The sequence below is a fragment of the Cytobacillus sp. FSL W7-1323 genome (assembly GCF_038595015.1).
Lineage (GTDB): Bacteria > Bacillota > Bacilli > Bacillales > Cytobacillaceae > Cytobacillus > Cytobacillus kochii.
On sequence record NZ_CP151998.1, the window covers coordinates 980,413 to 1,038,083 of the forward strand.

Consider the following 57,671-nt stretch of genomic DNA (forward strand, 5'->3'; position numbering starts at 1 on the left):
TCAACTATCGTAAAATAAAGGTGAGGTGAGTGAGAGTGCAGTATAGTGAAACGACGCAAAAAACAATTTGCTTTATAGAAACGCATCTACTAGATAAGATTCAACTTGATGATTTAACAAGGAATGTAGGATATTCCAAGTTTCATCTAATAAGGGTATTCAAACAAGAAACAGGTCGGACAATTGGTGAATATATTCGTTTTCGTAGGCTTGCTTTAGCAGTGTCGTTATTAATAGAAAGTGATGAATCTATTCTTTCGATTGCTTTTTTGCTTCATTTTCAATCTCAAGAGGCTTTTACGAGAGCTTTTAAAGAGATTTATTCTCTACCACCGGGCAAGTACCGTAAGTTATTTAGTCTTATCCATTTAAAGGAGGAGAACAATAAGATGACGAAAGAAACAATTATTCATGGCTGGATATTAAGTGGAAGCGCCCCAGAACATTATCAAATGACATTGGATCAACAAACTTTCCATACTGGGCATCAATCTGCTCTACTTAAAAATATTAGTGATGTGAATAGCCAGCAATTCGCTACTATTATGCAACAGTTCCAAGCTGAGAAATATAGAGGGAAAAGACTGAAACTAACATGTTATATAAAGACGGAAGATGTAGAGAAATGTGGGGCTTGGATGAGAGTAGATGACAATAATGGTGATGTACTACAGTTCGATAATATGGATAATCGCCCCATTACGGGTACAAATGAGTGGAATCATTATACCATTGTATTAGATGTGTCTGAAGAGAGTATGTCCATTCATTTCGGGGTATTACTCATTGGAAAAGGGAAGGTCTGGATGGATGGGTTTCAATTAGTAGAAGTCAGTGAACATGTGCCAACAACGAACCTTTCTTTTCAAGAGAGTCTACCAAAAGAACCGCAAAATCTTGATTTTAGTGAATAGATGCTAAAGGAAAGGCTACATGCTTTTCCTATTTTTTCTGTGAACTTCATCTCCTGTTTATGCCATAATAAAAGCTGAGTAGTATTGGGTGAGAGGTGAAATGATGAATAAACAACAATGTCCAGTTTGCGGTGAGCAAAACAACTGTGGGCTTGAAGAGAGCAAGCTCAAGAATTGTTGGTGCTTCCATATTGGTGGTATCCCACAAACGCTCTTAGAATTAATTCCTCAGGAGAATAGGGGAAAAAGTTGTGTTTGTGAGAGATGTATAAGAAAATATAACAAGTGAGATGTATATATTTTACATTCAGGAGGAGTTTGCTCGCCTGATAGCGAATAGAAAATGGAGAAATATTAGGAGGTATTGTGTGTGCAAAAAGTCCGAACTGAAATGTTTGAGTGGATCAAAGCATTGATAATTGCACTAATTATTTCTTTTCTTATCCGTATTTTCATCTTTTCTCCTGTCGTTGTAGATGGGGCTTCAATGGAACCGACATTACATGACCAAAGCCGAGTTGTTATGAGTAAATTAGGTGAACCTGATCGCTTTGATATTGTAGTGTTTGATAGTGATGGAGAGCGTAATTTTATTAAAAGAGTAATTGGCCTGCCAGGAGATGAAATTACCTATGAAAATGATCATTTATACATAAATGGTAAGGAATACGATGAACCTTATTTAGATGAGTTAAAAGAAGCACTAGAAAGAGGCATGCTTACAGATGATTTTGAGCTCAAAGATACGAAAGTAAGTCAAACCGTTGTTCCTGAGGGGCATTATTTTGTATTAGGAGATAATCGAAAACGAAGTCTTGATAGTAGGGTCATAGGTGTCATCTCTGAAGAAAGAATCCTTGGGAAAGCCAAAGCGGTTATTTGGCCGATGGATCATATGGAGGTCGTTAAATAAGGGAGAAGGAAAAACCTAGTTTATTGATCCGCTAGGTTTTTTTCGTGAATAGAACTTTATTGATAACGTCATGTTAGGGTTCTAACATTCACTCGAAAAAATGTTAAACTATAACATATCAAAAGGATTAGGGGTCGAAAAAACAGTGAAAAGGATAGTATCGGCGATAGAAGTGGCGAGGTTGGCAAATGTTTCGCAGTCAACTGTATCAAGAGTATTTACTCCAGGTGCAAGTGTGTCCGAGAAGACAAGACAGCGAGTGCTTGAGGTGGCTGAGCAGTTAAACTATCAGCCGAATGCTCTTGCACGAAGTCTTATAACGAAACGAACAAATATGATTGGATTAGCAATGAAGGATATTCAAAACCCATTTTACCATGAAGTATTAGGGATTTTTACGAACAAGCTAAAAGCGAAGGGATATTCAGTTTTATTTGTCTATACAGAAAATGAAGAGATACAGCAAGAAGAAATCAATCACTTTCTTGAATATAATGTCGAGGGGATTATAATTACAGATGCAATGCTCTCATCTAACATCGTGACTAAACTAAAAAATAATCATATTCCCGTGACATTGTTTAATCGCTATGATAAGAATCTTGAGTGTAATTCTGTCAGTTGTGATAATATCAATGCAGCAAATGAAATAGCAAAATATGTCGATCACCTGTACTGTGAAAAAATCGTCTTTATTACAGGTAAAATAAATACATCAACTAGTCAGGAAAGACAAGAAGGTTTTGTTAATTACTTCAAAAACATAGGAATCCCCGTCGAGATTCTTGAAGGTGACTATACATACGAGAGAGCCTTTTTCTTAACAAAAGAATTGATTGAAAAAGATTATGTACCAGATGTGATATTTGGGGCTAATGATATTACGGCATTAGGTGCTCTTGATGCATTGAAAAGCAAGGAAATAAAGGTGCCAGAACAGACAATGGTGATTGGTTTTGATGATATCAAAATGTCCTCTTGGCCTAATTATAATCTTTCTACATGGGTTCAACCTATTGAAGAGATGGTGGATGAAACCATTCGCCTTCTTGAACGAAATCAGCGGGAAACCGGACATAAGACAGTAAAGGTTCAAGGTAAGTTTATCCATCGTCAAACGACAAAATAAAAGAAGGAAAGTCCTTGCAGCCCAAGGATTTTTCTTTATGTAAAAATTTCTGAATATAGGAAAATAACAAAATATATATTTGACAAATGAAAACGCTTCATTTATCATCTATTTCATAACCTTTGCATACGTATGCAAAATAGAATGATATATTTTTTTGAATGCTTTTGCATACGTATGCAAAAATCCAGAAAGTGAGGAAATTAATGATGGTCATTTACCTAAAACGAGGAAAAGTAGAAGAGGATATTCAACAAGAAGATTTAAAAGTTTCTGAGATTGTAAGAAACACAATTAATAAAATTGAAAGAGAAGGGGATCAGGCTTTAAAAGAACTATCGGAAAAATTTGATAAATGGTCTCCAGAAACTTTTCGTTTAAGTAAGCAACAAATAGAGGAGATTTGCGCTTCGATTCCTGAACAAACTATTTTAGATATTGAGTTTGCTCAAAATAACATTAGAAATTTTGCCGAAGAGCAAAGAAAATCAATGAAAGACATTGAAGTTGAAACAATGCCAGGTGTTATTTTAGGTCATAAGAATATTCCAGTTAATAGTGTAGGTTGTTATATTCCAGGTGGACGTTATCCAATGGTGGCTTCAGCACATATGAGTGTTTTAACTGCGAAAGTTGCTGGGGTAAAAAGGGTCATCGCTTGCACTCCTCCCATCAATGGTGAAATCCCTGCAGCAACGGTGTACGCTATGCATAAAGCAGGAGCAGATGAAATTTATATTTTAGGTGGCATCCAGGCAATGGCTGGTATGGCAATTGGCACGGAAACAATGGAAGCGGTTGATATGATTGTTGGTCCAGGAAATGCTTTTGTTGCAGAAGCCAAACGTCAATTATATGGTCGCGTGGGTATCGATTTATTCGCTGGACCTACGGAAACACTAGTCGTGGCTGATGAAACCAGCGATCCTGAAATGATTGCTACTGACTTATTAGGTCAAGGAGAGCATGGACCGACATCTCCAGGTGCATTAATAACTACCTCTAAAAAAATTGCAGAGGAAACAGTGAAAGAAATTGAACGCCAATTAAAGATATTACCGACTGCTGATGTAGCACGTGTTTCTTGGAATGATTATGGACAAATCCTTTTAGTTGAGGACGAACAGGAAGCTTTAAAAGAAGCAGATAGACTTGCATTTGAACATGTAGAGATATTAACGAAAAACCCAGACTTCTTTTTAGAGAATATGACGAATTATGGCTGCTTGTTCTTAGGACCAGAAACGAATGTAGCGTACGGTGATAAGGTGATTGGTACCAACCATACACTACCAACAAAAGGGGCAGCGAAGTATACTGGTGGCTTGTGGGTAGGAAAGTTTCTTAAAACAGTGACCTATCAAAAGGTAACATCAAAAGAACAAAGTGCCTATATTGGTGAATATGCTGCACGTTTATGTCAATTAGAGAATTTCGCAGGTCATGCAGAACAAGCTTTACTACGTGTGAGAAGATACGGAAATCAACAGTAAATGAGCTTTTAACTTGATAAAAAGTAGGTGATATTCAATGTTAGGTATGATCGGTTTAATTGGAGGGTTAGTCTTACTTACTGTCCTTGTGATGCGTGGGATGAACCTTTTAATTGTGGCGCCACTTTCAGCACTGTTTGTTGCAGTGCTGAACGGTGTTCCGTTATTTCCACAGTTTGCAGGTAAGGATGAAGTAGATTTCATTACGGGTTATATGGATGGTTTTGCCGGTTTTATTACTTCTTGGTACTTGATGTTTTTAGCCGGGGCAATATTTGGGAAGGTAATGGAAGATAGCGGTGCTGCTGAAAGCGTTTCCCATTGGATTGTAACTAAAATCGGGATGAAGCATGCTGTGCTTGCAGTAGTCCTTTCTTGTGCAGTATTAACCTATGGTGGTGTTAGTTTATTCGTAGTTGCCTTTGCTGTTTACCCGATGGCAGTAAGTTTGTTTAAAGAAGCCGATTTACCTCGGCGATTTATTCCGGCTGCACTTGCTTTTGGGTCAACGACTTTTACGATGACATCTGCAGGTTCACCAGAAATACAAAACTGGATTCCAATTCCTTATTTAGGGACAAACCCTTATGCCGGATGGGAAGTTAGTTTAATAACAGCGATATTTATGCTTATATTTGGCTATTGGTTATTGATGAAAGTGATACGGAGGGCGGTAAGGAAGGGGGAGAAATTTGTTGGAAGAGATACGGATAACAATGAAATAAGAAGTGAATTACCTCATCCTTTATTAAGCCTTATTCCTTTATTAGTTGTTCTTATTGTTGCATTTGTTTTCCACGATTCTTTAGCGCAATCTGCATTAATTCTTGCCTTAACAGGTGGTGTTATCGCTACATGGTTACTTAATCGTAAATATTTCAGAAATTTCTGGGAAGCTGTTGGCGAAGGAACAATGGGAGCTCTTATAGCAATTGGAAATACGGCTGCTGTTGTTGGTTTTGGCGGTGTAGCAAAAATCACTCCTGCGTTTTCTTCTGCTGTAGATTTTATGACCAGTATTCCCGGTTCACCATTAATTGGAGGGGCATTGTCTGTTATGGTTATCGCTGGATTAACCGGTTCCTCATCTGGCGGGCAAACAATTGCTTTACCAATCTTAGCACCTCATTATTTAGATATGGGTGTGAATGCAGAAGCGCTTCATAGAACGGTATCCTTATCTTCAGGTACGCTTGATTCATTACCACATGGAGGATATGCGGTGACAACCATTCGTTCTATTGCTGGGGAAACGCATAAAGATGCTTATCCTGCATTCGGTTTAATGACTGTAGTGGTTCCAATTGTTGCTGTTGTACTAGCGGTTATTCTTTTTTCTCTTGGTGTTGGTGTATAATCTAGAAAAAAGTAAATAGATTCATAGGAGGTTATCGTCATAGCTTATTTTGCGGCAATACTGCATATGGTAGATATTGAAAAAAGTAAAGAGATTCGTCCAGATCACCTAGCGTATTTAAACAAACTGGAGAAAGAACAGAAAATCTTCGCTAAAGGTCCCTTTGCTGATGGAACTGGCGGGCTAGTCGTATACAATGCTGATAGTTATGATGAGGCTATGACATTAGCAGAAAATGACCCATATATTGTCCATCATGCTCGTCGATTAGAGCTAAAGGAATGGTCTATCATCGAGTAATCATATATTGGAATAAGAACATGCATATCTCTATGTATGTTCTTTTTTTATTTGATGAGTAAATAGGAAGTAGGTAGCTGGATGGGGTAACGGCGATGTGAACAACCGATTATATTATCTGTTCTCACCACTTTTTTACCGTACATCCATAAAGTTAAAGCGTATTTAACATTATTATACGAGAATCTAATATTTCCTTCATATTCCAAAAGTATCATGAATATATAACAAGTGGAAAGACTTGCCTTCTTTCAAAAAGCCGTATATTCGACGAGTAAAGGGTTTTTACTTCATCGGTATATGGCTTTCTTTAGGGGGCGGTAAAAGGGGTGAGAGAATATGCGTGCTTTGGAATTAAAACAGATGAGAAAGTCTTACCAAGCGGATATAGAAGTGTTAAAAGGGATTGATATTGTGATTGAGCCTGGGGAATTTTTTGTGTTAGTCGGGCCATCTGGTTGTGGAAAAAGTACGTTGTTAAGGATGATTGCTGGATTAGAGGAAATAAGTAGTGGTGAGCTTTATATTGGCGGGGCTTATGCAAATAAGTTAAAGCCAAGTAAGAGAGAATTATCTATGGTGTTCCAAAATTATGCTCTGTTTCCTCATATGACAGTTGAACAAAACATTGCCTTTGGTCTACATGTGAAAAAACTGACGAAAGTTGAACAATCACAGAGGTGTCAGGAAGCGGCAGAAACGCTTGGACTCACACCATATTTGAAAAGGAAACCAAGAGAATTATCGGGTGGTCAAAGACAGCGTGTAGCACTCGCTAGAGCAATCGTTACACAAGATCCTATATGTCTAATGGATGAACCACTCTCAAATCTTGATGCAAAATTGAGAACAAAAATGCGTTCAGAGATAAGGCAGTTACAAAGAAAATTGGGTATTACGATGATTTATGTCACACATGATCAAACAGAGGCGATGACGATGGCCGATCGCATGATGATTTTAAATCAAGGTGAAGTGCAACAAGTTGGGAAGCCGCTTGATATTTATAATCACCCGGCGAATACTTTTGTGGCATCGTTTATTGGCGCACCGCCAATGAATATGGTTAATGGATATATTCAAAATGGAAATGTCCATCTCCCATGCGAGACAAGGCTCCCACAAATTCATCAGAATTTAGCTGGTGAATTCACGATTGGAATTAGACCTGAGCATCTAGTAAGAGCAACGAATACGGATGAAGCCACATTGCAAGCTACCGTTACGAATGTAGAAATGCTTGGTACAGAAACACTAATTAATTTTCAGTTAACGGATAAATTGCAGTGGACAGCAAGGTGGCAAGGTCAGCATGCGATTCCTTTAGGAGAGAAGGTTTCTTTTGCTATCAAAATAGAGGACTTAGTTTTTTTTGATGATCAAACGAAACAGAATACTTTTCTTGAAGGTGTGGAGGTGATTTAGTTTTATGCCATCACTTAATATGAACGTTGACCCAAAGCGGCCATCTCTAAGAAAAAATCGATTTTCCCTTGCATCTTTAGAGGGCTGGTTATATGTACTACCATCTTTTATTTTATTTATTATTTTTCTATTTTATCCGATGGTTAGGACGGTATATTTGAGCTTTTTCTATACTGATACACAAGGAAAACCGTTGTCTTTTGCGGGTTGGGAAAACTTTACCACATTGCTTTCTTCAACTAGTTTTTTAACAAGTGCTAAGGCCACTTTCTTATTTGTTTTATACACGGTACCAGTTGGCGTGATTCTCGCTCTTGCTTTGGCGTTACTAGCTAATCAGAAATTGAAAGGCATTGGTTTCTTTAGAACCATCTTTTCCTCAACGATGGGCATGAGTGTAGCTGCCTCATCAGTCATATGGATGTTTATTTATAACCCATCGATTGGTATAGCAAACAAAATACTAAACTTTTTTGGTTTTGCTGATATGCATTTCTTATTAGATCCGAATACTGCTTTGCTCTCAGTCGCAATCGCGACGATTTGGATGAATACAGGGTTTACGTTCCTCATTTTGCTAGGGGGGTTACAAAATATCGATTCCCAATTATATGAAAGCGCAAGAATTGCTGGGGTAAGTTCTTCTTATTCCTTTAGAAAAATCACACTCCCAATGCTATCACCAACACTTTTCTTTGTTCTTACAGTGACGATGATTAATTCATTTCAGTCATTTGGGCAAATCGATATTTTGACAAAGGGAGGACCAATCGATTCGACCAATGTGATTGTGTATTCCATTTATAAAGATGCCTTCATTAACTATAATATTGGCTCTGCCAGCGCACAGGCGGTTCTTCTCTTTCTATGTGTCTTCATCTTGACAGTGATCCAGTTCAAGCTCGGTGAGAGGAAGGTGCATTATCAATGACAATCGGGAAGAAGATCTTATTATATTTAGTCCTTATTCTCTCAGGTTTTATCATGTTTTTCCCCATTGTTTACGCTTTTATGATTAGTTTTATGCAAGGGGGAGAAGTTCTGCAAGGAAAGCTCATACCAGAAAACTTCACACTAACCAATTACCTTCATGCTTTCGAAAAGGTTCCATTACTGCGGTATTTGATTAACAGCTTGGTCGTATCCACAGTCATTATGTTGGGACAATTACTACTCTGCAGTTTAGCGGCCTTCGCTTTTGTTTTTACAAAATTTAAAGGGAAAAACCTTTTGTTTATGCTTTTTATTTCCACGATGATGATTCCTTGGGAAGCGACGATGGTACCAAACTTTCAAACGATACAGTCACTAGGATGGTTAAATAGTTTTCCAGGATTAACGATTCCTTTCTTCGCTATGGCCTTTGGGACTTTTCTGCTTAGACAACAGTTTAAGACGATTCCTATTGAATTATATGAAGCTTCCCAGGTTTCGGGGGTGAGTCGCTTTAAGTTCTTCTTAACGGTTGTCTTGCCGATTTCGAAAACAAGTTTAATTACGCTTGGAATCTATTGCTTCTTGACGGCTTGGAATATGTACTTATGGCCATTGCTTGTCACGAATGATGAAAAGGTAAGGACCGTCCAAATTGGCTTAAAGCAGATGCAAACACAAGAAATTGCGTCTGAATGGGGGGTGGTAATGGCAGGGGTGATGCTCGTCATTTTGCCAACTTTACTATTAATCTTTGTTGGTCAAAAACGTTTACAGGAAGGGTTAACTAGAGGAGCAATAAAGTAGAAGTGGGGAGAGGATGAAAAGAATGAAGAAGCTTTGGGTGGTCAGTATCTTATGTATGCTCATATTCATGACGGCATGTTCAAATGATTCAGCAACTACAGAGGAAGCTAGTGGAGATGGAAAAACAGAAGTGATATTTTGGCATTCGATGAGTGGCGAGCTTGAGCGTGTTGTGCAAGAAGTAGCTGATGGTTTCAATGCGGAACAAGATGAGATTACAGTGACACCAGTTTTTCAAGGGACATATGAAGAAGCGATTACGAAGTTTAATACGGTAGCTGGAACAGAAGATGCACCAGCAATCATGCAAACTTTTGAAGTCGGGACGAAATATATGATTGATTCAGGGAAAATACAACCAGTGCAGAAATTTATTGATGATGAAGGATACGATATGAATCAATGGGAGAAGAATATCACTAATTATTATTCTGTAGATGACACGCAATATTCCATGCCATTTAACTCATCCACTCCGGTACTTATTTATAATAAAGATGCTTTTAAAGAAGCTGGATTAGATCCAGAGAAAGCGCCTGAGACGTATAGTGAATTAAAAGAGGCGGCTAAGAAATTAACGAACGATGACCAGGTGGGCTTTTCAATTTTAAATTACGGCTGGTTTATTGAGGAATTAATCGCGGTCCAAGGTGGATTATTTGTTGATAATGATAACGGACGCACTGGTAATGCGGAAAAGGCAGTATTTAACGGTGAAGAAGGACTAAAAGTCTTTGAATTAATTAGTGAGATGCATAAAGAAGGTACCTTCTATAATACTGGACAAAATTGGGATGATATCCGGGCTGCTTTCCAATCTGGCAAAATTGCTATGTATCTAGATTCATCAGCAGGTATTAGAGCTACAGTTGATAATGCACCGTTTGAGGTTGGCGCAGGATATTTACCTGTACCGGATGGAGTAGACAGACAAGGGGTAATTATTGGCGGCGCTTCTTTATGGATGGCGAAAGATATTGATGAGGAAAAACAGCGTGCTGCATGGGAGTTCATGAAGTATGTGACTACACCTGAAGTACAGGCACAATGGCATTTAAAGTCAGGTTATTTTTCTATTAACCCAGCAGCCTACGACTTACCGCTTGTACAAGAAGAGTGGGAGAAGTATCCACAGCTAAAAGTAACAGTTGATCAGTTGAAAAATACAATTCCATCTGAGGCGACTCAAGGGGCATTAATTTCTGTCTTCCCAGAAGCGCGTCAAAAAGTTGTGAGCGCAATGGAAAGCCTATATCAAGGTGTTGAACCGAAAGAAGCATTGGAGCGTGCTGCAGCAGAAATAGATCAGTCATTAGAGGCAGCGAACAGAAAAAATGGGAGTCAGTGAGAGGGTGGAGGAAGTTTCTATTTTTGCTCATCGTGGAATGAGTGGTACCTTTCCTGAAAATACAATGACTGCATTCCAAGCAGCCTTAGATGCTGGAGTTGAGGGAATCGAATTAGATGTGCAAATGAGTAAGGACGGCCACCTGGTCATTATTCACGATGAACAAATTAATCGTACTACGAATGGCAAGGGTTATGTTAAAGATTTAACTTTAGACGAACTCCTTGGCTTAGATGCAGGAGGATGGTTTTCTTCTAATTTTATCGGCGAGGGTTTACCATCACTTCAACTAGTATTAGAGTGGCTTTTAGAGGAGGGCAATGACCTTACATTAAATATAGAATTAAAGAACGATATCATTGCTTATGAGGGGATGGAAAGAAAAGTTTTAGATTTGATTGATCGGTACCAATTACAAGACCGAGTAATTATTTCTTCATTTAATGCACCTAGTTTAAAGAAAGTAAAAGCGATAAATCCGAATATCTCGGTTGGTTATTTAATTGCTGGTGTGAAACAGGATGCTATTAAAGTAGCAAGGGATATAGGTGCCGATGCCATTCATTGTCAACCAAGTTTCGCTCTTTCTACTTATGGAAGAGATGCGATAGAAAAAGGATTTCCTCTTCGTGTCTATACGGTAAACGAAAGAGCAGTAAAGGAACAATTAGTTGAAACAGGTGTCGAGGTCATTATGACAGACGTACCGGAACAACTTAAATAAAAAGTAAAGCAGGTGTAGTGTGATTGTATGCTCCCCTTTAGTAGTCAAATTTTTCAAGAAATCTGACTGTTAAAGGGGAATTTTTCGTGTCTAAAAGAACTATTACTCAGGAGTTTAAAATTGAAGTTTTACAAGCATAAATAAGGAAGCTTTAGTTAGTGTGATAATATAGGATTTAGGTGTAAATAGCAAACTGTTATTAAAGAGGAGGGCTGAAATTTGTCTGCGATATGGGATAGCGATGTTGAAGTTACTATAGACGAAGCACAACAAATAATTAGGGAACAGTTTCCGATACTTGAACCTGTCTCTATTAAAGAGAGCGGTGAAGGATGGGATAATAAAGTCTTCGTTGTAAATGAATCGGTCATTTTTAGATTCCCACGAAGAAAAATTGCTGTACCCTTAATAGAAAGAGAAAATAGATGGTTACCACAATTAAAGCAACACTTACACAGTAATATTCAAATTTCTACACCTATATATATTGGTCAACCAAGTAGTAAGTTTCCATACCCATTCACAGGTTATCCGTTGATTAAGGGTGTTTCTACCAATGAACGAGAGATAAGCGTGAAAGATCGTGGCGCTATCGTTGAGGACATTGCCTTATTTTTAAAAGCCCTTCATCAAATACCAAGTAGTCATTTTCTTGGAATCATAGGGGATGAAATTGGCAGGCTAGACGTTCATGCAAAAAAACTAGAAGTTATTCAACGATTAGAATGGATGGAGGCAAATGAAGTTATTGACTCCCGAAAACCTTTTTTAGCCATTATTCAACTAGCAATAAATACGAGTGTAACGGCAAGGAATACATTGGTTCATGGGGATTTTTATTTCCGCAACTTTCTGATTTGTAATAATTTAAGACTTGCAGGTGTAATTGATTTTGGGGATATGCATCTTGGCCATCGAGCGGTTGATTTAGCTGTTGCTTATACGTTCGTTCCATCATATATGAGGGAAAGCTTTTTTTCTATTTATGGTGAAATTGATAAAGAAACGGAATCGTTAGCTATGTTCAGAGGGCTGCATGTGATGTGCTATTTACTTTTTTATGGGATGGATAAACAGGATGAAGGCATTATAAGAGAAGCGAAAGTAGGGTTAGCGAATCTCATTTCCAATCATTAATAGCTAGCTTAAAGGTTGAAAATACGCTAAAATACAAGGGTTATCAATTTAGTTAGAACATTTGAATGCTACCATTAGTAACTCGCCAATGGGTGAGTTTTCTTTTTGTGTCATGAAATAAGAGAGGAAGGAGTTTTTTATAATGAAGAAGTTATTTTCGACCTATCGTACGACTATTTTGTTATTAGCTGCTATTCTTATTGGCGGTATAGCAGGGGTAGTGTTTGGGCCTGCGACATCAGTTGTGAAACCTTTTGGAGATTTATTTTTAAATTTAATGTTTATGATTATTGTTCCACTCGTCTTTTTTAGTATAGCATCGGCTATTGCGAATATTAGTGGGATGAAACGTTTAGGTAAAATTATGGGAAGTACATTCCTCGTTTTCTTTTTAACAGCAGTCGTTTCTGCTGTATTAGGATTCGCAGGTACCTCTCTATTCGATCCATTAAAAGATACGGATACTTCAAGTATTATTGCTATGATGGATGAGGCGGAAGTGGCAGAAGAGGAAACTGAGAATATTTCGTTACTTGCAAAACTAGTTGAGACGGTGACTGTTAATGATTTTCATCTTTTATTCTCTAAGAGCAATATGTTACAGCTTATTGTTTTCGCAATCTTATTTGGCTTGGCTACCGCACTAGTAGGTGAGAAAGGCAGACCAATGGCTACCTTCTTACAATCAGGCACAGATATTATGATGAAAATTGTAAAGATTGTTATGTATTATGCGCCGATTGGTCTAGGGTGTTATTTTGCAACGATCATTGGTGAATTAGGACCGCAGATTTTAGGTGGGTATGTTCGTGCTTTTGTTTTATATCTAGGTATAACACTTGTCTATTATTTTGGCTTTTTCACATTGTATGCCTTTATTGCTGGTGGGAAAGAGGGAATCAGTGTATTTTGGAAAAATGCGATTTCACCCTCAGTGACTGCAATTGCAACATGTTCAAGCGCGGCAAGTATTCCAGTTAATCTTGACGCGACGAAGAAAATGGGCGTACCTAAAGATATAGCTGAAACAGTTATCCCATTAGGAGCAAACACCCATAAAGATGGCTCAGTTTTTGGTGGCGTGATTAAGATTGTTTTTATATTTAGCTTGTTTGGGCAAAGTATGACAGATCTGCCAACAATATTAAGTATCATTGCAGTCGCCTTTTTAGTAGGTGCGGTTATGGGAGCGATACCTAGTGGGGGATTAATTGGTGAAATGCTCATCTTGAGTGTATTTGGATTTCCGCCTGAAGTACTGCCGATTATAGCTGTGATCAGTACAATTATTGATGCGCCAGCCACACTTCTGAACTCAACAGGTAATACGGTGTGCGCGATGATGGTTAGTAGATTAGTAGAGGGAAAAGATTGGTTGAAAAAGGCGTTCCATGTAAAAACAGTTTAATTTAAAAAAATTTATAAAAATAGGTTTATAGTTTTAGGTGATTGGGTATAAGAATTCTGGTATCATATTTTGGGGAAAGTGATACTGACAATGTTGATGATTAGGAGAAAATGCGGATGAAATCATTTTACGAGTACTTTAAGGAGAAAACTTGGGATTTAACAGAGAATTGGTATGCGGAATTAGATAAGAGTAAAGATGGTGTCTATAGCACAACAGACGATTCTCAAATTACTATATTAAAGAAACAAAATCATGCATTCCATGAAATCTTTGCAGAGTTATTTAACACAGAATCTGAGGCACCAACAGAAGCATTCGATGAATGGGTTACTTCTATTGCAAAGGACCCTGCCCATTTAAGCACGCCCTTAGATGAAATCATTAGTGAATTTCTTAGTGTGCAAGAACAATATTTCGATGTAGTTCAAAATTATATTGAAGAATCAACGACAGTGTTATCACATAAAGAGGTTAACACGCTTAATCGATTGATTTCGCAATCATTTAGAAAAATTATGAGTGAATTTAGTAGAAGAAATATCGAAGAATCTAATCGTATGTTAAAAGCACAGCAAGAGATGATTATTGAACTTAGTACACCAGTAATAAAAATTAAACAGGATGTAGCTATTCTCCCTCTAGTTGGAGATATTGATACTCATCGTGCTCAAGTCATTTTTGATAAGACACTCGAACAATGTAACGATATGCAAATTGAAGAGCTTGTAATTGATTTATCTGGCGTAGCAATCATAGATACAATGGTGGCTGCTCAAATTTTTCAGGTTATAGATGGCTTGAAATTAATTGGTACCGTCGCCAGTCTTTCAGGTATTCGACCAGAAATTGCGCAAACAGCTGTTCAATTAGGTATTAATTTCCGTAATATTAAAATCTATTCTTCATTGGCACAAGCCATTCATCATACAAAGACATTATAAATAGTTAAACTAAAATAGAACACGAAAAATTTTTCGTGTTCTATTTTAGTTTCATAGTGAGTAAACCTGTTTTCTTTTCTCTTACAAACCTAGCTTTTATATATCATTTAGGTCTTAATGTACGATCGTGAACAATTTCTTCTCCACCCAAATCTGATGGATCATAAGTTGGCCCATTTGTTCTTCTAGGAGAGTTTTCTGATGTCATTACCTAGATACATATGAAAATGAGCGCTTGGTGTTGGATAAATACGATGGTCACTAAATTGCACAAACTTTGGTGCGGCTTGATCTCCATCCACTCGTTTGAACGAATACCGAACCACCTGATTACCAGCTTCATAAGTAAGGATATTTAATCCATCCTATTCAATGTTCCAGAAAGTGTAGTGTCTTTTTGTGCACTTGTTGACTATATTTTGGTATGCAGTTTTTTAAATATAAATCGTAATTATTATTATTTACAGCGGGTGGAAAAAATAAAATATTGCTACCAGATTACTAGCGATTTACTATATACTGGAATTAAGATTTAGTAGAATAATTCGTTTTTGAATGGAGTGTAGACGAGCTTGAAAAAAGTCGGTCTTAGTATGATGTTTATTGGTTTATTATTTATCGGATTTAGTGTTTGGACAATTGTTGCTGGTAATGTGAAGGAATCCCAGTCATTACAAGTGGCCAAGGCAAAGGTAGCTGAAGGGGCGAAAAAGGCAGAAGCTTATTTGCCGAAAAAAGGAGAAGCAGCAGGGATACTTTTGATACCGAAGCTTGATGCAGAATTACCCATTATTGAGGGAGTTGATGCAGATGATCTGGCTAAAGGAGTTGGCCATTATTTAGGGAGTTTATATCCCGATGAAGGAGGTCAAATTGTACTTTCAGGTCATAGGGACACTGTCTTTAGAGGGATGGGCAAGTTAAAATTAAATGATATTTTCACTATAAAAGTACCATATGGAGAATTTGATTATAAAATTACTAAAACAAAAATTGTCGATAAAGAAGATACAAGTGTCATTACATTGCAACAAACAGAAGAAGAATTAATTGTTACTACTTGTTACCCTTTTAGTTTTGTGGGAGATGCACCTGAGAGATATATTATTTATGCCGAGCGAGTTAAATAGTCTTAAGACGAAAATATAGAGCAATAAATAGGTAAGAAATCCTTATTCATATAAAATTATTAAACTAACTTTCTCTAGCCCCTTATTTTTTTAGAATTTTGTGATAAAATTTTCAATAAAAGTATGAAAGGGTTAGATGAATGGGGATTCAATCAGTTTCTTTTATTGGATTGGGTGCGTTGGGCGTTCTTTTCGGTAGCCAAATGAACCTTTCATTACCAAAAGGTGCACTTACATTTGTTGCTGATGAGGCAAGAGTGAAAAAATATAAAGAGAAAGGAGTTTATGCAAACCAACAGTTTTGCGATTTTGATTATAGAACACCAGAAAGTATAAAAAAACCAGTTGATTTACTCATCTTTTCAGTTAAAGCAGATGGGTTGGATGCTGCCATTGAATTAGCTAAGCCAATTGTCAATGAGCATACAATCATTCTTTCTTTATTAAACGGGATTTCAAGTGAACGCATATTAGGTAGTGTATTTGGAGAAGACAAAGTTTTATATAGCGTAGCCCAAGGGATGGATGCTGTTAAAGTAAACAATATACTAAGCTATCATCATATGGGGATGATTTGTTTTGGCGATCAGGAGGCTGGTGAGACATCAAAAATGACAAAGGAAGTAGCTGAATTTTTCGATCGCACAGGTATTCCGTATGAAGTAGATACTAATATGATAAAGAGACAGTGGGGCAAATTCATGTTGAATGTGGGTGTGAATCAGACAGTTGCAGTCTATCGGGGGAATTATGGAACAATTCAAGTAGAGGGAGAGCCGAGAGAAACGATGATTGCAGCAATGCGAGAAGTGATCCGTATAGCACAGTATGAAGGGGTCACTTTAACAGAAGATGACTTATCGTATTGGCTAAATGTTCTCAATCAATTAAATGCAGAGGGTAAGCCGTCTATGGCACAAGATGTCGAGGCTGGAAGGAAAAGTGAAGTGGAGCTTTTTGCGGGAACGGTAATAGCATTGTATAAAAAGCACAAGCTAGCACAACCAACCACAAATCAAATGTTATATGAAAACATTCAACATATTGATAGTCATTCAGTTTAAGACCACTGAAAAGAAATAAAATTGTAGAATAAACTGGGTTAGAGGAAGTTTGGAGGTTTCTATGTCAAAGAATGATGCGCTTTTTCAAAATCATAGTAGCCTAAAGGTGGTTTACCCAATTGAGGTTACTCACTTATTAATGAACCATACATCTGCAGCTATCGTTTTGACAAGCATAAATCATCGGATAAATAAAATTAATCCATCGTATACGGACTTATTGGGCTACCGTGAACAAGATGCACTTGGTACGAATTTATATACTCATTTGCGGTTGAAGAAGGACAATATATTAAAGCCCTTTCAAGATAAAGCGGAAGCAAAGGGTATTCATAAAGATGGCCATCTTATTAATTTGGAATTATCGCATTATCCCATTTATGATTCGTTAGAGCAAATTGCTGGTGGGATTACATTTATTAAAGAATTGGCGGATTCTGAATGTATAGAGGATATTGTCTCAAATAATTTAGGAATCAGTCGATTAATTACAGAGCATACGTCAGATTTAATTTTACTGTACGGACTAGATAAGAAGGTTATTTATGTATCCCCGTCCTTTGAGGAATTATTAGGGTTGGAAAAAGGCACCTATCTGGGGAAAGGTGTAATGGATCATATGAATAAAGAAGAAAGAGAGTACAGTGAATTATTGTATAAAAAAATTAATGATACCGGAGAATCCCAAATTCTTCAATCACGCATGAAAACGAGTAGTGGGAATATCATATATATTGAGTCTAATATTTCTCCGATTTTTAATGAATTTAATGAAATTCAATTGTATGTTTGTGTCGGTAGGGACGTCACTGATCGTGTGAAAAATGATGATGCTCTAAGAAATTTAGATCGCCTATCCATTATTGGTCAACTAGCGGCCAGTGTGGCACATGAGATCAGAAATCCACTGACATCGTTAAAGGGTTTCTCAAAACTATTACATTATATGGAGGAGAAAGATAAACAGAAAGAGTATTTATCAATTATTTCTCATGAACTAGAGCGTATTGACGGAATTGTCAACGAATTTATGTCTTTAGCTAAGCCGCAAGTAGTTGATTATGATTATTTTGACCTTTATGAGATTTTAGAAGCTACATTCAAATTTCTTCACCCACAAGCCATGATGTGTAATGTTCAAATTCGATTCTTAAAGCCAGATCAACAAATTGAATTACTTTGTAATCAAAATCAATTAAAGCAAGTATTTATTAATTTCTTAAAAAACTCTATAGAGTCAATGCCAAATGGTGGAGAAGTAATTATAGCTATAGAAGTATTAAGAAATAAAAGAGTAAGAATAAATTTTAAAGACGAGGGTATAGGTATAAGCTCAGATCGTTTGCATTATTTAGGTACCCCTTTTTATACTACTAAGGATAAAGGAATCGGTTTAGGACTAACTGTTAGCAATAAAATTATCCAAGAGCATAATGGAACGATGAAGATTGATAGTAAACCAGGTGGCGGTACAATAGTAACCGTTGAACTAGGCTATTCATAAAAGGATTCATCGTTTTAAGAATGATACATAAATGAATGCATTAATATTTTGAAAATGCATTTTTTTATATTTGATCATTATTTCAGCCTTTCTCGCTATTTAAGCGAGTTTTTTTGTAAATATTTGCTTTAAGACTTAAGGCTTAGTTGGAATTACAATCTTAGTCCATGGAAAAAACTCCTTCAAATGTTGTATTCTTATACTGTAAGGGTAAGTAAAAATAAGTTCACTTATTTTGAAACTTAAATAAGACGAATTACGTAAATAGTATAAGCGGTAAAGTCAGGAGTCGATAATTTTGAACCCGTTCTATGTGTTTTTTCTACGGATACTTATCACTGTACCTGTGTCTGTGTTGACATGGTTAATTAGCTACTTTTTTATGAATTACGGTTTTTGGATGAGTGGACTAATTGGTGCTGGTGTGGGTGTATTTACGTATTGGTTGAGTGGAATAATTATTGTCCATCGTTGGATGAAAAGTAAGGGACTCAAGCGGAAAGAGTTTCGTTTTATCCAAGATAATTTAGATGATGCCCGAATCAAGATGAGTCGTTTACATCGTGCTTTAATGGCAATTCGCCATTGGCCATCTGGTCGTCAACGTAAAGATTTTATTAAAGTGACAAAAAGGATTTACCAGCTTGTGCAAAAGGAGCCGAGACGCTTTTATCAAGCTGAATCATTCTTCTATTCGCATTTGGATTCAGCGGTAGAACTCGCTGAAAAATATGTTTTTCTTTCCTCACAACCGAAGAAAGATTGGGAACTTGAGCAATCATTAACAGAGACCAGAAAAACTTTGCAAGAGCTAATGGTTCATGTAGATAAGGATTTACGTTCAGTGCTAGCGAATGATATTGATGATCTTCATTATGAAATAGATGTAGCCAAACATAACATTAAGAAATTAAAAGATGAGAAAACGAATGATGAAAGTAGGCGATTAAAATGACAAAAGAAAAAAATACGTCAAATCAACCTACCCTTGGTGCAGATATATTGGATGATCTTTTAGCGGACCCTTTTGGTAATGACGACGAGACAGTCACAAAGGTTAAAAGTGAGGACTCATCTAGTCGTGTAAAATTGATTGATGTCATTCCAGAGGAAAACCGGCAAAAAGCTTACCAATTAGCTGAACAAATCGACCCAAGTAATCATCAAGCTATGATTTCATATGGTACGCCTGCTCAATCAAAGTTACTCAATTTTTCACATGCGATGCTTGACCATGTGCAAAGAAAAGATGTCGGCGAAGTAGGCTCAATTTTGGGCGAACTTATGCAAAAATTTAATGAAGTGAACCCGGATGATTTAAAGCATGAAAAACAAGGCTTTTTCTCAAAAATATTTGGCAAGCTTTCAGGTTCTGTCCATGAAGTATTGTCGCAATATCAAAAGGTAGGCGCACAAATTGATCGCATCAGTGTGAAGTTAGAGCGAAGTAAAAACCTGCTTCTCTCAGACATTGTTATGCTAGATAAGCTGTATGAAAGCAATAAAGAATATTTCCATGCCTTAAATATTTATATCGCTGCAGGGGAACTAAAGCTCGAGGAAATGAGAGAACAATCGATTCCGGATCTAAAAAAGAAAGCTGAATCATCACAGGATCAAATGAAAGTACAGGAAGTGAATGACTTAGTCCAATTTGCTGAAAGATTGGATAAACGTTTATACGATTTAAAGTTAAGTCGAGAAATCACCATCCAAAGTGCGCCACAAATTAGACTGATCCAAAATACAAATCAAGCGCTAGTAGAAAAGATACAATCATCCATTATGACTGCTATTCCATTATGGAAGAATCAAGTCTCTATTGCTTTAACTTTGATTCGCCAACGCCATGCAGTAGAAGCGCAAAAGCATGTCTCAAAGGCAACGAATGACTTACTATTGAAGAATGCAGAAATGCTAAAAATGAACACTATAGAAACAGCGAGAGAGAACGAACGCGGTTTAGTAGATATAGAAACATTAAAGAAAACCCAGCAAAACCTAGTCGAAACGATTGAAGAAACATTGCGCATCCAAGAAGAAGGTCGACATAAAAGAAAACAAGCGGAAAGTGATCTAGCCCATATGGAAAACGACTTGAGGCTAAAACTATTAGAAGTAAAAGATAAATAATGTCATTAGGCACGAACAAATGCTAATTTAGTATTTGTTTGTGCCTTTTTGAGTGGAAGAATAATTGAACTGAAAGGGCATATCTAGAAAGGATCAATACTTATGTTAAAGACTAAAGAATAGCCAAGCAAAATACCAATGTTCCGGCTTTTGGCTTTTTCATTATCCAACTGGGACACGCGAAGCGATTTGTATCGGTAGCTTGACAGTTACTGTTGTTCCCTCATGTAAAATACTTGAGAAATGAATGGAACCATTGTGGCTTTGAACTATCTTATTGCTGACAGTTAAACCAAGACCAGTACCTTTTTCTTTGGATGAATAAAAAGGTTCTCCGAGTTTTGTTAATAATTCTGGAGACATGCCATCGCCATTATCAGATATTTTTATGATAGCAGTATCCTCTTCCTTTTCTAATGAAATCATGATTTGACCGTCTCCGTCAGTTGAGGCTTCAATAGCATTTTTAATTAAATTGATAAATAATTGTTTAAGTTGATTAGGTTCACACAGTATAGAAATTTGCGTACGTAAATATGACTTTAATTGAATTTGGATATTATGGAGTGATGCTTCCGTTTTTAATAGTGAAATGACATTATGGAGTAATTCATAGATATCTGCTTGAATGAATTTAATCTCTTGTGGTTTGGCTAGTAGTAATAGTTCGCTAACAATATGATTGATGCGATCCAATTCTTCTTCCATAATGCGATAATAAAATTCATGTTTACTGTCTTCTGTCGTTAATACTTGTACAAATCCTTTTAACGAAGTGAGTGGGTTTCTTATTTCATGAGCCACACTCGCTGATAGTTCACCAACTACAGATAATTTTTCCGTTTTTCTTAATTGTTCTTCAGCTAATCGTAGCTTTGTGACGTCTTTCCCATAACAAATAATACCAGCTTGTTTATTATTGATAATCATAGGCACAGCTGTACATTCTAAGATGATTTGAGGACCATTTTTATGGTTCATCGCCATCTCACATTGTATATGTTGATTCGTTTGTCGTATGTGTTCAAGACTTTTAAATAATTCATCATGTAAGTCTTTAGGAAATAGGTGGGTGATGGGTTGTTGGAGTACTTCTTCTGGCTGATAACCGGTTATCTCCTTAAATTGGGGGTTTGCTTGAGTAATCCGTCCGGATAAATCCATCATGACGATCATATCTTGGCTGTACAAAAACAGCGATTTATATTGCTGTTGACTTTCTTGTAATAATTCATCCAATCTCTTTTTTTCGGAAATATCTCTACCGATAATTACAAGCCCTTTTCTACTTCGGTCTTCATGAAAAAGAGGAACTTTAATTGTGTCGAATATCTTCTTTGTTCCATCGGGTTGTAATATATTTTCCTCGATTCTCGCAATTTTTCCACTATCCCATGTTTCCTCATCTGAAATCATACAATGAGCGAAGGAGTTTTTGTAAAAACTTCTTGCTTGATCGCCGAGTTCAATATCTGTTTTTCCTCGATATTGGTCTTCTTCAAGATTAAATAGTTCAAGGGCGACTTTATTTGCTTCGATCCATCTCCCTTTTTCGTCTTTAAAATTTACGAAATCGACCATTGCATTAATAAGTGTGGATAATCTCTCTTTATCTTCTTTGGATGTATTTAGTTCTTCAATTCTTTTTATAAAATAGTAGAAGAGACAAGTTGTAAAGGAGATATATAAAATTTCTTTTATATGTATCATGGAGATTAAGTTGGATGATGTATGAAATTCCCTAATGAGTAGGTTTGTTGAAATGACCCAAATGATACTTCCTAAAAAAAAGAAGATTAAGAATTTTGTTTTCATATCTATGCTCCTGTTCTGTAAAACAAATAATCACTATACTTTATAGTAATCGATTATGAAAAATTTTGCCATTAAAGATTGAGTATTTTAATAATTAAGTATGATAGTAGGAGAAATAAGCGTTAAAGAAATAAGTTATAATAGTAGAAACTAGTTGGAGGAGATGAAGTAATCATGTATTTAACAATAGAAGAGACAGCTCAATATTTATCGGTATCAGTCAGTTATGTAGAAGAGTTGATCCTCCAAGGTAAAATTCGTGTCATTCATGATAGCGAGGGAGCAGTACTCATTTATAAAGATCAATTTAAAACCCATTTTCAACAATTAGAAAAATATAAAAAATTGGTGGAAGAGTTATCGAAGGAACCAATTCCAGAAGATCGGGATATAAAGGATGAAGATTAATACGTAAGGATGTGACATGATGAAGTTAAAGCTCGTTAATGAAGATAAGAAAAGATATATAGATCTGCTACTGCTTGCAGATGAACAAGAGAATATGATTGATCAGTATTTAGAGCGGGGAGACCTTTATATTTTCGAGGAAAAACAAAAGTTAATCGGCGTTTGTGTTGTAACAAAGGAGAATGAAGATATATATGAAATAAAGAATCTGGCTGTTGCCCCACATTTAAAACGAAAAGGATATGGCAAAAAGATGATTCAGCTTGTGGAAGATTTCTATAAAGGGAGAGCCCGCAAGCTTCAAGTAGGAACGGGAGATAGTCCCCTTACGATCCCTTTTTACCAGGCGTGTGGATTTCATATTTCTCATCAGATTGATGATTTCTTTGTGAAACATTATGACCGCCCTATTTATGAGGGTGGTAAACAACTCATTCATATGGTGATTTTACAAAAGCAGCTTTGACCTCTAAAAGGATAGAATGTTTTACATTTCTAATTATTTTGTCTATTCTAGAAAAGAGAGAGTATTTCTTGAGGAGGAATGGAACATGTATGATATTCTAATCGTTGGAGCAGGGCCTTCTGGTGCGAGTGCAGCTTTATTTGCTGCTAAAGCGGGGAAGAAAGTGATTGTTATTGATAATGACAAAGGTGTAACAAAAAGGGCTTGGGTTGAAAACCATTATGGTGTATTAGAGGTATCAGGTCCGGATTTGGTTAGCACAGGGAAAAAACAGGCAGAGAAATTTGGGGCAGAATTAGTAGATGCAACAGTAAAATCTATTGAGAAAAAAGAAGAAGGTTTCGTTGTTACTACTTCTGAAGGTAGTTATGAAACGAAACATGTCATTTTAGCAACAGGGTTCTTGGCTGATTTAGCCGAAAAAGCAGGTGTACAAACGAAACCGGGAACAGAGCCAAGAGTAAAAACCATTATTGATGTAGATGCATCAGGTCAAACCAATATTCCTGGCATCTGGGCTGCAGGTACGACAGCAGGTGTAAGTGTACATACAATTATTACTGCTGGTGATGGCGCGAAGGTAGCTATTAATGTAATTAGTGAGATAAATGGTGAGCGTTATGTTGACCATGATGTATTGAAATAAATAGTAGTTGTTTAAGAAGGCTGACTGTAATAGTCAGCTTTTTTGATTTGAAATTGATTGTTGGAGAACATGCCTATTTACTTAGAATTGAAGGCTGATTTTGCATTCTTAATGTATTGGAAAACTTTTTGATTTGAAATTTTATGGAATGTAAGGATCTGTGAAATTGTTTAAATATAAGCTCTCTATTAAATTACCTTCTCATTATCACTCCTTTTTATTTATATTTACCTGAGAGTAACCCTCCTCTTCTATCCATCATTTGTCATCTATCATTTGTAGTTAAAAGGTTCGTATATGAGAAACTAGCATTTTTTCCCTATTGAAAGATAGTGAATACTACACTTATTAACTCGGAATTAATAGTCTAAACTTTTAGAAAATCGATTAATAGGAGGAAAAAAATGAAGAAATCTATCTTAAAATTTAGTTTGGCTACTACTCTCGTATTTGGTGCATTAGGTGTTCATGGCTATGTTGTTAAACCTGTTGAAGCTGCTGATACACAGAGTCATTCACATCACTTCTATGACTATTTAATTACAAAGTTAGTAAATGAGCACAAAATCTATCGCAATATTGCTCATCTTGCAAAAGAGCCGAGAGTTGCGGGAACAGTTGAGGAAGATGAGGCTGTCGAATTTATCAAAAGAGAGTTTAGGAATTACGGTTATCGTGCAGATATTCAACCGTTTACCTATGTTGGGTATACACCCCCACATACGATTGAACTACAAGTCGATGGATATAATGAACAACTAAACCCTGACTACTTTACGTATTCTATTAGTGGGAATGTGAATGGGGACATCGTCTATGGCGGTCTAGGTAAACCAGAGGAATTAGGTGATGTTACAGGAAAAATTGTTTTAATCAAACGCGGAGAGTTAAGCTTCAGTGAGAAAGTGTTGAATGCAGGAGAGGCAGGGGCAGCGGGTGTAATTATTTATAATAATAGTGAGGGCTCTTTAAATGGAACTTTGGGAGCACATAATGATCAATTTGTTCCTGCGATTTCTTTGTCAAAAGCAGAGGGAGATGCGTTGCTTGCTAGTATAGAAGCCGGAGAGGTTACAGAAGCGACTATCAATATAGAAGGGGCAAGTACAGGAGAAAAAACATCTCATAATGTCATAGCGACGAAAAAACCAACCTCAAAATTAAGAGATACGAATGATATTATTGTGATCGGTGCTCACCATGATTCTGTAGCTGGTGCACCAGGGGCCAATGATGATGCTTCAGGAACAGCGATGACTCTTGAATTGGCAAGGGTACTTAAGTTATTCCCAACTGATACAGAAATTCGTTTTATTACATTTGGTGCTGAAGAAGTAGGTTTACTTGGTTCTACACATTATGTAAATAGTTTACCTGAAGATGAGCGAAATAGAATTGTGGCGAATTTTAACTTAGACATGGTCGGGAGTAGAGATGCAGGTAATTTAGTTTTGGCCACAATTGATGGGGAGCCAAACCTTGTTACCGAGTTAGCTCAAGAGACTAGCTCGAGGTTAAATGGAGAAGCGACACCGATTAGAAGTGGCGGCAGCAGTGATCATGTGCCATTTGCCGAGGTAGGTATTCCAGCAGCTTTATTTATTCACAGCCCTTCAGAACCTTGGTACCATACACCAGATGATACGATTGATAAAATTAGTAAGGAAAAACTAAAGGATGTAGCTAGTATTGTTGGAACGGCGGTATATCAACAAGCGCAAATTGATCGGATGATCAAACCTAGAAAGCAACAAGAGAAAAAGGTAGAGCCACAAATGTTTCTTGAAGAGGATTTAAAATAGGTAAGGTTCAGTTCTGTAAAGGTGGGGGCGGATGCTTCCACCTTTTCTTGCTCATCAATTGCTGACTTTCTATCCATATGAAGAAAATATATGTTAAAATTTACTTCATTACAGAGACGGAAAGAAGGATGGGAATGAACAAGCTCGGTCTATTTTTATTTATGACAATATTAATGATGATATGGGGATTTAATGTTTCCGCTATTAAAATCCTTGTCTCATCTTTCCCACCGATTACGATTACTGCTATCAGGATTCTAGTTGCGGGATTTTTTGTTTTTCTTATGCTCGGAGTTATAGGGAAAGTTAGAAGACCAAATCGGAAGGAATTTCAATATATTATATATGGTGGTCTCTTTAATATTACGGCTCATCATTTTTTCCTAGCACATGGGTTAATGGAAACAACTGGTGCTAACGGAGGATTAATTTTAGGTTCGGGGCCAGTCTTGACGGCTATTCTCTCCGCCATTATCATTAAAACCATGCCTTCACGTATGCAGATTATAGGTTTTATCTTTGGCATTATTGGTGTTTCTTTTATCGTTGTAATCGGTAATGGAGGGTTATCTGGTTTTTCTTTTGGAGATATTTATATTTTCTTATCGATTTTATCCCAAGCGTTCAGCTTTATTCTTATCAGTAAGGCAGCGAAAACTATTGATAGTAGACTACTCACTGGATATATGCTGGTTTTTGGGGGCATAATTCTCGCCATCATAGGTTTGATTTCAGAGCCTTTGGCATTTACAAATTTATTAGATGCTCCAAGTTCTTTATGGATTTTATTCTTAGCATCTGCCATTTTAGCAACGGCTATTGGACAAATGGGCTACAATTATGCGATTAGTAAAATTGGTCCTGCTGAAGCCGCCATCTTTTTAAACTTAAATACATTCTTTGCTCTTGTCGGGTCGGCATTATTTTTAGGGGAGCAAATCACGGTTTATCATTGGGTTGGTCTTGTCTTTATCATTCCTGGTGTACTCCTTGGATCAGGTGCGATTGAATCATTATTAAGAAAAAGAAGAACAGAGAAGATGAAGCCAATAAAAGAAAAAAACGTGGCAAACAAATAGGGTTGTAAATGAATTTCCTCTTAAAAGGGGTGAAAAATCCGAACGATTATTCGAAGCTTTAGCAGCGTTTAAATAATCGTTCGGACTTTGTTTTTTAATATCCTTTTTTGTAATCCACTACATTCGTATCGAGAGCATCGCCATTCAAATATTTTTTTAGGTTAGGAATGAAGATGTTTTTAATGACTCTTTCGTTGTAATGTTCGGTTGAGCCAGATGTATGTGGGGTGATGATTAAGTTATTTAATCCCCATAATGGACTATCTTCAGGGAGCGGCTCTTTTTCAAAAACATCAATACCAGCACCTTTAATTTCTCCTTCTGAAAGAGCATGATAAAGTGCGTTTTCATCAACAATTTCACCGCGTCCAATATTAATAAAAAAAGCTGTTTGTTTCATGCGTTTGAACTGTTCTTTACTGAACATATGGTATGTATCCTTCGTTAAAGGCAGGGTGACGACAATATAATCACATTTAGGTAGGATGTCGTCAAGTTCCAGTGAAGTATACATTTCATCTACGTAATCGACAGGTTTGCCTGAATGTCTAACACCAATGACATGCATATTAAACGCTTTGGCAATTCGAGCAGTTTCTTGTCCAATCATTCCAACACCAATTATACCGATGGTCTTTCCATGCATTTCGAGTTTGTTACCAGTTCCATCCCATACTTTTTCTTGTTGTTGTTTAACATAACGGTCGATACTTCTTGTTAAACCTAACATCAATGCAAAAATCGTCTCCGAAATTGGATAAGCATGTACCCCGTTTGCACTTGTTAGAAGGATGTTTTTCTTGTCAAAGTCTTCGAGTGGCAAATAATTCACACCAGCACTCCATGTTTGAATCCAACGAAGGTTAGCATTATTCGCATAGGTATCATGCATACGATGTTTCCAAGCAACAATCACTTCTGCATCCTTCATATGACTCTCCCAAACTTCGTTATCCTTCCCTATGATGTGTTCCCAATCAGGAGTGATTTCTGTAATGGCTGTTTTAAGTTCCTCGCTTAAGTTTTGTGTGATAATCATTTTTCTTTTAGACATAAGGTATCCTCCATCGGTAGAAATTTTTCAAGTCTACCCTTAATAATAGCAAAATCTTCAGGATACCGAAATAAAAGATATTGAATATTACTATTATTCGTCGTCTTTTATATATCTACCAGTTTCAGGAATTGCGATGTCATCAAACTCCCTTACAAGAGTAATCAGGCTTTGTTGGAGAGTTTGTTCAGCCATAGGAATACCATGTCCTGTGATGGCGATATGAGGATTAAGGTCAGAGAGTTTTCTGACAGATTCTTTTGCTAGTTGCCAATCAGTGGTTAAATACCTTGGGGGACCACTAATTTCTTGCTCCTGTGTCATCACTTTAAAAAGGGACTCTTGTTTAACGGTACAAAAGGCATCTCCAGCAATTAAGACACCATCGCTTTTGCGGTAAAGCGAGATATGACCTTCTGTATGTCCAGGAGTATGAAACCACTGCCAACCGGGCATTTCGTCAATATGACCGTCTCTTGGTAACGGTTTTATATGTTGTGAAATATTAATACCTTCATTAGGGAATAAATTCGAAAACTTAGCTAATAATCCACCATCAACTGTATTATCAGGTTCTGGATAATCTTTCCGACCAGTTAAATAAGGTAATTCCATCGAATGAGCATAAACAGGGACATTCCATACTTCTAATAGCTCATGAATCGCACCTACGTGATCAAAATGTCCATGTGTTAATATGATCGCAACAGGTTTCGCACCCTTTCCATATAATTCTTCTGCAGCTTCAATAATTTTTTGGGCTGATTTTGGCATACCAGCATCAACAAGGACCCATGCATCCTCTGCTGTTTTAACAAAACAAACATTAACGATTTGAATGTTTATATAATCAACACCTTCTGCAGAATTAACAATCATACCGCTCGTTGTTGAGGTGATAGGCATATAATGTTGCTCAGAATCATACTCTCTCATAAGATTTTATCTCCTTTACATGTCTTTATATGAGAGTATACCCTGCTTACATTCGATTAATCTTTAACATCAATAAAAAGGAATTTTTTACAAACGATTCATACTGTGTTTAAATAATTTTTATACAATTGTAGAAAAGGGAGAGGATGGTTGAGCAATGATATTTGCCCACCGTGGATTAAGTGGTCGCTTTCCGGAGAATACAATGCTTGCTTTTGAAGCTGCAAGAAAAGCTGGTGTTCACGGAATCGAATTAGATGTCCAATTATCTAAAGATGGTGAACTTGTCATCATTCATGATGAGAAAATCAATCGGACAACAGATGGTACAGGGTTTATCAGGGATTTTAAATATAAAGATATTGTGCAATTTGATGCAGGGAGCTGGTTTAACACCGAATTTAACCATGCGAGAATCCCACGATTAGAAGAGGTTTTTCAATGGGCGAAAGAGGAGAATAATGAATTGGTTATAAATGTAGAATTGAAAAATGATGTCTTTCGTTACGATGGTATGGAGGAGAAGGTGTTAACTTTAATTGAGCAATATGGTTTAAGAGATCGAATCATTCTTTCATCTTTTAACCCTGAGAGTGTGAAGAGAATACGAACATTAGATAATGAAATAAATACAGGGTATTTAATTCTAGGTATACATGCTAATGCAATTAAGGTAGCTCAGAATATTGGAGCCGATGCTATTCATTGTCAAAAAGAATTTGTGCAATCCATACATGGTATACAGGCAATAGAAAACAAAATCCCATTACGTACTTATACAATTAATCGATGGTCCGATGCTCAATCACTACTCAACCAAGGCGTTGAGGTGGTTATGACCGATTTCTGTGATGAATTTGTATCCAACTATCAATAAATGGAATAGACAAAAAAGTGGCTGAATTGGCCACTTTTTTTTATTAACGTCGAATGGGGCGTTCTAAGGTTAATACCTCATCTTCAATACTAGCAAACTGTTCTTTTAGCATGGATTGAGTCTCTTGGATAGCTGCATTGTAAAAGTGAGGGGCGAGTGATTCTTTAAAAAAATCTAACACACGTTCAGCAGCGAATTCGGAAAGATCCTCGTCTTTTTCCTGAAGAAAAAACTGTTGGATTTCTTCAATCATTTGTTGTTGCTGTTCTTTTGTCAGTCGATAAAACATGTAATGGCCTCCATTTCTATACGACCATCATACACCATGAATGATTAAGATGCATGTTATGAATAACGAAAAACGGCAGTTATTATGGCTTCCACGATGATTTCACCAGGTTCAATGGGCGGAGAAGCAATAGATTGAAGAGCAATTTTCTGTGTGAAGGGCTGTATTTGTCTGCTGTCTTCGGTAATCTTTATCGGGGTAAGATCTACTGTTACATTTAAAACATTAGCTATAGATTGGGCTTTACTTATCGCATCCACTAATGCCTCATTTAATGCCTTATAATACCACTTCTGTTTCTCCGTTAATCCAAATTCAAGACTATTTATTTGATTGGCTCCGTGTTCCATTGCTAAAGCAATAATTGTACCTATTTGATTAAGTTGACTGACGGTAACGCGGACTTCATTTGTCACTTGATAGCCTGAAATCTGCGAAGAATCATCTTGTTGATGGTAGATGGGCTGTACATTAAAGTGAGTCGTTTGTATTTGTTTTTCATTGATACCGGCTTGTTTTAAAGCAGAAAGGAAAGATTCTGTGGCTTGTGTATTTTCCTTTTCAGCTATCTGTATATCTTCATTTTCCGATATGACACCGATATGAATAGTGGCTATATCAGGTTGGACGGAAAGTCTTCCTAAACCATTCACATGTAATCTTCGTTCTTTGTTTCGCACTTCATTATATGAATAAGGGTACATGGTCATCACCTTTCAACTCTTTATCTTATTAAGTGTATGTCGTATCACATTTTTTAGAAATGATTGTATCGCTGTGATGCAAGATAAAGATTGGGAAAATTCAAAAATATATTGACCTTGTAGTAAGCTCCAATGTTATCTTCAAAATAAGAAGAAAAGGAGGAAGGAAATGTATATTAAACAAATCGCTTCTCAATATGATATTTCTAGTGAGACAATCCGTTACTATGAAAAAATCGGTTTAATTACTCCAGAAAGATCTGAAAATGGCTATCGATTATATACAGACAAAAATGAAAGAGAACTCAAATATATCATTGTGTTAAAACAATTAGGATTCTCTTTACAAGAAATCAGTGAACTGTTTATATTAGATCGGACTCAGCCGTCAGAGGATTGTAAAATAAAATCGGAGCAGTTAATAGGTGTAAAGGTTGATAGTGTTGAAGAGAAACTTCACTTTTTGACAGTTGCTTTGGAAGCTTTAAAAGAGATTCGTTTCATGATAAAGGAAGGAAACTTTAAAGAGAACCAAAGAAACTTAGATCAACTCATTCACCATGTATATGAACAGATGAAAATAGGTGGTGTGGAAAATGAGTAATCGCATTATTGTTAAATGGGAATATATTCTTTTACTATTATTAACAGTAGTAGCTTATATTACTTGGGAATTCTCAATACTTGCCTTTGTTATTTTTTTGTTTTTACCAGACGTCTTTATGTTTGGCTATCTCCTCAACAAAAAAGTAGGGGCGATTCTCTATAATATAGGCCATACATTTATTTTCCCCCTATTGATTTTAGGAATTTATTTTGTAATAAAGGAACCTATATTATTGATGGTATCTTTGATCTGGTCTGCTCACATTAGTATGGATAGAGCCTTAGGATACGGTCTTAAATATGAAGAAGGGTTTAAAGTAACACATATACAAAAAATATAGAAAACAAAGTACCGTAATTTAGGTAAGGTAGCGAACCATTTTTTTTATAAGGAAAAAGTGTTGGCAAGCAAAATGCTTCATAAATATCATTGGAATTATCAGAAATGTTGGCCAATCTGAAAGACGAAAAAAACCGGCTTGCCAGGTAAGTTAATAGGGCGATGAAGTAGAATGATGATTAAGGGTTTCCGCGATTAATAAGTGAAGGAATAGAGAAATCGAAGTGGGGTAAAAGGGAGAAATTGCGACTAATAGGTGAAGGAATAAAAAATGAGTAGGGCAAATGGTGAAATCGCGACTAATAGTTGGGAGAATAAAGAGATGAGTAGGGCAAAAGGAGAAATCGCGACTAATAGTTGGAGAAATAAAGAAATGAGTAGGGCAAAAGGAAGAATCGCGACTAATAAGTGAAGGAATAAAGAGATGAGTAGGGCAAAAGGAGAAATCGCGACTAATAGTTGGAGAACCAAAGAAATGAGTAGGGCAAAAGGAAGAATCGCAACTAATAAGTGAAGGAATAAAGAAATGAGTAGGGCAAATGGTGAGATCGCGACTAATAAGTGGAGGAATAGAGAAATGAGTAGGGCAAATGAAGGAATCACGACTAATAGTTGGAGGAATAGAGAAATGAGTAGGGCAAAAGGAGAAATCGCGACTAATAGTTGGAGAAATAAAGAAATGAGTAGGGCAAAAAGGGCCTACAAATGTGAGAAAGAATTAACGCTCTCGCATATTGATGCAAGCTAAAGGGACAAGTAAATAATCAATAAAGTGAACGGTGTAAAGATCAGATCACGAAAAACACGAATGATTCATTAAGTAGAACCATTCGTGTAAAATATCTTACTTATTTAGCTTAAAAGAGCTTTTTAACGATACAATTCGGTTGAAGACTGGTTTTTCAGGTGTACTATATTTAGAATCGACATTGAAGTAACCGTGACGGAAAAACTGGAATTTATCTTGTGGTTGAACATCTTTCAAGTTTGGTTCAATAAATCCTTGCACCACTTCAAGTGAATTTGGATTAATATAGTCTAAGAAATCTTTGTCTTCTGATGCTTCTTCTTTCATTTGCTCGTCTAATACTAAAGGTTCATATAGACGGAATTCAGCAGGGATGGCACTTTTTGCATCAACCCAGTGTAATGTACCTTTGACTTTACGACCTGTAAAACCTGAGCCACTTTTCGTTTCAACATCATAAGTGCAGTGTAATTCAACAACATTACCATCTTCATCTTTAATCACATCATTACATTTGATGAAATAAGCATGCTTTAAGCGCACTTCATTTCCAGGGAAAAGACGGAAATATTTTTTTGGAGGATTTTCCATAAAGTCCTCTTGTTCTATATATATTTCACGAGAGAATGGAATTTGTCTTGTACCCATTTCCTCGTTTTCAGGATTGTTTTCCGCTTCTAACCACTCGGATTCACCTTCAGGGTAATTGGTAATTACAACTTTTAAAGGTTTCAAGATTCCCATTGTTCGTGGGGCACTGAGTTTTAAATCCTCGCGCACATAGTGCTCAAGCATCATTTCATCCACTGCACCACTACCTTTAGAGACACCTGTTTCTTGAACAAATTCACGAATGGCACTAGCAGTATACCCTTTGCGACGCAGACCCGATATCGTTGGCATTCTTGGGTCATCCCAGCCATCAACAATTCCTTCATCTACTAATTGCTTTAGTTTTCGCTTACTCATTACTGTATTTGTAATATTTAAGCGTCCGAATTCAATCTGTTGTGGTTGGTTTTCCATTTCACATTCCGCTACAACCCAATTATAAAGAGGACGTTGATCTTCGAATTCTGTCGTGCATAATGAGTGCGTTACACCTTCGATTGCATCTTCAAGCGGATGGGCAAAAGCGTACATAGGATAAATACACCATGTATCACCCGTATTGTGATGAGTCGCATGAGAGATACGGTAAATGACAGGGTCGCGTAAATTTAAGTTTGGTGATGACATATCTATCTTTGCACGCAAAACTTTTTGACCGTTTTCATATTCCCCGTTTTTCATTTTTTCGAATAGGTCTAGGTTTTCTTCAATTGAACGGTTACGATAAGGACTTTCTTTACCAGGCTCAGTTAAAGTCCCACGGTACTCACGAATTTCATCTTGGTTTAAATCATCGACATATGCTTTGCCTTTTTTAATTAAAAGCACTGCACGGTTATACATTTCATCAAAGTAATTAGATGCATAATGTAGCTCTTCCCAATCATACCCGAGCCATTTTACATCTTCTTTAATGGCATCGACATATTCTTGGTCTTCTTTTAGTGGGTTTGTATCGTCAAAGCGTAAGTTTGTTTGCCCGTTAAAATCGTCTGCTAAACCAAAGTTAATAATGATGGATTTGGCATGTCCAATATGAAGATAGCCATTTGGTTCAGGTGGGAAACGGGTTACAACAGTGTCGCGCTTTCCATTTTCTAAATCTTCTTTAATAATTGTACGAATAAAGTTTGATTGTTCCAATCCGATATCAGCCTTTCTACCTTGTTCTTTACCTTATTTTAATCTGAATAAGCCTATAAATAAAGTGCCTGTTGATTCTATCTATTATATACAAAAAAAGCGCGCTTAAAAAGTTTTTCTCCATATAAATAAGGAGGGGATCGTCTTTTTGTCATGAATATATATAAGGGTTGGACAATGAAGGGGAGAGTTATATGGCGAAAGACTGGCGAATCATTGCTTATGAAAAGAAGTATGCCCTCTCGACAGTTAGCTTTTGGAGGGAGAGTAAAGAAACTGCTATTGGTCAAAAGGAAATACATAGTATGACAGAGCATATCTATTTTCTCAATCATATGTTAACAAAACAATTTCAAGTAGATTTAGCGGTGCTAAATGAAACGCCAATTGGCATGATTGCTTATAATGAAGGCGAGATTAATCAACTATATGTACATTTAGCTCATCAAGGATTGGGGATTGGTGGGGCATTATCAGAGCATGCGAAAGCTCGTTCATGCGGGCGTTTAAAATTATATACTTTCGATGTAAACAAAAAAGCACAGCAGTTTTACGAAGGCAAAGGATTTAAAAAGATTGCCTTTAGTAGTGAGAACGAAGAAGGGCTACCTGCAATTGAATATGAGTGGATCCGATGTTAAGTAGAGGAAGTGAAGGGTGAAATGCGCGTCATTTTAAGTGTGAGCATGATTGTAGTTGGAAGCTTTTTGTTATCTTTAACATCTGATCAATTAGGTAGAAACGGAAATGGAATTATGCACATTATTGCTTTAGGGCTGTGTTTCTTGGCTATTATTGTAGTAAGAAAAAGGAGAGTTTCTTTAAAAACGACTATTTTGAAAGATAAGAAAGTCTTACTTGGTATTGTTTTTTCCTTACTATTGTTTTTCGTTGGAGCAGTTCTACTCTTCCATAATATAAGATATTGGCACTTTTGGGGCATAGGATCAATGCTTGTTTTATTTATTAGTTTGGACAGAGTGGAGAGGTTATTACAAAATATATCTGAGCAATGAAGGTACTTTATTCAGTCGCTCTACAGGGTCAAAAGTCATTTTCATAAAAAGGGGGAACATTTAATAGTCGTCAGACGTAATTTAGATAACTTTACGAGAAAAGGAGACATTCGATGACCTTTGATATCCTTTTTTTATTATTTATTCAGTTTGTTTTACCTGTTGTTTTTTCTTTTTCATTATGGAAAGGAAAGGTTCATAGTAAGCTAGACTGGCTTTTACAGGCTACGATGACAAGTTTACTCATCCTTTGGCTGTTCTTTTCCTCTCCTTGGGATTTGTTTAGTTACTACTTACGATTTCTTATTTTGGTCTTTTTCATTGCTGCTGTATTTTTATCTTGGAAGAAAGTGAACAAACTACCGTTTAAGACAGAATTCAATTTATCGCAAAAAATATCAATGGTCATTTACGGGCTTCTTATTCTTGTTTTTGGTTATTATAATGTATCGACATTTAGTGGGTTCTCGACGAATATGAAGGCAGTACAGTTAGATTTCCCGCTGCATGATGGGGTTTATTATGTTGGGCAAGGTGGCAGTCATGTCCAAATCAATTATCATCATGCTCATGAGAGTCAAGCCTATGCGGTAGATATCGTGAAATTAAATGCGCTAGGTAGTCGAGCAACTGGAATTTATCCCAATGAGTTGGATAAATACGAAATATTCGGTGATGAGCTAACAAGTCCGTGTACTGGAGAGGTTGTCCAAGCGGAGAATGATTTAGCAGATTTAGTCCCTCCCAATGCAGACCCTAAAAATGCAGCAGGTAATTCAGTTGTTATATCCTGTGAAGGTGTAGAGGTTTTACTAGCACATATGCAAGAAGGTAGTGTACGTGTGCAATCAGGTGACAGGGTAGAAGTAGGCGAGCCAATCGGTTTAGTTGGCAATTCAGGTAATACGTCAGAACCACATCTACATATTCATGCTGAAAAAGACGGAAAAAGCGTTCCGATTGAATTTGATGGCAGATTTTTAGTTAGAAATAGCATCGTTTGGTGATTGTCAATGAAGAAAGGCTATATGTCAATCGTTTGTTCCCCTTGGGTGATTAACAAAGTTATGGAGGTTTGCTGCCAGAAATTCAAGTGATAGCCAAACACATGAGTTTTGCCCAGCTAAGTAAGCTGAAAACTCCCAAGAAGGCCGAGCAATTTCGATTTGTGCTCAGCTAACTATGCTGAATACCCAAAGAAGCCCGTGCACCCTCGATTTCCCCAGCTATCTATTGTGATTACCCGCATGGTGTCTCTTCACTTATATATTGATAGTTAGCTATCATGCATTTACTACTTTAGAAATAAAAAAGTAAGTGAGTTTCACAAAATTGGTCTTGTTTGTCCTACCGAAATCTTTCAAAAAGAGAAGAACCAACTCCGTAATTGGAGTTGGTTCAAATTTATTAGGAGAAAATTCCTTTTATAGAATCGATTAAATTCTTAAAGAAGTCAGATACAGCTTGAAGAAAACCTTTATCACCAACTGCTTCTGAAATTTTTTCCTGTACACTATTGGCCAAATCCTCTAATTGGGATTTGACATTATCAAAGTTAATATTAAGTTCTCGCATTTTTTCAAAAAGGTCATAAAGGAGCTTGCGGTCTTCTTCGCTAAGCTGTATTTCTAGCTTTTGCATTTGTTCATCAACAATTTGTTGGATATCTTCCTTTGTTGCAGGGTTTTGCTCAGCTATTTCTTTTTTGATTTCAGTGAGCAGTTCGGTTACCTTCTCTTGGTCCATACCTTCTTTTTTTGCTAAATTTGTCGCAATACTTAGTTCTTCGTTAGCTACTTCTGTTCTTTCCTCATCTAACTTCTCGCCTTCACCTTGGTCATAGGCTTTGTATATTCCAACTAAAGCTGAGTGACCACTGACTTTTACCGGAGAAGCGATATCAACTATGGCTTCTTCTATACCAGCTGTAAGTAAGGCATTGGCATACATTTCATCAGTTACTTCAGTAATGTTTTCAGGTGTCATTTGGTTGATGATTACACCCTTACCTGTATCTGTGCGCGTAATCTTCGCGGAGGAATACATATTAGAGCGGGGATCACCTTTAATATAATGAACAATATCATCAGCAGTAATAATAATTTCTTCTACTTTACTGTTTTCTTTTACACCTAATAGCTTTTTGGTTTCCTCTTTCTGGCTTGAACTTAAAGCCTCACCATAGGCAACAATTGGTAATCCGTATTTCTCATTAATACTTTCCTCAGAATCGGCTGACCCTGTTGAAGCAAAAACAGTGGTTTGTAATGAGAATAATAGGGTAATAGTTGTAATAATAGTTAAAACCCTCGATTTTTTCTTCATCGTATGACGCTCCTTTCACTAAGATTATAGACGTTTCAGGATAAAAAAGGTTTCATTTTAAAGAAATTGATGAGAGGTATGTATAGTATAAACTCGGCATACTCTAAAAAATATAATCCTATCAAAAACTAATTCCTATTCAACGTGCAAAAAAGGTAACAATGCAACGAATAATATAAATGTAAGTTAAAAATATTACATTCTTCAACATTTATGTATCAAAAATGATAGCTAAATGAAATTATTTGCAGTGATTATTTTGTTAGAATAACAGGATAGAAGCAGATAGGATAATGGTTCTATCCTAAATTGCAAAGAGAGGGAACAATCATGAGTATAGAAAATCAATTAATTAATAAACAATTCCATGACACATTTACAATTAATCATGAACATACACATCCCGTTGAAGTATTAGGGAATGCTTATATGCAAGAGAATTTAAAAGAATCGCCAGACCTGACAATGATTCGGTTTGCACAAGGTGAAGTATATTTTCATCATAAAGATTATGAAGCGGCCATCTTTAAATGGGAAAATATAGATAATGAGTTTCAACCATGGGCACGGAAAAATGTCGCAGATGCCTATTTTGAATTAGACCTCTTAGGTACTGCGGAGGAAATTTATTTATCAATTGATACAGATTCAGATGTATTGAAGATAGAAGTACTCCTCCAATTATTCTCTCTATACATACAACAGGGAAAATTAGAGAAGGCAGTAGATGCTATTAAAAAAGCAGTCTTCTTAAATCCGGATTATCCAGATGTAACAAGAATCGCACGCGTCTTTTTTGAAGACCATCAAGATTGGCAAAATGCAGTGGAATTAGCTGTAAATGAAGCCATGAGAACGCAAGAAATTAGCTGGTTCCACACATTAAAGGGATATGTTGTAGAAGGGAAAACGAAAAAAACGGCTCCCAAGTATTTTATTGAGGCGTTAACGATTCTTTATCAAAATGATGTTCGCCAGTTCGAAGCTGTATCTGTCGCATTTTGGCAAAGCTATAAAGGGGAAGAATACTATTTTAATTGGTTAGATGAATTTAACCAACTTATGCAAAAGTTAGATACACAAAGCGGGTATCATTGGAACGAATTATCGGTTATTTATCATGATACTTATTTCGAATTAATAAATGGCGAAAAACAAATAAAAGAGATTTCTAAAATCGTTCCACCTCATTTGCAAAACTGGTTGAGAATCTCTTCAGATACTTACCGCCTTATTGCATCGGCTTCAGTTCTTGCATGGAGTGATCTATTTACTAAGAGTTTTGATGCTGAAGTGATGAATGATGCGGAAAGAATGATAGAAGAAGCAGCGCCAGTGGAGCATACGCTTGAAGAGAATTATCAATTATTCCAATCCATTATGGAGTGGGCAAGAAAACACGATGTATTAATGGGTGCAAGATTTGAATGGATGGTAAAAGAACTACTTGATTTAGAAACAAATCATGTCATCATTGCGGGGATGTCTGGGAGTGGAAAGACTGAGTTTGTCCAAGAATTACTTGGAGATTATGTGAAAGCAGAGAATACAACGGCAACTGTGATGTATAAGCATGCTGATTATAAAGAACTCACTTCCATTTCTGATACTGCTATTATCCCGCTTGACTCTATGGATGATTTAAGAACAGGAGAAAAACGATCGGACCAAGTATTGGTCGATTATAAACATTCTCTACCTTTCCTATCGCAACAAAGAATGGCGGTTATGGATACACCAGGCCTTTCTAGCAGTAACAAGTATAGAAATGATGTATTTCAATATTTGCATTTTGCCGATAGCCTGTTATTTATCTTAAATGCAGAGTATCCGTTAACAGATAGAGAATTAGATGTTGCCGTAAAAATTAGAGAGCAATCACCTAGTCTACCGGTGCATTTTATTTTAAATCATATGGATGCAGCTAGTAGTGAGGAAGAAGCCATGCAGTGGATGGATGAAACTGCTGATAGAGTTTCTACCTATTTTCCAAGAGCAACAATCTTTGCTTACTCACCGCAATATGATCCAACAGAACAGTTGAAAGATTTTGCAGTATTTTTAGCTGGATTGAATGAAGGACGTCATTTAATGCAAGAGCGGACAGAGAAGATGCTGCATTATATTCAAAAATCGATTAAGTTTCTTCTTGATAAACGAATAGAAAAAGAAAATGCGCTAATTGATGATATGAACTGGCATGAAGAAATGTTAACAAAGTTGAATGGTGCTATTCATCAATTAGAAGATATGGAAGAAGAAAAAGTGAAAAATATCAGTCACTCTTATCGTGATATTAAAAAGACGATGGAAGATAAGCTAGCCGCAGCTATTCCAGATATTTTACGTGAGTGTAGCCAATTGATTCGAGAAGATAGTGACTTTAGTAAGCTTCATATCGAGTTGAATAATGAAATGAATGAACGAGTCCAACAGTATATATCCGAAAAGGTATTACCGGAATATAGGGAATCCATTCAAGCTTGGATTATGGAAAGTGAGCAAGAATTTTTGACAGGCCAGGCTTTCTTAGTAGAGATGGCGGATAGCTTCAATGAATTATACGGCTTTGAAAAATTACAATTAAACTGTGATTTCCGTATTCTCGAAGATTGGAAGCGCGATGCTGACCGCCTGACTCACGGTACTGTAAGGTTAGATAAAGCGAATATTATGCTACGTCATACACCAACGCAAATGCTATTGAAAAGCGCAGGGAAGATCTTTGGACTCATCCCACAAAATAAAACAATGCTTTACAATAAGTATAAACAATTTGTTGACAATGAGGACTATCGTGAGGTAGCAAGTCAAATTACAGACAACTTTATCCAGCAATTTGAACTTTTTGAGAAAGCGTTGGATCGTGATATTCAAATGTTTTTCCAATCACCATTTGCGGTATTAGAAGAAACAGTAAAAGAATCTCATATGACAATTGCAAATGATAACAAAGAACTAGAGATAATGAGAAGTAATCCAGAAGTCTACCATGATCCATTAAAATTATTTGAGTTAAAATGGAAGCAATATGAATGGATGACGGAGAAGTCTCAAACACCAAAGCAATATATTTAATCAATATAGCTGATAAAATACCCGTATGAATGAACTGAAGCACCGTAGACTATGTCTACGGTGTTTTTAGATAAGTTTCCTAAGGTCAGTAAAAGACAAAAGTGCTGAAGTAAGGAATGGAGTAATAGTTGCAATAGGAAAATATCGATTAAAGATTGTTTAGAAGTAGTGCTTAAATTATTTTCAACTAGCTGTTGTTAAGAAAAAGCATATCATTGGCATTTGAAGAAAAATGAGTGGTATTTTCACTGATTTTCTTTACAAAAACAAGAATTTTTCGCATTGGTATCTACTAACAAATTGTTCATTTCATCACATTTATGTCCTTTCTAAAAATACATTTGTTCTCACTGGGTAGAAAAAGTTCTTGATTATTTCTCATTCAGTAGTAGAATGAAGATATAAAATAGAGAATAAATTGGGAGATGTCTTGATGAAAGTTGTTAAATTTGGCGGTTCATCGCTTGCCGATGCTAAGCATATAAAGCGTGTGTTTGATATTGTGCATTCTGACAATGAAAGAAGAATAATTGTGGTGTCGGCTCCGGGTAAAAGACATGAGAATGATACAAAGGTGACTGATTTACTTATTTCATGTGGTTTGCATGCAATCAATAATGAAGATCCGAGTCCTTATATTGAGCAAGTGGTCGCTCGGTATAAAGAAATTGCTGACGACCTTATACTACCGCCAACCATCATTGAGACGATTCAAAATGATTTATTAGTGAGGCTGGCTGGAGATAAAAACAACCCTGAACAATACTTAGATTGTATAAAAGCAAGTGGAGAAGATAACCATGCTAAATTGGTTGCATGCTATTTCCAAGAACAAGGCGTGAAAGCTAAGTATATGAATCCTAGAGAAGCAGGGCTAATTGTTTCAAATGAGCATGGCAATGCGCAAGTGTTACCTAAATCTTATGAAAAGCTTAGACGTCTACGTGAGTCTTGTGAACTGATTATTTTTCCAGGATTTTTTGGTTATGGCCAAAACGGAGGGATATTTACTTTTTCTCGTAGTGGTTCTGATGTCACCGGGTCGATTTTAGCATATGCGGTAAAGGCAGATGTATATGAAAATTTCACCGATGTGGATGCAGTCTTTTCAGTAAATCCAACTTTCGTTGAACAGCCAAAAGAAATTAAAGAATTAACTTATCGAGAAATGCGCGAATTATCGTATGCAGGTTTTACTGTTTTACATGAAGAGGCGCTTATACCTGCCATTCAAGCAGGAATCCCTGTGCAAATCAAAAATACGAATAATCCAAGGGCAAGAGGCACGACGATTTTACGGACAAGAGAAAATCAAAATGGGCCAGTTGTCGGTATTGCGAGTGCTACTGGTTTTTGTAGTATTTATGTCAGTAAATATTTATTAAATCGTGAAATCGGATTTGGTCGAAAATTATATGCCATTTTAGAAGAGTTCGGGATTAGTTATGAACATACACCATCGGGTATAGACGATGTGACTGTGATTATTAAAGAGAATCAACTACAAGAAGATGAAGAAGAAGTTTTACTTAAACGTTTAGAAAGTGAATTAGTAGCCGATGAAGTACATATTCAACATAGTTTGGCGTTGATTATGGTTGTTGGCGAAGGTATGCGTCATAACATTGGCACGATGGCTCGGGCTGCGAATGCTTTAGCCAAAGCGGATGTTAATATTGAAATGATTAACCAAGGATCTTCAGAGGTAAGTATGATGTTTGCGGTTAAAGAAGTAGATGAGAAGAAAGCTGTTCAGGCATTGTATGAAGAATTTTTTGCAGAGGTCGCATTACCAATTGGATAAAGCTATGTTAGGGGTCTGTAGGGAAACCTGCATATACACTGGTAGAAAAGTGTATATGCAGGTTCTTTGTGTTATCTATACCTAAGTTACTGAATGTGAATGAATACTGTGAGTAGTTTCTGTTAAAGTTTTTAATTGTTTAACATATACCCCGTTTTCCAATTTTCTAAAAATATATTTACTTAGCTGGTACAAAGGACTAATATATTCTTTAAACAGTAGTAAAAAACACGCATCATTATACTAATTCATAAGCATATAGTATCTCAGGGCAACCACCTAGGTGATGAAAATAATAAGGGGGGCAAGTGATATGAGCACAGATATGTTTATTCAATCTAAAAGTCAAATGTTGGCCACTTTATTAGAGCTTGTGTCCATTGATAGTGTTAGCCTTTCACCAGGAGAGAAATACTTTCCTTTAAGAGTGGAACAAGTATTAAAATCTTTACCTTATTACCAAAAATATCCCGGGTATGTAGTGAATCATCCGACTTCAGATGGTCGTTCTATATTAACGGCTCTATATAAAAATAACTTAGCAGAAAAAACGGTAGTGATGATTAGTCATTTTGACGTAGTAGATATTGAAGACTATGGTGACCTGCAGCATCTCGCTTTTAATCCTGTTGAATTGACGAGAGAGCTGCATAATCGTCTTGATACCTTACCGGAAGATGCAAAAGAAGATTTAATTAGTGGAGATTGGTTGTTTGGTAGAGGTATGATGGATATGAAATGCGGATTAGTTCAACATATGTCTTTGTTAGAAAAAGCGGCGAATGAAGACTGGAACATCAATTTGTTATTAGTAGCTGTCCCAGACGAGGAAGTGAATTCAGTTGGTATGAGAGAAGTGATTCCAAGATTAGTTTCTCTTGGAGAAGAACATTGCCTCAATTATACATTATATTTAAATTCCGAGCCGATGTTTTCTCAAGTTCCCCAAGATAATAATCATTATTTTTATACAGGAACGATAGGCAAAATTATGCCGGGAGCATTGTGTTTTGGGAAAGAATCTCATGTCGGTGAGCCGTTTTCTGGGATGAATGCTTGTTGGATGTCATCTATTTTAACGAATGAAGTTGAGTGGAATGAAGAGCTTTCAGAACAGGTAAATGGTGTGATGTCTCCTCCACCGACATTGCTTTGGCAAAGAGATTTGAAAAAAGGCTATACGACACAAATTCCTCATCGTTCAGCAAGTCTTTATAATGTGTTATTAATGAAAAGAAATCCTGTTGATGTCATGCATGAAATGAAGAAAGTGGCTATAAAGGCCGCTGATAAAATGGAAGCATTTATAAGAGATAAATATCGATTAAATGGTTTGGATGAGTCACAGTTATCACATATTCACGTTTATTTGTATGAGGAAATCAGGGCTTACGCAGTCAAGAAAACAAGTGCAGAGTATATAGATATACTAGAGCAATCGATTGCCAAAGAGACCGAGGGCGATATTCGTGATCAAACGATACAAATTGTCGACCAATTGGCAATGCTGTGTCAAGAATTAGGTCCGATGATTATTTTATTTTATGCCCCACCGTATTATCCTGCTGTTAATTCTAGTGAGAATGAGTGTATTGCTGAATTATCTTCCTCTTTAATAGAGTTTGCTGACACAAAATATCAAGAGCGTATTCACCCAGTCAATTATTTCAATGGTATATCTGATTTGAGTTATGCGGGCCTACATGCTGATTTAAAGGATATGGATATTTATAACGATAATTTGCCAGGAGGAGAGAAATTGTATTCAATCCCATTTAAGGAAATGGCAAAGATAACTGCCCCTGTAATTAATGTTGGACCAATGGGAAGGGATGCACATCAAAAAACAGAGCGTCTGCAAATTCCTTTTGCTTTCGAAACTTTACCAAAACTATTAGCCCATTTAATAAAAATACATCAACAGCAAAAAAATGATTGACAGCTGAGGTATGATTGCATATGATAGAGGTATCAAATGAATAGCATCTCCAAAGGGGAGTAGCTTTTACAGCAAAGTCGTCAATTCGGAGTATCATGCTCTCGGCTTTGTTGGCAACAATTCTGATCGTTGTTAGCAAGACCTTTACCAAATTCGGTGAAGGTCTTTTATGTTTTAAACCTTTACCGAATATCGGTAAAGGTTTTTTGTTTTTAAGTGAAATAAACAGGGAAGGTTAAGCAAATGCTAATACTGTTTTTCTTACTTGAAGATGATATTCGCAGGGGATGTTACATAAATGAAGGAGGAAATTCATTTGGAAGCAGCATTATTATTAGAGTATGGTTGGGTGCTTTTAGTTCTTATCGTATTAGAAGGATTATTAGCAGCGGATAACGCACTTGTTCTAGCCATTATGGTCAAACACTTACCTGAAAAGGAAAGAAAGAAAGCATTATTTTATGGTTTAGCTGGAGCGTTTGTATTTAGGTTTGCTTCATTATTCGCTATTTCATTTCTTGTTGATGTATGGCAAATTCAAGCATTAGGTGCAATTTATTTAATCTTTATCGCAGCGAATCATATATTCCGGAAGTTTCTGGTCAAAAAGCATGACGTGCCTGATCCTTCAGCCAAGCCGAAAAAGAAATCAGGTTTTTGGATGACGGTTCTTAAAGTTGAGTTAGCTGATATTGCCTTTGCAATAGACTCAATCTTGGCAGCAATTGCTTTAGCGATGGCATTACCACCAACTGGTATTGGTACAATTGGAAGTATGGATACAGGACAATTCCTCGTTGTATTTGCAGGTGGTATGATTGGGCTAATTATTATGAGGTTTGCAGCTAATATCTTTGTAGACTTACTTCATAAACGTCCTGGGTTAGAAATTACTGCCTTTTTGATCGTCGGTTGGGTAGGTGTAAAGTTAGCAGTTACGACTCTTGCACACCCTGCACTGGCTGTATTACCGGAGGGGTTCTCTCATTCAACCGCTTGGAAAGCAACGTTCTACATCGTTCTTATTCTTATCGCAGTAGGCGGTTGGTTCTTATCTAAAGAAAAAATTGATGAAGATGGAGCTGGAGACGACGACCGTTTAGATCAGGCATTAAAGGAAGAAAAAGAACAATTGTAAAATTTTGATTGGAGTTATTAAAAAAGCGTTCACCTCTTTAAAAGGTTGAACGCTTTTTCATATCATTAGATAAATCTAAATTACTTTTATACAACTGCTTATATAAAAAGTAAATAATAGGCATCCCGATAATTAAAACAGCAAATTCGCCAATGGCAGTTGTGAGCCATGTGAATAAGAATGGAAGGCCAATAGCAATTTTTAATTGTAAGGCAATAATCCACATCATTACAGTAAAGACGATGGTGTTTACTAACATCCGTAACCAAATATTTTTAACAAATTTAAAAAGTACTAAGCTAATTAGTAAACAGATAATGGAATGGGCGACCCCAAATGTTAAATCAAATGGCTTCATTGGTGAAAATAATAGGTTCGTTAAGAAAACACCAAGGACAATGCCGTAAATAAATTTACGATTTAAAACAATGAGATGATTAAATATCTCAGCAAAACGAAACTGAATAGCTGAAAAAGCAATTGGCTGTAATACCATTGATATGGCAATATACATAGCAGCCAAAAGACCATTAGCTACAATCATTCTAATATTCATTTGATTACACTCCTAGTTTTTTATCGTGGGATGGTTTCGAACCACGTCAACAATAGGTTATAATATCAGGTTTTAGGAGTGTTTGTAAATGGTATTTTTTAAAAGAATTATAAAGCTGCTAGAACTTTCACTGTAAAATCCTCATCAACTTTTCTTAATTCCCTTATTAAACTGCGTGTATTGGTTGTATTTACATCAGCATGCCTTAGAGAGAAATACCTTTATAAAATAAAATACTTCCGTGTGTAGTCCGTGAATTGAGATTTCATCTATATCTTTACGTTTTTCAAGTGTTACTTCAAATAAGTTCTTTAAAAATATCCATAGTACGTTTATCCATCTTGAGTTTTTAGTCTAGTTGACTTCACTTCATCTTCTATCGGATACTTAACAACCAGCTTGGCTCTGTCATATTACTCTTTTAGTACTAAAATCTGAATGCGTTTTTCTGTATTGGATGCACTAACAAGAAGCGATGTCAACTTCAATTATGTTGATCAATATTTTAAGTATGAGTAATAACCTTATTAAAAGGATACTTTCTATACGTCAAGAACATACTATTGGTGTATAACTCCTTCCAAGTAGATCTCCTCTAAGTGGGAGGTTTACTTTTTTATAAATATTTTTCTTATAAAAGGGGAAAATATTTACGACTTAAGAGTCAATAATTTAAAAGGAGTTGAAAGTTATGGCAAAAAGGTTTTTATTCATTCTTTCAAGTATCTTATTGTCTTTCTCGTTAGCAGCATGTGGAGCGAATGATGATCAAGATCAGAATCCACCTCCAGAAACCAATAATGGTGTAGAAAATGATAATAATGGTGATGAGAACATACCTGGAGTAGATGAAGATGATACTATGTTTAAAGATGATGAAAAAGATAGTGATCCGGATCCAGAAGATGCGGTGGAAGACCCGGAAGATATGAATGATAATGATAATCGAGATGAATAAACCTAAAGCCCTTCTCAATCGAGATGGGCTCTTTAACTAAAGAAACTCTGGTTAGTAAAAGACCTTCTTTTACAATTTGGGTGTTTATTATCAATAATTGGTTATAACACCAGTCTTTTCTTATCCAATTAAAATGGATAAATCTACTTCTAGAACTAAAGTTGGATGTTCTTATGCAAGAAAATGATTCTTTCTATTTCTTCAAAACCATTTTTCTTATAAAATTCTTCGGCAGGTATACCTCTATCTGTGAGAAGTGTAATGTTACTTATATTACTGTTATGAAGCTCTTTTATTAAATGATTTAACAGCGCTTTTCCAATACCATTATTTTGACTTTGTGTTTTTACACACATTTCATTAATAAAAAACTCATCTCCGCTCCACCATACTCTTTTTACACCAAGAATAAAGCCGATAATTTCGTCGTTTTCTACTGCTAAAACGCCTAAAAATCCAGGTGTCTGATAAAAACTCAGTAAATATTTTTTAGCCTTTGTAAATGTCCATTCATCATTCCATGGCTCATCATTGAATACTTCAATAAATGTTTCCGAGCATTTAGTTAAATCATTCATTTCTAATAGTTTAAATTCCAAGGTAAATTCTCCTTATCGCTAAATGTATTATTAAACCAGCCAAACCGGTTATTTATGGATTATTCTACCACAGAAAATTTGCTTATTTGGCTTTCATAGTTAATTTTCTATGTCTGGGACCTTAGCTAAAGAGGGGAGATTACATCAATAAATAAGAAAATGTAATATAAAAGGGTATTTATGTCAATATGTTTTTGATATACCAGATATTTGATAGGTCTAAGAAAATTCTCCTATATGAATACAGCTCAATATTGTTTGAATATGTTATAAAACAGTATTTAATAAGGTTTGTTTAATTGTTAAAATTTTGTGAAGGTTTTATGACATAATTATATAAAGATAGCATTTTGGTTCAAAAGTCTTGACATTTCTTCTGTTTCATATTAATCTGAATTTAAAGAAAACTCAAAAGGATTTTGTATGGACAATTAATTTTGTCAGAAAATCTTACAAAACTGTTTTCTTCTAAAAAGATATGTACTTTATTTTCAGAAAATAAAGTCATTTAAATAAGGAGAGAAATATTTATGAGAAAGAAAAAGTTATCATACATCGAATTAGTTCGTCGTAATAAAGAAGAGTTATTAAAAAATCCAGATCAGCTTGAAGTCATCGAAAAACGTTTAGAAAAAAGGCATGAAAAAGCGAAATAAAGCTTTTATATAGAAGGGGACCAGGATAATTATTCTGGTCTTTTTACTTGTAGTGAATGGGCGACCTTGTTTTATTGTTTAATTTAATATCTAGTTCTATCTCAACAGTATGGCTGGATGGATTTTGCCCATTTTTTACTATACCACCAAAGCCCATTAAAAATATCTAGTGGTTTATGAGGCGAATCGCAATGACTTTAGAATAATAATTAGTTACCCTGCTAATGGTTGTTTCTAAAAACAAGGAATAGAAGTGATTAAAATAAAAGCCGCTCAAGTAAAGTGAGCGGCTAAATTAACGTATTTATTTATTTTTATAATAGTCGAAGAAAGCTTGAAAAATCTCTAATCCTTGGAAAAATAAAAGTGTAGTTGCAGTTATTGAAAACATACTAATCATAATCATACGAACAATCATTATCATATCCTCCTTAGATTTGTGTTATATTCTTACAAATTTAAGGAATAATTAGAGATAATTAGATTGGAAGAAAATCGGCTGCTTATGTCTACTGTTTTGCATAGAAACATAAGCGAGTTGGCAGATGCCAAGTAAGAGTAAGCTGATGAGTATCAGTGAAACATGCTCGAAAACAAGAGGATGTTTTTTGAGCTCATCTTTTAATGGAGAGGTATCACTTAAATGGGAGTCGTTAAAGACTGCATGCTGATGGTCTCCCCAAGTGCTCAAACTTGAATGATCGCTAGGATAGTGGACAACTAAAAATGCACAGAACATGATAAGTAATCCAAAAGAGTATATCTTTTTGCCAGTCATCCGTACCCCACCTTTCTTTCAAGTTACTATTCATTATACCCACTTTAGCTGATTTGTAAAATAAAAGATTAAGAGAAATCATCCATTTGATTCTTCCACTTTCAATATAATTTATTAATCAAATTCGAAAAGATGACTAAAAGTAAATAGTTAAACGTATCATTTTTTATTCTTATAATTGCTCTAAAAAACAAGTGGTATTTATAGTATAACCATCAACATCAACAAGGGATTTTACAGGATATAACGATGGGGAAAGTTTTTGACATTTCAAATAATAAGGAGTATAACTAGTTTTATATTTTTATAAAGAGGTGTCATAATGGAATGTTATCAAAAAAATATTAATGGTCGAAGTATACAAATAGCTGATTACCCAGGTGAGAAAGGGACGATAATTGCTGTCCATGGGTTAACGGGTAATTATATGCAAATGCACTATTATGCAGAAAGTTTAAAAGATTATCGTATTGTAAGTATTGATGTCAGAGGTAGAGGGCAAAGTGCGGATGCAGATGAGGATACGAGCATATGGAAGCATGCTTTAGATGTTGAAGCATTGATTAAAGAGTTAAATATTGATCAACCAATTTTGATGGGGTATAGTATGGGCGCTTTTATCTGTTCTATTGTGGCCAGTAGACTTCAATCTGAAGTTCGAGGATTAATCTTGCTAGATGGTGCAGCGACATGTACACCACATCAAAAGAAGATTGTTGAACCCTCTCTTGCCCGATTGAGCAAAGCGTATGAAAGTGAACAAGCATACTTAGATGAGATTAAACAAATTTATCAAAACTTAGGTGTGCCTTGGGATGAGCATATGCAAAACGTTGGCTTATATGAGATTCATCAAATCGGTCAAAAGTGGAGAAATCATGCAAGTGAAGGAAAGATTAAAACCGATTTTGACAGTTTCTATACATTTGATCCTAAAGAAATATTTAAAGAAGTGAATTGCCCAGTCTTTCTTGTTCATGCAGAGGGTGGAATTGGTGCAATGGACCCGTTATTTCATGCAGAAGATTATATTGATACAATGGTATATGCTAAGCAAATAGAGAAAATAACGACGCCATGCAATCACTATACATTAGTGTTTACTTCAAGACCAGAAATTTACAATAGCATAAAAGCTTTTTTAAGAAATATTGATGCGACTAGTTGAAATTTTTCAAAAGTGGTGTAAAATAAAAACAAACAGAATGAAAGCCTATTCATTAGCCGTTAGAAAACGAACTTTTTTAATTAAGCTATTGGACATACTGGCTACTTTAAACTCTTCAGACTCTTACCCTTTTTGTAGGCGTCTCGTTTAAAGTAGCCTTTTTGCGTATAAATAAACATTTATAAAAAGGTGGGATATTAATATGAGTAGTAAGGGATTGGACTATTTTAAAAAAGTATATGATCAAGTTCCTGGATGGGTACAACAGATGCATGATTATAGTCCAAACATGCTCGATCAGTATACAAGTCTCCGTGGGGACATTATGAAACCGGGGGCTTTATCTGTAAAAGAAAAAGATATATTACTTGTCGGTATGAATGCGGCGAGATTATATGAAAGGAGTATGGTCTACCATACGAAGGGTGCTATAGATGGTGGCGCTTCGTTACCGGAATTAGCAGAATATTTATTAGTTAGTTATTTATATAATGGACAACAAGCTCTTCTAACTGGTTTAAAGTCCATGCAATATGCTTGTGAGTTAGTCGGTGACGAGACATTAGACCGAATAAATATAGATACTGTTGAAGAAATATTGTGTCAATATATACAAATGATCGGTAGTGAGAATGCTGCGTTTATTGAGAACGTGCTACAAACGAAAAAAGATGGCGGAGATATGGAAGAGGTCATTCTCCGAGGTGGTCATGTTTCTCGTAAGAACAAGCTTTTATTAATGAGCGGTATTTATATTACTGTTCTCAATGGTAAGATAGCGGGAACGTGGATGGAAAAAGCGAGACGAAGTGGGGCAGAAGAGCCCGAGTTAGCTGAAACAGGTGCCATTTGTTTATTGACAGCCGGTATTCCAGCTTGGTTCGAAGCAAGCGACTCTTTAAGAATGGGGCATGAGCAATGAAAATTTTTTCTACGGCAAAAGAAGCAATTGAAAAATTGGAAAGCAATCAAACAATCATGGTTGGCGGCTTTGGCTTGATTGGTGCACCGCTGACATTAATTGATGAACTTACACAAAAAGACGTCTCAGGATTAACAATCATTTCTAACAATCTCGGTGAAAAGGGAAAAGGCTTAGGTATACTCGTTAATCAAAAGAAAGTAAAAAAAGGAATTGGCTCTTATTTTACGAGTAATCGAGATGTGGGAGATGCCTATCAAAGAGGTGAGTTAGAGCTAGAGCTTCTTCCACAAGGAACTTTGGCAGAATCGATTCGTGCAGGTGGTGCAGGTATTGGTGGCTATTACACGAAAACCGGTGTAGGCACTGAACTTTCCGTAGGAAAAGAAGAAAAAGAGATCAATGGTGTGAAATATATTTTTGAACCCGCATTAAAAGCAAATGTAGCATTAGTTCGTGCGTGGAAAGCTGATACATTAGGGAATCTTGTTTATTACAAAACAGCTAGAAACTTTAATCCGATGATGGCGACAGCTGCTGATTATGTGATTGCCGAAGTGGACGAAATTGTGCAACCTGGTGAACTATCTCCAGAAGAAATCATTACACCCCATCTATTTGTAAATGGGATCGTGAAAGCAACGAAGATTTTAACGAAAGATGGGGTGAAGAGTGTTGGATAAAAATGAAATGCAAAATTTAATTGCTAAACGTGCTGCTCAAGAACTAAAAAGTGGCTCAGTTGTCAATTTGGGGATTGGTATTCCGACTCTTGTTGCCAATCATATTGCAGATGGTGATATATTTTTCCATACAGAAAATGGCTTATTAGGGGTAACGGATGTTAACGAGGCTGATATTGATCCAAATATAGTGAATGCTGGTAAGTTACCTGTAGGTGAAGCAATTGGAGCTTCATATTTTAATAGTGTGGAGTCCTTTGCTATGATTCGAGGACAACATGTAGATGTGGCGATATTAGGTGTATTACAGGTAGATGCCAAAGGGTTAATTGCCAATTGGGCAGTTCCAGGAAAAAATATTATGGGTGTTGGGGGTGCAATGGATTTACTTACAGGGGCAAAGAAAATTATTGTGACCATGTCTCATACATCCAAAGATGGTACGAGCAAAATTTTAAAAGAATGTACTTATCCAATAACATCCACAAGAAGTGTCAATTTAATTATTACCGAGCTCGCTGTTTTTGAGGTGAGAAATGGAGAATTATACTGTATAGAAATAATGCCAAATAGCACTATTGAAGAAATAAGAGAAAAGACGGAAGCTCCTTTTAATGAAGATTGCCATAATAACGGGGGGCAAACGCGATGAAAGATGTAGTGATTGTAGAAGCGAAGAGGACAGCGATTGGGAAACTAGGTGGTAGTTTAGGTAATGAAACGGTCGATTTCTTAGCTAGCCATGTACTTAAAGGGTTAATGGAAAAGATGAAGGTACCTAAAAATGAAATCGATGAAATTATTATCGGACAAGCAAAACAAAGTGCAGATGCCTCTAATTTAGCCAGGCTAGCTACATTAAGAGCAGGTTTTCCTGAAAGTATACCAAGTTATACTTTACATCGCCAATGTGGCTCAGGAGTACAATCCGTTCACTCAGCTGCCCAACAAATCATGAGTGGATTCGCCGATGTTGTTATTGCAGGTGGAGCGGAATCTATGAGCACAGCACCATATTATATGCGGAATATTCGCTTCGGCCTTAAGTCAGGAAATGGGCTTTTACTTGATCCTAATACGGAAAGTCAGCCTGGTTCACAACCTGTGGAAGAATATGGGCAATTAACGATGGGGATGACCGCTGAAAACTTAGCAGAAAAGTATCGAATTTCAAGAATGGAACAAGATGAATTTGCGCTAAGAAGCCAAGAAAATGCAAGATCAGCTATTACTGCTGGCTTTTTTGAAAAGGAGATTCTTCCTTACACTGTGAATGAAAGAAAAAAATCGTCAACTTTTATGGTGGATGAGCACCCCCGTGTAACGACAATAGAAAAACTCTCACAGCTGAAGCCAGTATTCAAACAAGGAGGGACAGTCACTGCAGGTAATAGCAGTGGTAGAAATGACGGTGCAGCTGCATTACTCTTGATGTCAAGGGAGAAAGCAGATGAGTTCTCAATTCAACCGAAAGTGAAAATCATTGCTCAAGCAGCTGCTGGTGTTGACCCTAGATATATGGGGATAGGCCCTGTACCTGCCACACAAAAGGCGTTAAAACAAGTTCAATTAACAATAGAGGATATGGATATTATTGAGTTAAATGAAGCTTTTTCAGCTCAAGCTCTAGCTGTTATAAAAGAGCTTGGATTATCCATAGAAAAAGTAAACCCGAACGGAGGGGCCATTGCTATGGGGCATCCAATTGGAGCAACTGGATCAATTCTTTTAACAAAGGCTATCCATGAACTTGAAAGAACAGGAAAGAAATATGCTCTTGTTACACTTTGTATCGCCGGTGGACTCGGTATATCCACCATTATTGAAAATTTACAAATTTAACGAATGGACATCGATTGACGGTGTCCTTTTTATTTTGAAATAGTCATTTATACCTGAAAGATGAAACTTTTTTTCGCACAAACCGTATATATAGAAAGGTTCGTACCAAGAAAGTAACTTCATATTTTGAATTAATATAGGTCAGGACTTGCCTTTTGAAAAGTGAAACATTACCTCATTTGTTGTTTAAGGGTAAAGGAAATGCTGTTTTGAACATAGAATATAGTAAATAAGATCGATTTGTTAGAGGAGGGATAGGCAGAATGATTATTGGATTAGTATCAGTCATAATGATTTTTGGTATACCGATCGTTGCGATTATTACTAGCCATTTAAGTTCTCAAACCGAATTAAAGGCGAAAATAATTGAAGATCAAATAAAATTAGAAGAATTAAAACATCAAAATTATTTATTAGAAACGGATAAAATGAGAAGAGAATTAGAAGAACAGCTCAAACTCGATGATAAAAAGTTAGTATAAGTGAAAACAAAGAGCCGTTCATTAATCAATAAGCGGCTCTTTGTTTGTCATGATAGGATCATCCATTTTTTTTACCTCGAGATAATGTATTTGGTGACCATCAATTTCGGTTACAGTAAACAAGTATCCATCCAACTCTAATTGACTACCAAGTTTCGCATCAAAATTTAATGTGAGGAACCATCCTCCAATTGTATCAATCTCATCATCTGGCAAGTCAAGGTCTAACAAATGGTTAACATCTTCAATTAATACTTTAGAATCAAGAATATAATGGCCTTCCTTTATCTTACGAATTTCAGGAATTTCATCTTCGTCAAATTCATCACGAATTTCACCTACAATTTCTTCAACAATATCTTCAACGGTTACTAATCCAGACGTTCCACCATACTCATCCATTAAGATTGCGAGGTGTATACGATCTTTTTGCATTTTTATTAATAAGTCGTTAATTGGAATGGTTTCAATAACACGCAACACAGGATTAATGAAATCATGTATAGAAAGCTTCTTTGTTTGTTCAGGCTGAAGGTTTGCGGTAAGAAACTCTTTAACATTAACAAAACCGACAATATTATCTTTATTACCATCGACAACTGGATAACGAGTGTAACGTTCTTGTTTAATAATATTTCTAAGGTTTTCAAAGGAATCATCGATAGAAAAAGTAATAATTTCTGTTCGTGGTACCATGATTTCTTTCGCTACTCTTTCGTCGAATTCAAATATATTATTCATGTACTTTAATTCGTTTTTGTTGATTTCACCACTCTTATAACTTTCAGACATTAAAATTCGTAACTCTTCTTCCGAGTGTGCTGCTTCGCTCTCAGATGCAGGTTTGAAACCGAAAAGCGCTACAATTAGACGGGCTGATCCATTTAACACCCAAATAAAAGGATAGGTAATGCGATAAAACCAAATAATAGGTTTAGCAAAACCAAGGGTAATGGCTTCTGCCTTATGAATAGCGATCGTTTTTGGGGCCAATTCACCAAGGACCACATGTAAATAAGTCACAATCGCAAATGATACACCAAACGAAATCACATGTGTAAGAGAGGCATTAAGATTTAAATTATTAAATAATGGCTGTAATAACTTGAGTACTGTGGGTTCACCTAACCACCCCAATCCAAGTGCTGTTACAGTGATTCCAAGCTGACATGCGGATAGATATTCATCTAAATGGGTGACTACTTTTTTTGCTGAAACAGCTTTACTATTCCCTTCCGCTATCAATTGATCAATCTTAGACATTCGAACCTTAACTATTGCAAATTCCGTCGACACGAAAAAAGCAGTTAAAGCAATAAGTATAACAAGTAATATTAAATTTAACGTTACCGTCAAAATGTAATCGTCTTACTTTTGGTAAGACTTTCACCTCCTATTTTTTTGCTTCATGAATGTAAGTCTCAGGAAGTGACGAGAATTCATGTCTTACCATTACATTGTCCAACTTTCCTATAAGCAATGCCTTTTTATTTGTTTATTTTAAGAGTAAAAGCAATGTTTGAATAAGGGACATACTTTCGGAAGAGACATTTTTCTTAATATACTCCTGACTTGTTACATCAGTCTTGTTTAAATGGGCAAGCACTTCTGAAACATCATCCTTTAACCCATTAATCTTAATTCTTAATTCACGTACATCAATTTCTTCTGCTTCGTGAACATCTTTTTCATCCAACTTTTTCTTAATATCCACTAATGACATACCCTCTGATTTCCATTTTTCAATTAAATGTAATCTTTCTATGGCTGATCCGTCATAATAGCGATAATTTGAAGGAGAACGTTCTGCTTCAAGTAACCCAAGGTTTGTATAATGGTCAATGGTTCTTTTAGTTAAATTTACTCTTTCTGCTAATTCACCGATTTTTAGTTTCTCGTTCCCAATATGATACCTCCAAACTATAACGTTATGGTTAAATTATACTCCTGTCCAGTTTAGTTGACAATAGTTTCGACTTACAAAATAAATCCACTCGTTTTTCAATTGACAGATGACACGTTGTCATTTAAAATTAAAATTAATTATGACACACTGTCATTTTCGGGAGGGGAAATATTGAATACGCCATTAAACCAAATCGTTAAGAAACTTCGTTTGCAAGGTATAAAGGTTTCTATATGTAAAAAGCCACAAGGTTTAAGGAATATGCACAACTGATTTTGGTAACATCGGCATGTATTTACCGGCAGTATTCCCATTAGGTGAGGGGAAACTATAGATAGGGGAAAACCCTATTTGTGATTAAATAAAATAGAAAGGATGGCATTCACATGAATATGAATCCTTTTACTGATATGCCTGTATTTGTTAAGAAAGAAATTGAATTATTAAATGAACGTTTAGCGCCAGCGATGAGAGTTGCTTCTCGATTTTCGTTATTTTCATTTCCGCTTGTTGTTTTCTCAATCATGAATATCATCATTGTTCTTTTCACCATGCCCATGGATGAAAACACTTGGATTACTTTGCTCATCTACTCCATTTTAGGTGCTGTAGGTATGGCTTTATCTAAGGAATCGAAAATCCGCAGAAAAGCAATTGAGAAAACAAGCGTTGATTATATGATCCAACGTATTAATGACAGCAAAATAGCAACTGAACAAATGAAAAAAAGATATATCATAATAATTAATGAGAAGCCTGTTATGGCGCTTGCACAATTCATGGAATTTCTGCGTGAAGAACAGCGCCGTTCCTCGTTTTAGATTGATTCCTTTAGGGAGGGGAGTATAATGCCAAAAATCACTTTTTATAATTTATCAATTGAAAAACGCGAAAAGCTTATCAATGCTGTAAAGCAAGAGTTTTCTCGTGTTCCACTATCGCAAGCATCCATTAGTAATATTGTAAAATCTGCCCGTATTCCAAGGGGGAGTTTTTATCAATATTTTGAAGATAAGGAAGATGCTTTTTTTTACTTGCTAGAAGAGAGAGTAAAAAGGAATCAAAGTGAAGTTTACTTTTTATTGAATAAGCACAATGGGGATATTTTTGAAATGATGATTGCTTTTTTCGAAAAGGTGATTACTGAACAAGATGAGAATCGGAACTTTCTCAAAAATTTATTTTTAAATATGACATATGAAGTGGAACATGAATTTGGTCGAAGTTTCAATGGATATGAAACGAATCAGCAGTTTATCCAATTCGAATCAAAGGTAAATAAAGAAATATTGCATATCTCAAATCAGGAAGAGTTTAAGTATTTAATGAAAATACTTACATCTGTTTTACTAAGGAGTATTATCGAAACATTTTCTAAGGATCAATCAAAGGAAGAAGCACTAAGAAATTTTAAGTTAGAAATCACTCTCTTAAAACGGGGACTTAAGAAATAATCATGAAATGAGAAGTAGTTGGAATGAAAAATTTATTCTTTCGTTTCAACTCTTTTTTTGCTGAATTGCTATTGAATGATCGCATCTATGTGATTTTTTCACAAAATTCCAAAAATATACATAGTGGTGCTATAATAAGAATAGCAATAGTCAATTTAGCCATTATTCCCCGTAGAAGG

The 57,671-nt window shown here is 36.0% G+C and carries 58 protein-coding genes, 1 pseudogene and 1 riboswitch; of the genes and pseudogenes, 46 read left to right on the plus strand and 13 right to left on the minus strand.

Translation table 11 applies throughout. The annotated features are described in order from the left end of the window. Positions 1 to 35 precede the first annotated feature (35 nt). The 19 genes from MKX67_RS05115 (at position 36) to MKX67_RS05205 (ending at position 20,663) form a co-directional block, all read left to right on the plus strand. A complete protein-coding gene (locus MKX67_RS05115; RefSeq protein ID WP_095370349.1) occupies positions 36 to 914 on the plus strand; it encodes an AraC family transcriptional regulator in 879 nt (292 codons plus the stop codon). Positions 915 to 1,284: 370 nt separating this feature from the next. After that, the gene (gene lepB / locus MKX67_RS05120) at positions 1,285 to 1,827 is read left to right on the plus strand and encodes a signal peptidase I (RefSeq protein ID WP_095370347.1); all 543 of its coding nucleotides are present in this window, start codon (positions 1,285 to 1,287) and stop codon (positions 1,825 to 1,827) included. A gap of 145 nt (positions 1,828 to 1,972) precedes the next feature. Continuing rightward, positions 1,973 to 2,956: a LacI family DNA-binding transcriptional regulator gene (locus MKX67_RS05125; RefSeq protein WP_342488974.1), complete on the plus strand. Its 984-nt coding sequence runs from the start codon at positions 1,973 to 1,975 to the stop codon at positions 2,954 to 2,956. A gap of 209 nt (positions 2,957 to 3,165) precedes the next feature. Further along, a complete protein-coding gene (hisD, locus tag MKX67_RS05130) occupies positions 3,166 to 4,449 on the plus strand; it encodes a histidinol dehydrogenase (RefSeq protein ID WP_095370345.1) in 1,284 nt (427 codons plus the stop codon). Positions 4,450 to 4,486: 37 nt separating this feature from the next. After that, positions 4,487 to 5,806 carry an SLC13 family permease gene (locus MKX67_RS05135; RefSeq protein ID WP_342488975.1) on the plus strand — a complete coding sequence of 440 codons (1,320 nt, stop codon included), beginning with the start codon at positions 4,487 to 4,489 and terminating at the stop codon, positions 5,804 to 5,806. Between the two features lie 39 nt (positions 5,807 to 5,845). Further along, the gene (locus MKX67_RS05140; protein WP_095370344.1) at positions 5,846 to 6,106 is read left to right on the plus strand and encodes a YciI family protein; all 261 of its coding nucleotides are present in this window, start codon (positions 5,846 to 5,848) and stop codon (positions 6,104 to 6,106) included. Positions 6,107 to 6,445: 339 nt separating this feature from the next. After that, entirely contained in the window at positions 6,446 to 7,531 is a 1,086-nt protein-coding gene (locus tag MKX67_RS05145) for an ABC transporter ATP-binding protein (protein ID WP_095370343.1), read from the plus strand. A 4-nt stretch (positions 7,532 to 7,535) separates the two neighbouring features. Further along, entirely contained in the window at positions 7,536 to 8,462 is a 927-nt protein-coding gene (locus MKX67_RS05150) for a sugar ABC transporter permease (RefSeq protein WP_095370342.1), read from the plus strand. Next, positions 8,459 to 9,271, plus strand: coding sequence for a carbohydrate ABC transporter permease (locus MKX67_RS05155; RefSeq protein ID WP_095370341.1), 813 nt, complete (start codon positions 8,459 to 8,461; stop codon positions 9,269 to 9,271). The genes MKX67_RS05150 and MKX67_RS05155 overlap by 4 nt, the downstream gene beginning before the upstream one ends. Before the next feature lie 22 nt (positions 9,272 to 9,293). Beyond that, positions 9,294 to 10,619, plus strand: a complete 1,326-nt coding sequence (locus tag MKX67_RS05160; protein WP_341054523.1) for an ABC transporter substrate-binding protein — start codon at positions 9,294 to 9,296, stop codon at positions 10,617 to 10,619. A 4-nt stretch (positions 10,620 to 10,623) separates the two neighbouring features. Beyond that, positions 10,624 to 11,343 (plus strand): glycerophosphodiester phosphodiesterase, encoded by a 720-nt coding sequence (locus MKX67_RS05165; protein WP_342488979.1) that lies wholly within the window; start codon positions 10,624 to 10,626, stop codon positions 11,341 to 11,343. Between the two features lie 219 nt (positions 11,344 to 11,562). Further along, a complete protein-coding gene (locus MKX67_RS05170; protein ID WP_095370339.1) occupies positions 11,563 to 12,480 on the plus strand; it encodes a phosphotransferase in 918 nt (305 codons plus the stop codon). A gap of 142 nt (positions 12,481 to 12,622) precedes the next feature. Further along, a complete protein-coding gene (locus MKX67_RS05175; RefSeq protein WP_342488980.1) occupies positions 12,623 to 13,888 on the plus strand; it encodes a dicarboxylate/amino acid:cation symporter in 1,266 nt (421 codons plus the stop codon). Between the two features lie 116 nt (positions 13,889 to 14,004). Continuing rightward, positions 14,005 to 14,832, plus strand: coding sequence for an STAS domain-containing protein (locus MKX67_RS05180; RefSeq protein ID WP_095370337.1), 828 nt, complete (start codon positions 14,005 to 14,007; stop codon positions 14,830 to 14,832). Between the two features lie 572 nt (positions 14,833 to 15,404). Continuing rightward, on the plus strand, positions 15,405 to 15,962 hold the full coding sequence (locus MKX67_RS05185) for a class D sortase (RefSeq protein ID WP_095370335.1): 558 nt from the start codon (positions 15,405 to 15,407) through the stop codon (positions 15,960 to 15,962). Positions 15,963 to 16,102: 140 nt separating this feature from the next. Beyond that, complete coding sequence (locus tag MKX67_RS05190) at positions 16,103 to 17,026, plus strand: ketopantoate reductase family protein (protein ID WP_095370334.1); 924 nt, start codon at positions 16,103 to 16,105, stop codon at positions 17,024 to 17,026. Between the two features lie 61 nt (positions 17,027 to 17,087). Beyond that, the gene (locus MKX67_RS05195) at positions 17,088 to 18,530 is read left to right on the plus strand and encodes a PAS domain S-box protein (RefSeq protein WP_095370333.1); all 1,443 of its coding nucleotides are present in this window, start codon (positions 17,088 to 17,090) and stop codon (positions 18,528 to 18,530) included. Between the two features lie 298 nt (positions 18,531 to 18,828). Beyond that, positions 18,829 to 19,485 carry a 5-bromo-4-chloroindolyl phosphate hydrolysis family protein gene (locus MKX67_RS05200; RefSeq protein WP_095370332.1) on the plus strand — a complete coding sequence of 219 codons (657 nt, stop codon included), beginning with the start codon at positions 18,829 to 18,831 and terminating at the stop codon, positions 19,483 to 19,485. Further along, positions 19,482 to 20,663 carry a toxic anion resistance protein gene (locus MKX67_RS05205; protein WP_095370331.1) on the plus strand — a complete coding sequence of 394 codons (1,182 nt, stop codon included), beginning with the start codon at positions 19,482 to 19,484 and terminating at the stop codon, positions 20,661 to 20,663. Before MKX67_RS05200 ends, MKX67_RS05205 begins: the two co-directional genes overlap by 4 nt. A 162-nt stretch (positions 20,664 to 20,825) precedes the next feature. Here MKX67_RS05205 and MKX67_RS05210 read toward each other — a convergent pair whose 3' ends face one another. Next, positions 20,826 to 22,478 (minus strand): PAS domain S-box protein, encoded by a 1,653-nt coding sequence (locus MKX67_RS05210; protein WP_342488981.1) that lies wholly within the window; start codon positions 22,476 to 22,478, stop codon positions 20,826 to 20,828. A gap of 174 nt (positions 22,479 to 22,652) precedes the next feature. Here MKX67_RS05210 and MKX67_RS05215 point away from each other — a divergent pair, with 174 nt between their 5' ends. The 5 genes from MKX67_RS05215 to MKX67_RS05235 all read left to right on the plus strand — a co-directional run bounded on the left by MKX67_RS05215 (position 22,653) and on the right by MKX67_RS05235 (position 26,879). Continuing rightward, positions 22,653 to 22,886 (plus strand): excisionase family DNA-binding protein, encoded by a 234-nt coding sequence (locus MKX67_RS05215; RefSeq protein WP_095370329.1) that lies wholly within the window; start codon positions 22,653 to 22,655, stop codon positions 22,884 to 22,886. Between the two features lie 19 nt (positions 22,887 to 22,905). After that, the gene (locus MKX67_RS05220; RefSeq protein ID WP_307317167.1) at positions 22,906 to 23,352 is read left to right on the plus strand and encodes a GNAT family N-acetyltransferase; all 447 of its coding nucleotides are present in this window, start codon (positions 22,906 to 22,908) and stop codon (positions 23,350 to 23,352) included. A gap of 85 nt (positions 23,353 to 23,437) precedes the next feature. Further along, positions 23,438 to 23,998 (plus strand): FAD-dependent oxidoreductase, encoded by a 561-nt coding sequence (locus MKX67_RS05225; protein WP_342488982.1) that lies wholly within the window; start codon positions 23,438 to 23,440, stop codon positions 23,996 to 23,998. Positions 23,999 to 24,402: 404 nt separating this feature from the next. Then, complete coding sequence (locus tag MKX67_RS05230; RefSeq protein ID WP_095370326.1) at positions 24,403 to 25,800, plus strand: M20/M25/M40 family metallo-hydrolase; 1,398 nt, start codon at positions 24,403 to 24,405, stop codon at positions 25,798 to 25,800. Between the two features lie 134 nt (positions 25,801 to 25,934). Then, entirely contained in the window at positions 25,935 to 26,879 is a 945-nt protein-coding gene (locus MKX67_RS05235; RefSeq protein WP_233435304.1) for a DMT family transporter, read from the plus strand. Between the two features lie 94 nt (positions 26,880 to 26,973). Here MKX67_RS05235 and MKX67_RS05240 read toward each other — a convergent pair whose 3' ends face one another. Together MKX67_RS05240 and MKX67_RS05245 are read right to left on the minus strand one after the other, a co-directional pair. Next, positions 26,974 to 27,933: a D-2-hydroxyacid dehydrogenase gene (locus MKX67_RS05240; protein WP_341050113.1), complete on the minus strand. Its 960-nt coding sequence runs from the start codon at positions 27,931 to 27,933 to the stop codon at positions 26,974 to 26,976. A gap of 93 nt (positions 27,934 to 28,026) precedes the next feature. After that, complete coding sequence (locus MKX67_RS05245; protein ID WP_342488983.1) at positions 28,027 to 28,869, minus strand: MBL fold metallo-hydrolase; 843 nt, start codon at positions 28,867 to 28,869, stop codon at positions 28,027 to 28,029. Between the two features lie 157 nt (positions 28,870 to 29,026). Here MKX67_RS05245 and MKX67_RS05250 point away from each other — a divergent pair, with 157 nt between their 5' ends. Then, entirely contained in the window at positions 29,027 to 29,746 is a 720-nt protein-coding gene (locus MKX67_RS05250; RefSeq protein ID WP_095370323.1) for a glycerophosphodiester phosphodiesterase, read from the plus strand. A 43-nt stretch (positions 29,747 to 29,789) separates the two neighbouring features. Here MKX67_RS05250 and MKX67_RS05255 read toward each other — a convergent pair whose 3' ends face one another. Together MKX67_RS05255 and MKX67_RS05260 are read right to left on the minus strand one after the other, a co-directional pair. Continuing rightward, positions 29,790 to 30,035, minus strand: coding sequence for a DUF2164 family protein (locus tag MKX67_RS05255; RefSeq protein WP_095370322.1), 246 nt, complete (start codon positions 30,033 to 30,035; stop codon positions 29,790 to 29,792). Between the two features lie 56 nt (positions 30,036 to 30,091). Beyond that, a complete protein-coding gene (locus tag MKX67_RS05260) occupies positions 30,092 to 30,745 on the minus strand; it encodes an SIMPL domain-containing protein (protein WP_342488984.1) in 654 nt (217 codons plus the stop codon). 163 nt (positions 30,746 to 30,908) lie between these two features. Here MKX67_RS05260 and MKX67_RS05265 point away from each other — a divergent pair, with 163 nt between their 5' ends. The 4 genes from MKX67_RS05265 to MKX67_RS05280 all read left to right on the plus strand — a co-directional run bounded on the left by MKX67_RS05265 (position 30,909) and on the right by MKX67_RS05280 (position 32,433). Then, positions 30,909 to 31,343 (plus strand): MerR family transcriptional regulator, encoded by a 435-nt coding sequence (locus tag MKX67_RS05265; RefSeq protein WP_095370320.1) that lies wholly within the window; start codon positions 30,909 to 30,911, stop codon positions 31,341 to 31,343. Continuing rightward, positions 31,336 to 31,686 (plus strand): DUF4260 domain-containing protein, encoded by a 351-nt coding sequence (locus MKX67_RS05270; protein WP_095370319.1) that lies wholly within the window; start codon positions 31,336 to 31,338, stop codon positions 31,684 to 31,686. Before MKX67_RS05265 ends, MKX67_RS05270 begins: the two co-directional genes overlap by 8 nt. Before the next feature lie 270 nt (positions 31,687 to 31,956). Continuing rightward, positions 31,957 to 32,097 (plus strand): hypothetical protein, encoded by a 141-nt coding sequence (locus tag MKX67_RS05275; protein WP_342488985.1) that lies wholly within the window; start codon positions 31,957 to 31,959, stop codon positions 32,095 to 32,097. A gap of 165 nt (positions 32,098 to 32,262) precedes the next feature. Next, the gene (locus tag MKX67_RS05280; RefSeq protein WP_342488986.1) at positions 32,263 to 32,433 is read left to right on the plus strand and encodes a hypothetical protein; all 171 of its coding nucleotides are present in this window, start codon (positions 32,263 to 32,265) and stop codon (positions 32,431 to 32,433) included. A 96-nt stretch (positions 32,434 to 32,529) separates the two neighbouring features. Here the strand turns inward: MKX67_RS05280 and MKX67_RS05285 are convergent, their stop codons facing one another. Then, the gene (locus MKX67_RS05285) at positions 32,530 to 34,188 is read right to left on the minus strand and encodes a glutamine--tRNA ligase/YqeY domain fusion protein (RefSeq protein ID WP_342488987.1); all 1,659 of its coding nucleotides are present in this window, start codon (positions 34,186 to 34,188) and stop codon (positions 32,530 to 32,532) included. Between the two features lie 194 nt (positions 34,189 to 34,382). On the opposite strand from MKX67_RS05285, the gene MKX67_RS05290 reads away from it, so the two are divergent. The 3 genes from MKX67_RS05290 (at position 34,383) to MKX67_RS05300 (ending at position 36,211) form a co-directional block, all read left to right on the plus strand. Further along, positions 34,383 to 34,829, plus strand: coding sequence for a GNAT family N-acetyltransferase (locus MKX67_RS05290; protein WP_342488989.1), 447 nt, complete (start codon positions 34,383 to 34,385; stop codon positions 34,827 to 34,829). 21 nt (positions 34,830 to 34,850) lie between these two features. Beyond that, positions 34,851 to 35,204, plus strand: coding sequence for a hypothetical protein (locus tag MKX67_RS05295; RefSeq protein WP_342488990.1), 354 nt, complete (start codon positions 34,851 to 34,853; stop codon positions 35,202 to 35,204). A 113-nt stretch (positions 35,205 to 35,317) separates the two neighbouring features. Then, positions 35,318 to 36,211: a peptidoglycan DD-metalloendopeptidase family protein gene (locus tag MKX67_RS05300; protein ID WP_342488991.1), complete on the plus strand. Its 894-nt coding sequence runs from the start codon at positions 35,318 to 35,320 to the stop codon at positions 36,209 to 36,211. Positions 36,212 to 36,611: 400 nt separating this feature from the next. Here MKX67_RS05300 and MKX67_RS05305 read toward each other — a convergent pair whose 3' ends face one another. Further along, positions 36,612 to 37,529 (minus strand): DUF1002 domain-containing protein, encoded by a 918-nt coding sequence (locus MKX67_RS05305; RefSeq protein WP_307317131.1) that lies wholly within the window; start codon positions 37,527 to 37,529, stop codon positions 36,612 to 36,614. A gap of 330 nt (positions 37,530 to 37,859) precedes the next feature. On the opposite strand from MKX67_RS05305, the gene MKX67_RS05310 reads away from it, so the two are divergent. The 4 genes from MKX67_RS05310 to MKX67_RS05325 all read left to right on the plus strand — a co-directional run bounded on the left by MKX67_RS05310 (position 37,860) and on the right by MKX67_RS05325 (position 45,488). After that, on the plus strand, positions 37,860 to 40,607 hold the full coding sequence (locus tag MKX67_RS05310; protein WP_342488992.1) for a GTP-binding protein: 2,748 nt from the start codon (positions 37,860 to 37,862) through the stop codon (positions 40,605 to 40,607). Between the two features lie 433 nt (positions 40,608 to 41,040). Next, positions 41,041 to 42,411 (plus strand): aspartate kinase, encoded by a 1,371-nt coding sequence (locus MKX67_RS05315; protein ID WP_095370313.1) that lies wholly within the window; start codon positions 41,041 to 41,043, stop codon positions 42,409 to 42,411. Between the two features lie 313 nt (positions 42,412 to 42,724). After that, a complete protein-coding gene (locus MKX67_RS05320; RefSeq protein WP_342488995.1) occupies positions 42,725 to 44,350 on the plus strand; it encodes a M20/M25/M40 family metallo-hydrolase in 1,626 nt (541 codons plus the stop codon). Between the two features lie 316 nt (positions 44,351 to 44,666). After that, positions 44,667 to 45,488: a TerC family protein gene (locus tag MKX67_RS05325; protein ID WP_095373520.1), complete on the plus strand. Its 822-nt coding sequence runs from the start codon at positions 44,667 to 44,669 to the stop codon at positions 45,486 to 45,488. A 37-nt stretch (positions 45,489 to 45,525) separates the two neighbouring features. Here the strand turns inward: MKX67_RS05325 and MKX67_RS05330 are convergent, their stop codons facing one another. Continuing rightward, the gene (locus MKX67_RS05330) at positions 45,526 to 46,044 is read right to left on the minus strand and encodes a QueT transporter family protein (protein ID WP_307317121.1); all 519 of its coding nucleotides are present in this window, start codon (positions 46,042 to 46,044) and stop codon (positions 45,526 to 45,528) included. Between the two features lie 6 nt (positions 46,045 to 46,050). After that, positions 46,051 to 46,095, minus strand: a riboswitch (PreQ1 riboswitch). A gap of 640 nt (positions 46,096 to 46,735) precedes the next feature. Here MKX67_RS05330 and MKX67_RS05335 point away from each other — a divergent pair. Further along, positions 46,736 to 47,002, plus strand: coding sequence for a hypothetical protein (locus MKX67_RS05335; protein WP_095370310.1), 267 nt, complete (start codon positions 46,736 to 46,738; stop codon positions 47,000 to 47,002). Between the two features lie 155 nt (positions 47,003 to 47,157). On the opposite strand, the gene MKX67_RS05340 is transcribed toward MKX67_RS05335, so the two are convergent. Continuing rightward, positions 47,158 to 47,601, minus strand: coding sequence for a GNAT family N-acetyltransferase (locus MKX67_RS05340; protein WP_095370309.1), 444 nt, complete (start codon positions 47,599 to 47,601; stop codon positions 47,158 to 47,160). Between the two features lie 530 nt (positions 47,602 to 48,131). On the opposite strand from MKX67_RS05340, the gene MKX67_RS05345 reads away from it, so the two are divergent. Beyond that, positions 48,132 to 48,257, plus strand: coding sequence for an FbpB family small basic protein (locus tag MKX67_RS05345; RefSeq protein ID WP_095370308.1), 126 nt, complete (start codon positions 48,132 to 48,134; stop codon positions 48,255 to 48,257). Between the two features lie 469 nt (positions 48,258 to 48,726). Here MKX67_RS05345 and MKX67_RS05350 read toward each other — a convergent pair whose 3' ends face one another. Continuing rightward, positions 48,727 to 49,035, minus strand: a complete 309-nt coding sequence (locus MKX67_RS05350; protein ID WP_095370307.1) for a hypothetical protein — start codon at positions 49,033 to 49,035, stop codon at positions 48,727 to 48,729. Between the two features lie 322 nt (positions 49,036 to 49,357). Between MKX67_RS05350 and MKX67_RS05355 the strand changes: the two genes are divergently transcribed. The 6 genes from MKX67_RS05355 (at position 49,358) to MKX67_RS05380 (ending at position 54,132) form a co-directional block, all read left to right on the plus strand. After that, positions 49,358 to 50,203 carry an alpha/beta hydrolase gene (locus tag MKX67_RS05355; protein WP_095370306.1) on the plus strand — a complete coding sequence of 282 codons (846 nt, stop codon included), beginning with the start codon at positions 49,358 to 49,360 and terminating at the stop codon, positions 50,201 to 50,203. 202 nt (positions 50,204 to 50,405) lie between these two features. Beyond that, positions 50,406 to 51,125 (plus strand): carboxymuconolactone decarboxylase family protein, encoded by a 720-nt coding sequence (locus MKX67_RS05360; RefSeq protein ID WP_095370305.1) that lies wholly within the window; start codon positions 50,406 to 50,408, stop codon positions 51,123 to 51,125. Beyond that, positions 51,122 to 51,808 (plus strand): CoA transferase subunit A, encoded by a 687-nt coding sequence (locus tag MKX67_RS05365; RefSeq protein WP_095370304.1) that lies wholly within the window; start codon positions 51,122 to 51,124, stop codon positions 51,806 to 51,808. Before MKX67_RS05360 ends, MKX67_RS05365 begins: the two co-directional genes overlap by 4 nt. Positions 51,809 to 51,815: 7 nt before the next feature. After that, the gene (locus MKX67_RS05370; RefSeq protein ID WP_342489257.1) at positions 51,816 to 52,460 is read left to right on the plus strand and encodes a 3-oxoacid CoA-transferase subunit B; all 645 of its coding nucleotides are present in this window, start codon (positions 51,816 to 51,818) and stop codon (positions 52,458 to 52,460) included. Then, positions 52,457 to 53,650: a thiolase family protein gene (locus MKX67_RS05375; RefSeq protein ID WP_095370303.1), complete on the plus strand. Its 1,194-nt coding sequence runs from the start codon at positions 52,457 to 52,459 to the stop codon at positions 53,648 to 53,650. The genes MKX67_RS05370 and MKX67_RS05375 overlap by 4 nt, the downstream gene beginning before the upstream one ends. Before the next feature lie 263 nt (positions 53,651 to 53,913). Next, a complete protein-coding gene (locus MKX67_RS05380; protein ID WP_095370302.1) occupies positions 53,914 to 54,132 on the plus strand; it encodes a hypothetical protein in 219 nt (72 codons plus the stop codon). A 21-nt stretch (positions 54,133 to 54,153) separates the two neighbouring features. Here the strand turns inward: MKX67_RS05380 and MKX67_RS05385 are convergent, their stop codons facing one another. From MKX67_RS05385 to MKX67_RS05395, 3 genes and pseudogenes are all read right to left on the minus strand, one after another. Continuing rightward, positions 54,154 to 55,491, minus strand: a complete 1,338-nt coding sequence (locus tag MKX67_RS05385) for a hemolysin family protein (protein ID WP_095370301.1) — start codon at positions 55,489 to 55,491, stop codon at positions 54,154 to 54,156. Positions 55,492 to 55,627: 136 nt separating this feature from the next. After that, positions 55,628 to 55,846 (minus strand): hypothetical protein, encoded by a 219-nt coding sequence (locus MKX67_RS05390; RefSeq protein ID WP_233435301.1) that lies wholly within the window; start codon positions 55,844 to 55,846, stop codon positions 55,628 to 55,630. 33 nt (positions 55,847 to 55,879) lie between these two features. Further along, positions 55,880 to 56,056: pseudogene (locus MKX67_RS05395) on the minus strand (MerR family DNA-binding transcriptional regulator); the annotation flags it as partial. A gap of 368 nt (positions 56,057 to 56,424) precedes the next feature. On the opposite strand from MKX67_RS05395, the gene MKX67_RS05400 reads away from it, so the two are divergent. Both MKX67_RS05400 and MKX67_RS05405 read left to right on the plus strand, forming a co-directional pair. Beyond that, positions 56,425 to 56,859, plus strand: coding sequence for a DUF5392 family protein (locus tag MKX67_RS05400; protein ID WP_095370299.1), 435 nt, complete (start codon positions 56,425 to 56,427; stop codon positions 56,857 to 56,859). A gap of 27 nt (positions 56,860 to 56,886) precedes the next feature. Then, entirely contained in the window at positions 56,887 to 57,492 is a 606-nt protein-coding gene (locus MKX67_RS05405; protein ID WP_095370298.1) for a TetR family transcriptional regulator, read from the plus strand. The last annotated feature ends 179 nt before the right edge of the window (positions 57,493 to 57,671 follow it).

Bases quoted from the DNA above. Each gene is read 5' to 3' on its own strand.
- hisD (WP_095370345.1), top strand. From the start codon at position 3,166: ATGGTCATTTACCTAAAACGAGGAAAAGTAGAAGAGGATATTCAACAA.
- MKX67_RS05135 (WP_342488975.1), top strand. From the start codon at position 4,487: ATGTTAGGTATGATCGGTTTAATTGGAGGGTTAGTCTTACTTACTGTC.
- MKX67_RS05145 (WP_095370343.1), top strand. From the start codon at position 6,446: ATGCGTGCTTTGGAATTAAAACAGATGAGAAAGTCTTACCAAGCGGAT.
- MKX67_RS05150 (WP_095370342.1), top strand. From the start codon at position 7,536: ATGCCATCACTTAATATGAACGTTGACCCAAAGCGGCCATCTCTAAGA.
- MKX67_RS05155 (WP_095370341.1), top strand. From the start codon at position 8,459: ATGACAATCGGGAAGAAGATCTTATTATATTTAGTCCTTATTCTCTCA.
- MKX67_RS05160 (WP_341054523.1), top strand. From the start codon at position 9,294: ATGAAGAAGCTTTGGGTGGTCAGTATCTTATGTATGCTCATATTCATG.
- MKX67_RS05175 (WP_342488980.1), top strand. From the start codon at position 12,623: ATGAAGAAGTTATTTTCGACCTATCGTACGACTATTTTGTTATTAGCT.
- MKX67_RS05180 (WP_095370337.1), top strand. From the start codon at position 14,005: ATGAAATCATTTTACGAGTACTTTAAGGAGAAAACTTGGGATTTAACA.
- MKX67_RS05190 (WP_095370334.1), top strand. From the start codon at position 16,103: ATGGGGATTCAATCAGTTTCTTTTATTGGATTGGGTGCGTTGGGCGTT.
- MKX67_RS05195 (WP_095370333.1), top strand. From the start codon at position 17,088: ATGTCAAAGAATGATGCGCTTTTTCAAAATCATAGTAGCCTAAAGGTG.
- MKX67_RS05205 (WP_095370331.1), top strand. From the start codon at position 19,482: ATGACAAAAGAAAAAAATACGTCAAATCAACCTACCCTTGGTGCAGAT.
- MKX67_RS05210 (WP_342488981.1), bottom strand. From the start codon at position 22,478: ATGAAAACAAAATTCTTAATCTTCTTTTTTTTAGGAAGTATCATTTGG.
- MKX67_RS05215 (WP_095370329.1), top strand. From the start codon at position 22,653: ATGTATTTAACAATAGAAGAGACAGCTCAATATTTATCGGTATCAGTC.
- MKX67_RS05220 (WP_307317167.1), top strand. From the start codon at position 22,906: ATGAAGTTAAAGCTCGTTAATGAAGATAAGAAAAGATATATAGATCTG.
- MKX67_RS05225 (WP_342488982.1), top strand. From the start codon at position 23,438: ATGTATGATATTCTAATCGTTGGAGCAGGGCCTTCTGGTGCGAGTGCA.
- MKX67_RS05230 (WP_095370326.1), top strand. From the start codon at position 24,403: ATGAAGAAATCTATCTTAAAATTTAGTTTGGCTACTACTCTCGTATTT.
- MKX67_RS05235 (WP_233435304.1), top strand. From the start codon at position 25,935: ATGAACAAGCTCGGTCTATTTTTATTTATGACAATATTAATGATGATA.
- MKX67_RS05240 (WP_341050113.1), bottom strand. From the start codon at position 27,933: ATGTCTAAAAGAAAAATGATTATCACACAAAACTTAAGCGAGGAACTT.
- MKX67_RS05245 (WP_342488983.1), bottom strand. From the start codon at position 28,869: ATGAGAGAGTATGATTCTGAGCAACATTATATGCCTATCACCTCAACA.
- MKX67_RS05250 (WP_095370323.1), top strand. From the start codon at position 29,027: ATGATATTTGCCCACCGTGGATTAAGTGGTCGCTTTCCGGAGAATACA.
- MKX67_RS05255 (WP_095370322.1), bottom strand. From the start codon at position 30,035: ATGTTTTATCGACTGACAAAAGAACAGCAACAACAAATGATTGAAGAA.
- MKX67_RS05260 (WP_342488984.1), bottom strand. From the start codon at position 30,745: ATGACCATGTACCCTTATTCATATAATGAAGTGCGAAACAAAGAACGA.
- MKX67_RS05265 (WP_095370320.1), top strand. From the start codon at position 30,909: ATGTATATTAAACAAATCGCTTCTCAATATGATATTTCTAGTGAGACA.
- MKX67_RS05270 (WP_095370319.1), top strand. From the start codon at position 31,336: ATGAGTAATCGCATTATTGTTAAATGGGAATATATTCTTTTACTATTA.
- MKX67_RS05275 (WP_342488985.1), top strand. From the start codon at position 31,957: ATGAGTAGGGCAAATGGTGAAATCGCGACTAATAGTTGGGAGAATAAA.
- MKX67_RS05280 (WP_342488986.1), top strand. From the start codon at position 32,263: ATGAGTAGGGCAAATGAAGGAATCACGACTAATAGTTGGAGGAATAGA.
- MKX67_RS05290 (WP_342488989.1), top strand. From the start codon at position 34,383: ATGGCGAAAGACTGGCGAATCATTGCTTATGAAAAGAAGTATGCCCTC.
- MKX67_RS05295 (WP_342488990.1), top strand. From the start codon at position 34,851: ATGCGCGTCATTTTAAGTGTGAGCATGATTGTAGTTGGAAGCTTTTTG.
- MKX67_RS05300 (WP_342488991.1), top strand. From the start codon at position 35,318: ATGACCTTTGATATCCTTTTTTTATTATTTATTCAGTTTGTTTTACCT.
- MKX67_RS05305 (WP_307317131.1), bottom strand. From the start codon at position 37,529: ATGAAGAAAAAATCGAGGGTTTTAACTATTATTACAACTATTACCCTA.
- MKX67_RS05310 (WP_342488992.1), top strand. From the start codon at position 37,860: ATGAGTATAGAAAATCAATTAATTAATAAACAATTCCATGACACATTT.
- MKX67_RS05315 (WP_095370313.1), top strand. From the start codon at position 41,041: ATGAAAGTTGTTAAATTTGGCGGTTCATCGCTTGCCGATGCTAAGCAT.
- MKX67_RS05320 (WP_342488995.1), top strand. From the start codon at position 42,725: ATGAGCACAGATATGTTTATTCAATCTAAAAGTCAAATGTTGGCCACT.
- MKX67_RS05330 (WP_307317121.1), bottom strand. From the start codon at position 46,044: ATGAATATTAGAATGATTGTAGCTAATGGTCTTTTGGCTGCTATGTAT.
- MKX67_RS05335 (WP_095370310.1), top strand. From the start codon at position 46,736: ATGGCAAAAAGGTTTTTATTCATTCTTTCAAGTATCTTATTGTCTTTC.
- MKX67_RS05345 (WP_095370308.1), top strand. From the start codon at position 48,132: ATGAGAAAGAAAAAGTTATCATACATCGAATTAGTTCGTCGTAATAAA.
- MKX67_RS05350 (WP_095370307.1), bottom strand. From the start codon at position 49,035: ATGACTGGCAAAAAGATATACTCTTTTGGATTACTTATCATGTTCTGT.
- MKX67_RS05355 (WP_095370306.1), top strand. From the start codon at position 49,358: ATGGAATGTTATCAAAAAAATATTAATGGTCGAAGTATACAAATAGCT.
- MKX67_RS05360 (WP_095370305.1), top strand. From the start codon at position 50,406: ATGAGTAGTAAGGGATTGGACTATTTTAAAAAAGTATATGATCAAGTT.
- MKX67_RS05365 (WP_095370304.1), top strand. From the start codon at position 51,122: ATGAAAATTTTTTCTACGGCAAAAGAAGCAATTGAAAAATTGGAAAGC.
- MKX67_RS05370 (WP_342489257.1), top strand. From the start codon at position 51,816: ATGCAAAATTTAATTGCTAAACGTGCTGCTCAAGAACTAAAAAGTGGC.
- MKX67_RS05375 (WP_095370303.1), top strand. From the start codon at position 52,457: ATGAAAGATGTAGTGATTGTAGAAGCGAAGAGGACAGCGATTGGGAAA.
- MKX67_RS05380 (WP_095370302.1), top strand. From the start codon at position 53,914: ATGATTATTGGATTAGTATCAGTCATAATGATTTTTGGTATACCGATC.
- MKX67_RS05400 (WP_095370299.1), top strand. From the start codon at position 56,425: ATGAATATGAATCCTTTTACTGATATGCCTGTATTTGTTAAGAAAGAA.
- MKX67_RS05405 (WP_095370298.1), top strand. From the start codon at position 56,887: ATGCCAAAAATCACTTTTTATAATTTATCAATTGAAAAACGCGAAAAG.